At 62.2% G+C, this 56313-nt stretch carries 50 protein-coding genes, 6 tRNA genes and 1 pseudogene (2 of these 57 running past the window's edge); 28 read left to right on the plus strand and 29 right to left on the minus strand.

The window, feature by feature from the left end:
• Window positions 1-359 carry the beginning of a hypothetical protein gene (locus tag ABI582_RS12975; RefSeq protein WP_442119368.1) on the minus strand. The gene continues 1495 nt to the left of window position 1, outside the view, so 359 of the gene's 1854 nt are visible here — the first part of the coding sequence; it begins with the start codon at window positions 357-359; the stop codon falls past the left edge of the window.
• Window positions 360-546: 187 nt separating this feature from the next.
• Between ABI582_RS12975 and ABI582_RS12980 the strand changes: the two genes are divergently transcribed.
• The 4 genes from ABI582_RS12980 to ABI582_RS12995 all read left to right on the plus strand — a co-directional run bounded on the left by ABI582_RS12980 (window position 547) and on the right by ABI582_RS12995 (window position 11633).
• Window positions 547-5466, plus strand: coding sequence for an RHS repeat-associated core domain-containing protein (locus tag ABI582_RS12980; protein ID WP_442119369.1), 4920 nt, complete (start codon window positions 547-549; stop codon window positions 5464-5466).
• A gap of 240 nt (window positions 5467-5706) precedes the next feature.
• Complete coding sequence (locus ABI582_RS12985; protein WP_442119370.1) at window positions 5707-7707, plus strand: hypothetical protein; 2001 nt, start codon at window positions 5707-5709, stop codon at window positions 7705-7707.
• Window positions 7708-7891: 184 nt separating this feature from the next.
• Window positions 7892-10081: an autotransporter outer membrane beta-barrel domain-containing protein gene (locus ABI582_RS12990; protein ID WP_442119371.1), complete on the plus strand. Its 2190-nt coding sequence runs from the start codon at window positions 7892-7894 to the stop codon at window positions 10079-10081.
• Between the two features lie 100 nt (window positions 10082-10181).
• Window positions 10182-11633 (plus strand): hypothetical protein, encoded by a 1452-nt coding sequence (locus ABI582_RS12995; protein ID WP_442119372.1) that lies wholly within the window; start codon window positions 10182-10184, stop codon window positions 11631-11633.
• Window positions 11634-11673: 40 nt separating this feature from the next.
• Here ABI582_RS12995 and ABI582_RS13000 read toward each other — a convergent pair.
• From ABI582_RS13000 to ABI582_RS13020, 5 genes are all read right to left on the minus strand, one after another.
• Window positions 11674-11749, minus strand: a tRNA-Gly gene (locus ABI582_RS13000).
• An 85-nt stretch (window positions 11750-11834) separates the two neighbouring features.
• Window positions 11835-11910 (minus strand) — tRNA-Gly (locus ABI582_RS13005).
• Between the two features lie 3 nt (window positions 11911-11913).
• Window positions 11914-11989: transfer RNA gene (locus tag ABI582_RS13010), tRNA-Glu, on the minus strand.
• 91 nt (window positions 11990-12080) lie between these two features.
• Window positions 12081-12156, minus strand: a tRNA-Gly gene (locus ABI582_RS13015).
• 2 nt (window positions 12157-12158) lie between these two features.
• A tRNA-Glu gene (locus tag ABI582_RS13020) sits at window positions 12159-12234 on the minus strand.
• Between the two features lie 333 nt (window positions 12235-12567).
• On the opposite strand from ABI582_RS13020, the gene ABI582_RS13025 reads away from it, so the two are divergent.
• Window positions 12568-13335, plus strand: coding sequence for a hypothetical protein (locus ABI582_RS13025; protein ID WP_442119373.1), 768 nt, complete (start codon window positions 12568-12570; stop codon window positions 13333-13335).
• 158 nt (window positions 13336-13493) lie between these two features.
• Here ABI582_RS13025 and ABI582_RS13030 read toward each other — a convergent pair whose 3' ends face one another.
• Together ABI582_RS13030 and ABI582_RS13035 are read right to left on the minus strand one after the other, a co-directional pair.
• Window positions 13494-13976, minus strand: a complete 483-nt coding sequence (locus ABI582_RS13030; RefSeq protein WP_442119374.1) for a GAF domain-containing protein — start codon at window positions 13974-13976, stop codon at window positions 13494-13496.
• Window positions 13977-14864, minus strand: a complete 888-nt coding sequence (locus ABI582_RS13035) for an ATP-binding protein (RefSeq protein WP_258655700.1) — start codon at window positions 14862-14864, stop codon at window positions 13977-13979.
• Between the two features lie 200 nt (window positions 14865-15064).
• Between ABI582_RS13035 and ABI582_RS13040 the strand changes: the two are divergent.
• Window positions 15065-17423: pseudogene (locus ABI582_RS13040) on the plus strand (response regulator).
• Here ABI582_RS13040 and ABI582_RS13045 read toward each other — a convergent pair.
• Window positions 17413-17901, minus strand: coding sequence for a glutathione peroxidase (locus ABI582_RS13045; protein WP_016500927.1), 489 nt, complete (start codon window positions 17899-17901; stop codon window positions 17413-17415). The pseudogene ABI582_RS13040 and the gene ABI582_RS13045 sit on opposite strands and share 11 nt — an antisense overlap.
• A 13-nt stretch (window positions 17902-17914) precedes the next feature.
• Window positions 17915-18310 (minus strand): peptide-methionine (R)-S-oxide reductase MsrB, encoded by a 396-nt coding sequence (gene msrB / locus ABI582_RS13050; RefSeq protein ID WP_016500928.1) that lies wholly within the window; start codon window positions 18308-18310, stop codon window positions 17915-17917.
• A 168-nt stretch (window positions 18311-18478) separates the two neighbouring features.
• On the opposite strand from msrB, the gene ABI582_RS13055 reads away from it, so the two are divergent.
• Together ABI582_RS13055 and htpX are read left to right on the plus strand one after the other, a co-directional pair.
• Window positions 18479-19690: a pyridoxal phosphate-dependent aminotransferase gene (locus ABI582_RS13055; protein WP_043203781.1), complete on the plus strand. Its 1212-nt coding sequence runs from the start codon at window positions 18479-18481 to the stop codon at window positions 19688-19690.
• A gap of 276 nt (window positions 19691-19966) precedes the next feature.
• Window positions 19967-20854: a protease HtpX gene (gene htpX / locus ABI582_RS13060; protein WP_016500929.1), complete on the plus strand. Its 888-nt coding sequence runs from the start codon at window positions 19967-19969 to the stop codon at window positions 20852-20854.
• Between the two features lie 47 nt (window positions 20855-20901).
• On the opposite strand, the gene ABI582_RS13065 is transcribed toward htpX, so the two are convergent.
• Window positions 20902-21552, minus strand: a complete 651-nt coding sequence (locus tag ABI582_RS13065) for a thiopurine S-methyltransferase (RefSeq protein WP_442119375.1) — start codon at window positions 21550-21552, stop codon at window positions 20902-20904.
• Between the two features lie 110 nt (window positions 21553-21662).
• On the opposite strand from ABI582_RS13065, the gene ABI582_RS13070 reads away from it, so the two are divergent.
• The gene (locus ABI582_RS13070) at window positions 21663-22430 is read left to right on the plus strand and encodes a DODA-type extradiol aromatic ring-opening family dioxygenase (RefSeq protein ID WP_338746481.1); all 768 of its coding nucleotides are present in this window, start codon (window positions 21663-21665) and stop codon (window positions 22428-22430) included.
• A 181-nt stretch (window positions 22431-22611) separates the two neighbouring features.
• Here ABI582_RS13070 and ABI582_RS13075 read toward each other — a convergent pair whose 3' ends face one another.
• Window positions 22612-24294 (minus strand): DEAD/DEAH box helicase, encoded by a 1683-nt coding sequence (locus ABI582_RS13075; RefSeq protein ID WP_016500932.1) that lies wholly within the window; start codon window positions 24292-24294, stop codon window positions 22612-22614.
• A gap of 331 nt (window positions 24295-24625) precedes the next feature.
• The gene (locus ABI582_RS13080; protein ID WP_442119376.1) at window positions 24626-25381 is read right to left on the minus strand and encodes a spermidine synthase; all 756 of its coding nucleotides are present in this window, start codon (window positions 25379-25381) and stop codon (window positions 24626-24628) included.
• A gap of 116 nt (window positions 25382-25497) precedes the next feature.
• Here ABI582_RS13080 and ABI582_RS13085 point away from each other — a divergent pair, with 116 nt between their 5' ends.
• Complete coding sequence (locus ABI582_RS13085) at window positions 25498-26844, plus strand: class II 3-deoxy-7-phosphoheptulonate synthase (protein WP_442119377.1); 1347 nt, start codon at window positions 25498-25500, stop codon at window positions 26842-26844.
• Window positions 26845-26955: 111 nt separating this feature from the next.
• Here the strand turns inward: ABI582_RS13085 and ABI582_RS13090 are convergent, their stop codons facing one another.
• Window positions 26956-27174 carry a DUF1127 domain-containing protein gene (locus tag ABI582_RS13090; protein ID WP_012271115.1) on the minus strand — a complete coding sequence of 73 codons (219 nt, stop codon included), beginning with the start codon at window positions 27172-27174 and terminating at the stop codon, window positions 26956-26958.
• A 97-nt stretch (window positions 27175-27271) separates the two neighbouring features.
• On the opposite strand from ABI582_RS13090, the gene ABI582_RS13095 reads away from it, so the two are divergent.
• The gene (locus ABI582_RS13095) at window positions 27272-28123 is read left to right on the plus strand and encodes a LysR substrate-binding domain-containing protein (protein WP_338746478.1); all 852 of its coding nucleotides are present in this window, start codon (window positions 27272-27274) and stop codon (window positions 28121-28123) included.
• Between the two features lie 58 nt (window positions 28124-28181).
• On the opposite strand, the gene ABI582_RS13100 is transcribed toward ABI582_RS13095, so the two are convergent.
• Complete coding sequence (locus tag ABI582_RS13100; RefSeq protein ID WP_043203761.1) at window positions 28182-28931, minus strand: sulfite exporter TauE/SafE family protein; 750 nt, start codon at window positions 28929-28931, stop codon at window positions 28182-28184.
• Between the two features lie 113 nt (window positions 28932-29044).
• Between ABI582_RS13100 and ABI582_RS13105 the strand changes: the two genes are divergently transcribed.
• From ABI582_RS13105 to ABI582_RS13115, 3 genes are all read left to right on the plus strand, one after another.
• Window positions 29045-29998 carry a LysR family transcriptional regulator gene (locus ABI582_RS13105; protein WP_156859374.1) on the plus strand — a complete coding sequence of 318 codons (954 nt, stop codon included), beginning with the start codon at window positions 29045-29047 and terminating at the stop codon, window positions 29996-29998.
• 58 nt (window positions 29999-30056) lie between these two features.
• A complete protein-coding gene (locus tag ABI582_RS13110; RefSeq protein WP_019473421.1) occupies window positions 30057-30512 on the plus strand; it encodes a MarR family winged helix-turn-helix transcriptional regulator in 456 nt (151 codons plus the stop codon).
• Window positions 30513-30652: 140 nt separating this feature from the next.
• Window positions 30653-31081 (plus strand): organic hydroperoxide resistance protein, encoded by a 429-nt coding sequence (locus ABI582_RS13115; protein WP_338746476.1) that lies wholly within the window; start codon window positions 30653-30655, stop codon window positions 31079-31081.
• A 241-nt stretch (window positions 31082-31322) separates the two neighbouring features.
• Here the strand turns inward: ABI582_RS13115 and ABI582_RS13120 are convergent, their stop codons facing one another.
• Complete coding sequence (locus ABI582_RS13120) at window positions 31323-31895, minus strand: elongation factor P (protein ID WP_028634770.1); 573 nt, start codon at window positions 31893-31895, stop codon at window positions 31323-31325.
• A gap of 48 nt (window positions 31896-31943) precedes the next feature.
• Window positions 31944-33077, minus strand: a complete 1134-nt coding sequence (gene earP, locus ABI582_RS13125) for an elongation factor P maturation arginine rhamnosyltransferase EarP (RefSeq protein WP_442119378.1) — start codon at window positions 33075-33077, stop codon at window positions 31944-31946.
• A 129-nt stretch (window positions 33078-33206) separates the two neighbouring features.
• Between earP and ABI582_RS13130 the strand changes: the two genes are divergently transcribed.
• Both ABI582_RS13130 and ABI582_RS13135 read left to right on the plus strand, forming a co-directional pair.
• Window positions 33207-33605: a hypothetical protein gene (locus ABI582_RS13130; protein ID WP_442119379.1), complete on the plus strand. Its 399-nt coding sequence runs from the start codon at window positions 33207-33209 to the stop codon at window positions 33603-33605.
• Between the two features lie 2 nt (window positions 33606-33607).
• Complete coding sequence (locus tag ABI582_RS13135; RefSeq protein ID WP_442119380.1) at window positions 33608-34078, plus strand: GreA/GreB family elongation factor; 471 nt, start codon at window positions 33608-33610, stop codon at window positions 34076-34078.
• A gap of 114 nt (window positions 34079-34192) precedes the next feature.
• Here the strand turns inward: ABI582_RS13135 and ABI582_RS13140 are convergent, their stop codons facing one another.
• Window positions 34193-35131, minus strand: coding sequence for a LysR family transcriptional regulator (locus tag ABI582_RS13140; RefSeq protein WP_442119381.1), 939 nt, complete (start codon window positions 35129-35131; stop codon window positions 34193-34195).
• Between the two features lie 118 nt (window positions 35132-35249).
• On the opposite strand from ABI582_RS13140, the gene ABI582_RS13145 reads away from it, so the two are divergent.
• From ABI582_RS13145 to ABI582_RS13160, 4 genes are all read left to right on the plus strand, one after another.
• Window positions 35250-35999 carry a 3-oxoacyl-ACP reductase family protein gene (locus tag ABI582_RS13145; RefSeq protein ID WP_442119382.1) on the plus strand — a complete coding sequence of 250 codons (750 nt, stop codon included), beginning with the start codon at window positions 35250-35252 and terminating at the stop codon, window positions 35997-35999.
• A gap of 167 nt (window positions 36000-36166) precedes the next feature.
• Window positions 36167-37354, plus strand: a complete 1188-nt coding sequence (locus ABI582_RS13150; protein ID WP_442119383.1) for an MFS transporter — start codon at window positions 36167-36169, stop codon at window positions 37352-37354.
• A gap of 141 nt (window positions 37355-37495) precedes the next feature.
• Window positions 37496-37876 carry a hypothetical protein gene (locus ABI582_RS13155; RefSeq protein ID WP_016500947.1) on the plus strand — a complete coding sequence of 127 codons (381 nt, stop codon included), beginning with the start codon at window positions 37496-37498 and terminating at the stop codon, window positions 37874-37876.
• Between the two features lie 195 nt (window positions 37877-38071).
• Window positions 38072-40204, plus strand: coding sequence for a TonB-dependent siderophore receptor (locus ABI582_RS13160; protein WP_442119384.1), 2133 nt, complete (start codon window positions 38072-38074; stop codon window positions 40202-40204).
• A 188-nt stretch (window positions 40205-40392) separates the two neighbouring features.
• On the opposite strand, the gene ABI582_RS13165 is transcribed toward ABI582_RS13160, so the two are convergent.
• Window positions 40393-40482, minus strand: a tRNA-Ser gene (locus ABI582_RS13165).
• A 198-nt stretch (window positions 40483-40680) separates the two neighbouring features.
• Here ABI582_RS13165 and ABI582_RS13170 point away from each other — a divergent pair.
• The 3 genes from ABI582_RS13170 to ABI582_RS13180 all read left to right on the plus strand — a co-directional run bounded on the left by ABI582_RS13170 (window position 40681) and on the right by ABI582_RS13180 (window position 43355).
• Window positions 40681-41370 carry a crotonase/enoyl-CoA hydratase family protein gene (locus ABI582_RS13170; RefSeq protein ID WP_442119385.1) on the plus strand — a complete coding sequence of 230 codons (690 nt, stop codon included), beginning with the start codon at window positions 40681-40683 and terminating at the stop codon, window positions 41368-41370.
• Between the two features lie 230 nt (window positions 41371-41600).
• Window positions 41601-42314 carry a lysophospholipid acyltransferase family protein gene (locus ABI582_RS13175; RefSeq protein ID WP_442119386.1) on the plus strand — a complete coding sequence of 238 codons (714 nt, stop codon included), beginning with the start codon at window positions 41601-41603 and terminating at the stop codon, window positions 42312-42314.
• A 69-nt stretch (window positions 42315-42383) separates the two neighbouring features.
• Window positions 42384-43355 (plus strand): magnesium and cobalt transport protein CorA, encoded by a 972-nt coding sequence (locus ABI582_RS13180; RefSeq protein ID WP_026034663.1) that lies wholly within the window; start codon window positions 42384-42386, stop codon window positions 43353-43355.
• Between the two features lie 115 nt (window positions 43356-43470).
• On the opposite strand, the gene ABI582_RS13185 is transcribed toward ABI582_RS13180, so the two are convergent.
• A complete protein-coding gene (locus ABI582_RS13185; RefSeq protein WP_338746467.1) occupies window positions 43471-44202 on the minus strand; it encodes an amidotransferase in 732 nt (243 codons plus the stop codon).
• 528 nt (window positions 44203-44730) lie between these two features.
• Between ABI582_RS13185 and ABI582_RS13190 the strand changes: the two genes are divergently transcribed.
• The gene (locus ABI582_RS13190) at window positions 44731-45531 is read left to right on the plus strand and encodes a c-type cytochrome (RefSeq protein ID WP_442119387.1); all 801 of its coding nucleotides are present in this window, start codon (window positions 44731-44733) and stop codon (window positions 45529-45531) included.
• A gap of 106 nt (window positions 45532-45637) precedes the next feature.
• Here the strand turns inward: ABI582_RS13190 and ABI582_RS13195 are convergent, their stop codons facing one another.
• From ABI582_RS13195 to ABI582_RS13210, 4 genes are all read right to left on the minus strand, one after another.
• A complete protein-coding gene (locus ABI582_RS13195) occupies window positions 45638-45970 on the minus strand; it encodes a ribonuclease E inhibitor RraB (RefSeq protein WP_016500954.1) in 333 nt (110 codons plus the stop codon).
• A 180-nt stretch (window positions 45971-46150) separates the two neighbouring features.
• Window positions 46151-46387 carry a hypothetical protein gene (locus ABI582_RS13200; RefSeq protein WP_174370872.1) on the minus strand — a complete coding sequence of 79 codons (237 nt, stop codon included), beginning with the start codon at window positions 46385-46387 and terminating at the stop codon, window positions 46151-46153.
• Window positions 46388-46590: 203 nt separating this feature from the next.
• A complete protein-coding gene (locus ABI582_RS13205) occupies window positions 46591-48648 on the minus strand; it encodes an LTA synthase family protein (RefSeq protein ID WP_442119388.1) in 2058 nt (685 codons plus the stop codon).
• 169 nt (window positions 48649-48817) lie between these two features.
• The gene (locus tag ABI582_RS13210) at window positions 48818-49009 is read right to left on the minus strand and encodes a PLDc N-terminal domain-containing protein (protein WP_012271091.1); all 192 of its coding nucleotides are present in this window, start codon (window positions 49007-49009) and stop codon (window positions 48818-48820) included.
• A gap of 127 nt (window positions 49010-49136) precedes the next feature.
• Here ABI582_RS13210 and ABI582_RS13215 point away from each other — a divergent pair, with 127 nt between their 5' ends.
• On the plus strand, window positions 49137-50075 hold the full coding sequence (locus ABI582_RS13215) for a ZIP family metal transporter (protein WP_258655677.1): 939 nt from the start codon (window positions 49137-49139) through the stop codon (window positions 50073-50075).
• Between the two features lie 34 nt (window positions 50076-50109).
• Here the strand turns inward: ABI582_RS13215 and ABI582_RS13220 are convergent, their stop codons facing one another.
• Entirely contained in the window at window positions 50110-50640 is a 531-nt protein-coding gene (locus ABI582_RS13220) for a hypothetical protein (RefSeq protein ID WP_338746461.1), read from the minus strand.
• 59 nt (window positions 50641-50699) lie between these two features.
• Complete coding sequence (locus ABI582_RS13225; RefSeq protein ID WP_338746460.1) at window positions 50700-51224, minus strand: ankyrin repeat domain-containing protein; 525 nt, start codon at window positions 51222-51224, stop codon at window positions 50700-50702.
• 266 nt (window positions 51225-51490) lie between these two features.
• Between ABI582_RS13225 and ABI582_RS13230 the strand changes: the two genes are divergently transcribed.
• Complete coding sequence (locus tag ABI582_RS13230; protein WP_338746459.1) at window positions 51491-51763, plus strand: DUF3509 domain-containing protein; 273 nt, start codon at window positions 51491-51493, stop codon at window positions 51761-51763.
• Window positions 51764-51887: 124 nt separating this feature from the next.
• Here ABI582_RS13230 and ABI582_RS13235 read toward each other — a convergent pair whose 3' ends face one another.
• The 3 genes from ABI582_RS13235 to aroC all read right to left on the minus strand — a co-directional run bounded on the left by ABI582_RS13235 (window position 51888) and on the right by aroC (window position 54820).
• The gene (locus tag ABI582_RS13235) at window positions 51888-52424 is read right to left on the minus strand and encodes an oxidase (RefSeq protein ID WP_442119389.1); all 537 of its coding nucleotides are present in this window, start codon (window positions 52422-52424) and stop codon (window positions 51888-51890) included.
• Window positions 52424-53578 (minus strand): MFS transporter, encoded by a 1155-nt coding sequence (locus tag ABI582_RS13240; RefSeq protein WP_442119390.1) that lies wholly within the window; start codon window positions 53576-53578, stop codon window positions 52424-52426. Before ABI582_RS13240 ends, ABI582_RS13235 begins: the two co-directional genes overlap by 1 nt.
• A 150-nt stretch (window positions 53579-53728) precedes the next feature.
• Window positions 53729-54820: a chorismate synthase gene (aroC, locus tag ABI582_RS13245; protein ID WP_338746456.1), complete on the minus strand. Its 1092-nt coding sequence runs from the start codon at window positions 54818-54820 to the stop codon at window positions 53729-53731.
• Window positions 54821-55051: 231 nt separating this feature from the next.
• Between aroC and ABI582_RS13250 the strand changes: the two genes are divergently transcribed.
• Window positions 55052-56014, plus strand: a complete 963-nt coding sequence (locus tag ABI582_RS13250) for an alpha/beta hydrolase (protein ID WP_442119391.1) — start codon at window positions 55052-55054, stop codon at window positions 56012-56014.
• Between the two features lie 64 nt (window positions 56015-56078).
• Window positions 56079-56313, plus strand: partial view of a hypothetical protein gene (locus ABI582_RS13255; protein ID WP_442119392.1) — the 5' portion only. The gene runs 548 nt beyond the window's last position; only the first 235 of its 783 coding nucleotides appear in the window; it begins with the start codon at window positions 56079-56081; the stop codon falls past the right edge of the window.

Below are 56313 nucleotides of genomic sequence, written 5' to 3' on the forward strand. Positions count from 1 at the left end.
TTGAAACGAGAGATGACAGCATACGAGTAGAAAGCGACCCCTTTATCCAGGCCTTTTAACAGGGCATTGTCTACCTCAACCAGGAAACTGCCGTCAGGCTCCAACTTTTCCACCACCTGTGCCGTTGGGTCCCGATCAAATATCTCACCGGCTGCACCACACCCAAAAAAACGCGGCGATATCACATGGCCCAGGTCCAGGCCCGGATAATATATATAAGTCTTGAGATCTTCAGGCCCCAGTTTGTCAAGGTCCAGCGAGTCACCGTCCAGTAGCGGAATAGTGGGTGCCGGTAGCGCTGCCGTTGCGGCTTCATCGGCACCCTTTTGAAAAACCTGACTTTTGCAAACGTCGTCCATGTGCTTTCCCCTTAGTAGCTTTTTAATCGGCACTTGCTTCGCTGGCCGATCACGATGGGGACTTTGTACACCTGTGCCGGCACTGCCGGAACTAGCACTTTTAACAGGTGGCGGCGGCGGCGGCGTTTGTTAGTGTGGGGACCCAAGCTCATGAATTCCGTACCCTACAGCCTCCGGAGCGCACCTCATGGCGACCGAATCCAGCATCAGTTCCAATGCATTCAACTTTTTTAATCACATACAAAATGGTGTAGACCCGCGAACAGGGCTCTATACCTTCCGTGTTGAGCTTTCCGCGTTTAACGGCAGTGACCTGCTGGCGCCTGAAATCGACCTGTATTTACGCTACAGCCCATTGAACCCGCACGACCGTGGTTATGGCAGCGGCTGGAGCTTGCCGACCTCCGAGTTCGACCCCGCTCGCGGCCGCCGAATCATTTCACTGGCCAACGGCGAAACCTTCAAAGCCGATGGCCGCGTCGGCGGTAACCAGTTGACAATGTCGGAAAAGAAAATCGACACGTTCCACCTTTACGAGGACGCTGAGAACCGATGGCGGGTAGTGCACCGTTCCGGCATGGTGGAGGTGCTCGAACCAAAAGGCTCGGGCGCACAGGCCAGGGCTGTGGCGACCCGTATCTTCAGCCGTCAGGGGCACTGGCTTGACCTGGAGTACGGCCTTCATGCCGGTTTCCCGATGTTGACCAAGATCACCGACATGCGGGGTGTCACCCTGCTGGACGTGAGTCGCACCGGCAACCGGGTCGGGCTGACCTTGCCCTCGGACGCCGGCAGCGCGACCTACAACATGATATTGGGTACCAACAACCGGGTAGACCGCATCGAACTGCCCACCGAGAACCTGGCAAGCTGGCGCTTCACCTATGACCGCGTGCGAAACGTGGACTGCATCAGTACGGTCCGCACCCCCGCAGGCGGTTTGGAGGAGATTGCCTACGGTGATGGCGGCCACCAGTTCCCGATTGGTTCGGGCCTTGCTCCGTTGCCGCGGGTGACCCAGCACATACAACACCCGGGCCATGGGCAACCGGCGATCGACACGCGTTACACCTACTCCAGCAATGGCCACAACTTCCTGGGTGGCAACGTAACGCTAGACTGGCGCGACGACGGCCTGGACAACCTGTTCCGCCAGGCGATGGACTATGACTACACCACCACCGAGACGCTCTGGGTCGATGACAAACCGGTGCGCAGCACCGTGCGCGAATTCAACAAGTTTCATCTGAACACCCGTGAGGCCGTGTATCGCGGCAGCAGGTTGAATGCCGAGAAAACCGAGGTGATCGGCAACAACATCGAAGAGAAGACCATTACGTATGACCTGAGGGCCGGGCGCTTCGAAGAACAGGTCAACGCCTGCCAGCTTCCGGTCAAGATGCAAACACGCTGGCGTGTGCTCGATAACAGTCGCCAGCGTGAAGAAGAAACTACAACCACATACGACGACTACGGCAATGTGCTGACGCAAAAAGCAGCTAATGGCATTGTAGAAACCTCCCGTTGGTACCGGAACGGAGACGACGGCTACCCTGGCAACGCTGAAAACTTTGTATGTGACCTGCATACGAAAACCGTGACGCCTGCGGCCGGGCACCCGGGAGGCGCCCCGACGGTGGTCACCACGTGCCGTTACAAGGCAATCAAAGTGCTGGCCAGCAGCAGCGAAGCAACCAGGCAGGAGAACTGGTGCGGCCTTGAAAGCGAAACGCTGACGAACGGCGACAGCACACTTAAAGTTACCACTTATGACTATCACGAGCAGGAAGGCGAAAGCCCCGTGCCGGAAAAGCCTTTGCAGCATGGTCGCCTGAAAAAGCGCGTCGTCGGCTTCCCCAACCCGGCTGGCGACGAACCCGACCAGCCGCCAATGCTCCAGACCGTTGTCGAATACGCCTACCAGTTCGACACGCTCGAATGGAGCCAGATGCGTGACGAGCGCTTGCATGACTTGGCTTCGGTTGGCGTTTTCAAAACTGTAGTTACTACGGTAGGCCACGACAACACGAGCCTGCAGACCAGCGAAGGCCATTCGCTGCTGTCGGGGGAACTGCTACAGAACATCGACGAAGACCAGGTTGAGCGCCGCACCGTACTCGACAAGCTGCGGCGCCCCGTCTATGAAATTGTTGCCGGCGGGGACGACAGCGAAGCCGTGCGCAGTAATGAATATGTCCTGTGTGCGAATGAGCAGGATCAGGCTTACCAACGCTTCACCTCGCCCACAGCGGTGGTTACCGAAACCCGGTACGACGGATTGGGCCGTGAACACCAGGCGTTGGCCAGCCATGTAGACCCAGAAACGCCAAAACGCCTGTTCCTGGTCAAGGAACTGCTGCACGACGCCAGGGGGCGGGAAGTGGAAGAGCGCCAGTACGACTGGCTGAATGCACAGCCCTACCCCACCCACGTGCAATTCCTGTCGCAGAGATACCTGTACGACAGTTGGGAAGCGCGCAATGTGGTGATCCGCGGCGATAACGTACAGGAGCACGTGCTTTTTGACCCCACCGAAGAAGATGCACACAAGAACATCTGCAAGACAACCTGGTTGCAGGTCGCGCAACAAACGCTGAAAAGTGAAAAGTTCAGGACCTGGAGCAATACGTTCGAGAAACCCGTGCGGGTCGAGCGGCTGAGCCTGGACGATAGCGTCGAGGCGGAGCAGACAATGACCTACGACGGCCTCGGGCAATGTGTGGGCAAGGTCGATGAACGCAAACACAAGACCGCATTCGAATACGACGCGTTCGGGCGCATGATTGCCAGCGTGCTGCCAGACGATACCCGCGTCGAGCATTGCTATGCGCCCCATACGGACGGCGAGTGGGCAACCTCGATCACCGCCATCTCCAGCGCCGGGTCGCAGCCGCCCTTCGAGGTGGGCAGGCGGTGCTACAACGGCGTGGGCAAGGTGACTTCGCTCACCATCGGAAAACGCACCGAGGGCTTCGAATATGACCCTGGCCAATCGGTACCGAAAGCCAGGGTCACCGGCGCAGGCGATACCATCAATTATCAGTACAACCTGCCTCTGTCGCCCTTCCCCACCCACCACAGCGTGAACCAGTCAGAGACCGAGTTCGTCTATGACCCGGTCACGGCCCTGATGAAGGAGTCACGGGGTGCCAATGGCAACCGTGTCTACCAGTACAACGTGCATGATCAATTGATTGGCGAAACCCTGGACACCGGTGAAGCGCAGCGCACGGCAGGCTATGTCAGCACGTTCTACAACCGCGTGAAATCGCGCACGGATGCCGGGGGCATGACCGTCGAGCACGAGTACGATGAACGGGGCCGCCTCGAGTCCACCCGCGAGGGTAACCTGCAGGCAACGTTCGCGTACAACGACCTGGGCAGGCTGGAGACCGTCACCAGCACCGACACGGGTAACGGCAGCACGCTGATCACGTCCCTCGGGTACGACGACCACGGCCGTGAATGCAACCGCACCCAGCGCCTCGACCAGAGGGCGGTACGTACATTGCTGCAGACGTGGGGCAAGGACAACCTGCTCGACAACCGTGTGTTGCGTGACGGGAACGTCGTGGTGCTGATGGAGACATTTACCTACGACCCGCGCGGCAGGCTCAGCATCGTCGAATACAGCGGCAGCCAGCTACCCGAGGACGAGGCCAAACGCAAAACCCGCAAGCAGGTTTTCCGTTACGACAGCATCGACAACATCCGTAATTGCCTGACCACTTTCGAAGACGGTTCCACCGAAATGGCGGCGTATACCTACAAAGAGGATGACCGTTTCCTGCTGGAAACACTGACACTTACCACCAGCGGCACCTCGCAGGAAGTGTTGACGTTCAGCCATGACCAAAACGGCAACCTGACGGTGGACCAGCGCGGCCGGCCATTGGAATACGACGAAGAGAGCCGCTTGCTGCAGGTTGATGGCCAAAACCGATACCAGTACGACGGTGAAGGGCAAATACTGACCAGCCAGGCAGGCAGTGCCCCGCCGAGGCAGCTTTGGTTCGATGAGAATCGCCTTAGCCTGGCCATTCAGGACGGCAGGTGTACGCGTTTCAGCTTCCATGCCGATATGCCGCTGGCCCAGCAAAGCGAATCACCCGCCAGAACGCTGTTGCTGCAGACCGATGCAAGCCACAGTGTGATTGCCGAATGCGACGCCGGCGAGGTTCGCGACATCCGCTACAGCGCTTACGGCCAGCGGCACACCACCGTGCCCCTGCACAGCCACCTGGGCTTCAACGGTGAAGCGCTGGATGAGGGCAGTGACTGGTACATGCTGGGGCGCGGGGTGCGCGCCTACAACCCTGGGCTCAGGCGCTTCAACAGCCCCGACCCCCGCAGCGTGTTCGAAACCGGCGAGTTGAACCCCTACAGCTACTGCCTGAACAACCCGATTGCTCTGCGCGATCCCACCGGCATGACAGCGTCGGGAGGCGGCGGCAGGCCACGGCGCCCCGACGAGGATGATCCAAACTGGCTGGGACGCCGGGGCGGCGGCGGCGGCGGCTGGATGACGTGGATGTGGGTGGGCATTGGAGTATTGGCCACCATTAGCGCCGTGATCACCGCAGGCGCATCGCTGGCCGCAGTGGGCGCGTTAGGTCCGGCGGCGGCCGGTGCAGTGTCATCGGCAGCCGCAACCGTTGCTGCGGGCCAATCCGCCGGCGTGGTGGGGTTCTTCCTGGCCAAAGCTGCCGGCACCACGATTGCAGGAGCGATCTTGAACACGGCTACTGCGGCGTTGGCAATTGCCGGTACGGCAGCACAGACAGTCGCGGCCATTTCCAACGATGAGCAGGCGGGAAAATGGGCGCAGTACCTGGCCCTGGCGAGTGTTAGCTTGGGGATTGCGAATGGAGTGCGGTCACTTGGCGGAGCGGCTTGGAAGGCGTTCAGCAATCGTAATGCGCACAGTGCGGGGCGGACGCTAGGTCAAATGTTAAAAGAGAGCGGTCTGTCCCCGCGCCCAACTCCAAATCCGAAACCAAGCGCCAATGCATTCCGCGCAAATGCACGTCGCCACATGGTTGAACATGACAGATTCCTTCGCGGTGCGCCGCCCGGTGAGCCACGAAGAGCGAGTGTGTCCTTCTAGTCCCATTTATAGCGTTAACAACTCAGCATAACTAGCGCGCCCCGCCAGGACGTTCGTAGCCAAAAAACTACAACTGTGCCTGTCGGGGTTTTTATATATCGCACTCAAACGTTTCAACCCCTCACCTAGCATTTTTACCAGTATCCCACCACTCCGCCCCGCGCTAGGCTGTCCTCAGCCGGCGCACATAACATTCCCACAATGCCTTCAGGTACAGCAAAACTATCAGGAGTGATTCAGATGAGCACTACCTCGGCACTTCATCGCGCCAAACTGGCACGCTTTAACTATCTCTCGAAATTGATCCGGCGCAAGACCGCCCTGGCCGACCCGAAGATACCCGGCATCATCGACCAGACGGATGGCACCTTGAACAAGGACCTCCTCAACGATGATCTACCGGTAGCAATAGAAGAATGGGAGGACGTACCAGACCCTGCCCGCGGCAACGACTATCTGCAACTTCATATTGCTTTGGTGGACGACAATGGCGTCGTCGGTGAATTCGAAAAGGTAGGACCGGAACTTGAGTTCAACACGGACAACATTGATACCTTACCCGACGCCGTGCTTATCCCCAAAGCAAACCTTGCCCCGGATGGTGAACGCCAGCTGAAGTACTCCATCGAGAAGTACAACACCAACGTTACCTGGTCCAATCCCATACCCTATATCTGCGACAGCATACCGCCCTGGGGTAATGATACCCCCGATGCAGTGAGCCTCCCGGCTGTACCGATTACCGATGCCTGGCTCACTGCCAACCCCACCGGGATCAAGCTGACCCTGGCTGAATACGACAACCAACAGGCAAAAGATACCTACGCACTGTTCTACTCGAAAAGCGTCCCTGTATACCCAGATCTTCCTCCCGCACTGGATAGCGGCTTATTGCCTCCAAACCGTGAACTGCTGATAAAAAAAGCCGATATTGAAACGCTCAGCGACGGGCATTACTACGTGGGTTATGTGCTTGCAGACAAAGCCACCAACCTCAGCCGGGTTTCCTTCATTTCCGAGGTTTTTGTCAATCTGGGCACGCTACCGGAAAACCTGCTGCCACCCAAAGTGCCGGCCGCCGAAATCGATGGTTTGGTCAACCTGGAAGATGCGCGAGCGCCAGAGGGCGTAACTGTCCAGATCGAAGAGTTCGCCAACTCCCGCCCCAGTGACAGGATCGAAGTAACCTGGGGCACCGATACGGACCCCTTCTCGGAAGAAATTGGCTCCGGGGGCTTTCCACTGTTTATCCGTGTACCCAATGAGGTCCTGCAAAAGGCCTATGGCAAAGCCGACACCGTCGTGAATACCGCTGTCAGCTACCGCGTGCTGCGCCATGGGGTGCCTTACGGGCCTGAGAGCATAACGGTAGACGTCGACTTCTCGGTCATTGGCCCGGTGCACCCTGGCCCGGATCCGGACCCGGACTGGCCAGACCCGATCAACTCGCAACTGCTTGCGCCAACAGTCAAAGGCGAAGTCTCCGACACAGCGAACGAACTGCATCGCAGCGACGCCAACCGACCCGCCAAACTGAGCTTCCCCCTCTACACCCCTGCCGTAGATGGTGAGGTGGTGGACTTCTACTGGGACGGCACACTGGTAACGGAGGCCACCTACGACGTCAAAACCGCTGACGGCCCGACCATCACGGTAAATATCCCCTGGTCATACATTGTTACCGCCGGCAATAACCCCGCACTGCCAGTGTTTTACACGATTCGCAAGTCAAGGGCGCCGGGCAACGAACAGCGTTCGGTGAGCGCATCGGTCAATGTCGATGCCGTTACCGTCGTGCCCGAAGCCGCAGAGTTCCAACGCACGACAAGAGACTGGCTCAACTGCAACTCGTTGTGGGAGGACCCTCTGAATCCAGCGGGCGACCCCGCGTTCCGGGTATTTGTCAAACCGCTGGCACAGCACCTGCCTAACGGTGGAGTAGTGACGATGAACTGGACCGCACTGGGTGGGCTGACAGGCGAAAACCCCATTAGCGGCGCGGAGCTGACCGTGCCTGTCACCATCACCAAACAACAGGCCGAAGACGGCTTCTACTGGGACATCAAGCCCTACGTCACTCACATCCTGCCCATCTACCAGCCTGCTGGCGACGGGGCGGACGGCCGTGGCCGGGTAACCTACAGCTTCAAAATTGGCGCGGAAACGGTTACCTCGGAACCCGTGGAAAACAAAGTTGGCCTGGGTACTGGCGCCGGTACCTGCCCCATCCCTGCACCTTGAATCCCCCCGTGCATGGGCTGTCGGAAGACCACCGGCAGCTCATCACGCTAGGACAACCCGCCACCCATTAAAGGACTTTTCCTACAAACAATGTTGAGCAAGATACCTAGACTTCCGCGCCAAAGCTTAGCCCCATAAATGACGGGCGAGCCGATATCAATACTGACAACCAGCAGGTATTCAAATGCCAAGCTTCAGCCCTGTTACATTACGGCATGTATTGCACGTCGCTTCGTTGGCGCCACTGTTGTTACTCACCCCGCAGTCCATGGCACAGACCATTCGCGATGACACCCTCATCGACGGCAGTACGGCGCTAGACAATTACACTGTCACCAACGCTGCCACCCTCACGGCCAATGGTGCCGTCACCCGCGACATCCTGGTAAACGCAGGTGCCAGCGTAGTGCTCAATGCCACCCAGGTAACTGCAATCGGCAGAACGCCCGGGGTACGCGTCACCAGTGGCACAGCCAGCATCAGCAACAGCCAGATCACCGCTGAATCGACTGGCTTGAACACCGCCATTGACCTGACCGACCTCAGGCCTTCACAGGCCGATGTGACCAACAGCACGATCAGTGGCGGCACATTCGGCGCGCAGATAAACAGCAGCACAGTCACCCTGGTGAACAGCACGCTGGTGGGCGCCAATGCCGACGCCATTGGCGCGCAACTTTTCGACGGTAACTTGCACGCCAGTGCCGGCAGCCGAGTCGTCGGCGGGCAGAATGGTGTAAGCCTTCGCGGCGACAGCGGCCTGCCTGCCAAGGGCAATACACTGGTGCTCGATGCCAGCCATGTCGAAGGCATCAACGGCTCCGCCATCGCCGTCGGCACCCTCGGTGGCACACCGGCCACTGCAACCATCCAGATACTCAATGGTTCCACCCTGAAGAGCGGCAACGGTACACTGGTGGAAGTCGGTAGCCTTGGCATCGCCGATATCACGGTTTCTGATAGCCACCTGGCAGGTGACATCATCGTTGCCGATGGCGGCTCGGCCAACCTGACCCTGGCCAACCAGGCCACCTTGAAAGGCCGCCTGGAAAACCTCGACCGCCTGGCCCTCAACAGCCAAGGGCAGTGGATCATGACCGGCGACGCCCAGCTCAACGACCTGTCGATGGACGGCGGCTCGGTGCAGTTTGGCGACAATGGCGAGTTCTACACCTTGCAGGTGGCCAACCTGGAAGGCAACGGCACGTTCATCATGAACGTCGACTTTGCCGACGGTAAAAGCGACCTGCTCGAAGTGACCGGTAACGCCACCGGTGATCATCAGATCCTGGTAACCAGCACCGGCAAAGACCCACTGGCCGATACCGAACTGCACATGGTGCACACCGACGCCGGCGATGCGAACTTCTCGCTGGCGGGCGGGCCGGTAGACCTGGGTACCTTTGCCTATGGCTTGGTGCAACGGGGCAACGACTGGTACCTGGATGCCTCGACCCGCTCGCTCAGCAATGGCACCAAAACCATCCTGGCCCTGGCCAACACCGCGCCTACTGTCTGGTATGGCGAGCTCACCACCCTGCGCAGCCGCATGGGCGAAGTACGCCGTAACGATGGCGCCGCCGGCGGCTGGGTTCGCAGCTACGGCAACCAGTACAACGCCTCTGCTTCGGGCTTTGGCTACAAACAGCGGCAACAGGGCATGTCGTTCGGTGCCGATGGCCGCCTGCCGGTTGGCGACGGCAACTGGCTGGCCGGCCTGACTGCAGGCTACAGCAACTCCGATCTCAACCTGCAAGGCGGCAGCAGCGGCAAGGTAGACAGCTTCCACCTGGGCGCCTATGCCACCTGGCTCGACCCGCAGAGCGGGTACTACTTCGATGGCGTTGCCAAACTCAACCGCTACCAGAACCGCGCCGAAGTGCAACTGAGCGACGGCACCAAGACCAAGGGCGACTACAGCAACCACGGGGTTGGCCTGTCGCTCGAAGCGGGCCGGCACCTGAAGCTGGGCGATGGCTACTTTGTCGAGCCTTATGCACAGCTGGCGGCCATGACCATCAAGGGGCAGTCCTATCACCTGGACAACGGGCTGCGCGCCAGCGGCGACGACACCCACTCGCTGCAGGGCAAGCTGGGCACAACCGCCGGGCGCACGTTCGATTACGGCGAAGGGCGCATGATTCAGCCCTACCTGCGGGCTGCCGTCGCCCACGAGTTCGTCAACGGCAACCAGGTGCGGGTCAATGGCAACAGCTTCCACAACGACCTGGCCGGTACCCGCGCCGAGCTGGGCGCTGGCCTTGTCGCAGCCTGGTCGCAGCAATGGCAGGCACATGCCGAATTCGATTACGCCAACGGCGAACGCCTCGAACAACCCTGGGGGGTGAGCGTGGGCGTCCGTTACAACTGGTAATTGCACCACCCTGCGGCGCCGCCCGGCGCACGCAGGGGCTCAGGGCAACACCAGGTGTTCGTTCATTTGTGGAGATCAAGCCATGCCATTGAGTACCCTGATGCGTTCACTTCTGGCCCGTTTCAAAGGGCATACGGCCCAAGCCAGCGAGCTCGCCCCGCCTCGGATAGAAGCACTGCTGCCAGACGTCGAAGGTGGCGAAACCAATTTGCTGCGCTACAGCGCCACGCAGCAGGACTTGAACGTAGGGTTCGCGATGTGGGAACACTCCACCCCCTCGCCCACCGAACCCGAAACCCTCACACTGTACTGGGACGATGACGAAGCCGGTCAGAAGTCCTGGACGGCACCGGTTCCTGTAAACGACCTGTTCCTCCTTGTTCCGCAGGCCCTGCTTATAGAGGGGCAGCACACGCTGGAATACGAGGTGGAGCTTTACAATGGCAACCGTTCGCGCAGCGCTCCCATCACCATCACAATCGACAGGACGCCCCCCGAGCTACCCGCCAACAACACGCTGGTATTCGACCCCGAGGTGATCCGCGACGGTGTCACGGACGCCTACCTGGTGGAGCACGGTGAAGAGCTTGAGGCCACCGTGCCCATTTACGCGGGCATCAGCCCGGGTGACGTACTGACCTGGTACTGGACCACTACCCCCGGCGGCACGGACCAGGCCGGCAACTGGACCTTGGCACGGAACGATATCGGCCAACCGCTGACAATCAGATTCCCGGGCAGGCACATCCGTGACATGGGGGACGGCACGCGCTACGCCCACTACACGGTTCAGGACCGTGCAGGCACACCCATCCAGCGCTCGCAGGCCGTTACTCTCGACGCCAAGCCCACACCTCTGCCGATAAATTTCTCCGCACCCTACCTGAAAGAAACGGGCAGCAGCGGCGACAGCAGCACGCTGGACCCGGCGCGGGCCTTGACTGGCGCAACCATCGTCATCAAAGCCGACAACCGCTTCGAACCGACTGACACCGTAAGGGTGTTCTGGGGCAACCCGGGGGATCACGGTGCCTATGACGCCCCTGTCGAGGTGGTTGCCGGTGCCATTGAGTGCCCCATACCCAAGGCGAACGTTGCAGCCCGCATGGGCAGCCAACTTGTGCTGTATTTCGAAGTGACCCGCCGCGGCGTTGTTCATACCTCCCGGCCTCACGCGTTGACGGTACAGGCGCCCCGCAACTTGCCCCACCCCCAAAGTGTTGCCATCCAGGGTGACAAGTTGAGCCTGAGCGCAATGGGTACGCAAGCCACCTTTACCCTGCCGACCGGCTGGTCCCTCAGGGATACTGGCCAGTTTGTCAGGCTGTACATCACCGGCCAGCGAAACGATGGTAGCAAAGAGCCCGTCGTGGTCGCCGACGCGACCCCGGTACCTTCGCCGACCGGCGCCATGACCGTGGGCACGGTAACCCCTGCGGCGCTGGGCGTATTCGCTATCGGCACGTGGCTGGAGGTCGAGGCCTTTCTCAGCGTGGACAGCAAAAGCAGCTGGATACCGTTCCCGTATGTGCAAGTACAACTGGTAAATTGAAGGCAAAAAAAAACCACTCCAGAAGGAGTGGTTTTTAAATTGGAGCGGGAAACGAGACTCGAACTCGCGACCCCGACCTTGGCAAGGTCGTGCTCTACCAACTGAGCTATTCCCGCATTTTGAAACTTTACCGCTTACGGCGTGAAGCGCCATGAAGACCTTCACCACCACTGTACCGCATAGACGCCACAGTATTTAAACTGGAGCGGGAAACGAGACTCGAACTCGCGACCCCGACCTTGGCAAGGTCGTGCTCTACCAACTGAGCTATTCCCGCAAATGGCGTCCCCTAGGGGACTCGAACCCCTGTTACCGCCGTGAAAGGGCGGTGTCCTAGGCCACTAGACGAAGGGGACACACAACACTTTTCAGTGCACCAGACTTGAACCTCACGATTCACCCTGGATTTTCTTTTCCTGCCCCGCCGCTAGGCGCTGCCGGAGAAACTGGAGCGGGAAACGAGACTCGAACTCGCGACCCCGACCTTGGCAAGGTCGTGCTCTACCAACTGAGCTATTCCCGCATTGGCGTCCCCTAGGGGACTCGAACCCCTGTTACCGCCGTGAAAGGGCGGTGTCCTAGGCCACTAGACGAAGGGGACACGCTGCTGGCATTACTGCCTGCTTTCACTCCCTGCCGCGTTTCGCTATGTGCTTTACGCTGCAAGTGGCGCGCATTCTATGGATGGTTCGGGAAGGCGTCAACCCCTTTGTAGAAATTTATTTAAATCAATGACTTCCGGGTATACCCAAGGCTGTTTCGGCTAGCCCGCGAGGGTTGGCCGTTGATTTTCTGGCGTCAAGTCAGCATTAATGTGCCAGCATCCAGTCACGGCGCAGTTTGCCGATAGAAAAAGAGAATGGCTGTCAGGGCCTCTCGCGAGCAAGCTCGCTCCTACACTCAATAATGCAAACCTATTCATGAGGCATTAACGGTGACACCACTTCTGATCACCCTGCTCATCGTGGCGGGCATCGCGTTGCTGATCGTGATCGGCTACCTAAACAATGTGGTCGAGAACGGCAAGATCGAACGCGTCCGGACGAGGATCGAACTGGCCGACCGCCTGCGCCGCTGTGGCGAAATCACCGAGACCTTCCCCGGCCAGTTCATGACCCCGGCCCTTAAACTGCTGCTGACCCGCCTGGAACTGAACCTTAATCAGCGCCAGCTGGCGGTAGACAAGCACAATGCCGAACTCAAGGCGCGCATTGCCGAGCTGGAAGGGCTGATAGCCCTGGGCGACAAGATACCGGTGAACAACCCGCCCAACCCGATCCACACCGAGGTCAAGGCCAAGGATGTGCGCTTCTTGCTGGAGGCCATGCACAACCAGGTGACCCGCGCCGCTCAGGAAGGCTTTTTACCTGCTGTCGAAGCCAAGCACTGGGTGAAGGAAATCCGCCACATCCTGGTATTGCTGCATATCGAGTTCTTCAACAACCTCGGCCAGCAGGCCCTGCAGAAGAACCAGCCGGGCCAGGCGCGTCTGGCATTCGAGCGCGGCGTGCAATACCTGCGCAAGCAGCCGGAGCCGAAGGTGTATGAAGAGCAGCTGACGTATCTGGAGAAGTTGCTGGCCCGTGCCAATGCCCAGGTGCTGGACCGCATGGCACCGGCGGAGGACGAGCACAACGAATTGACCGACGGGCTCAAGACCGATGCAGAAGAGACCTGGAAGAAGAAGGTGATCTACGACTAAGCCCTGCGCCGCGCCCCTGTAGGAGCGGCCTTGTGCCGCGATGGGCCGCAAAGCGGCCCCGGCGGTTTCGGCGTTGGTGCATAAATGTGGGGCCGCTTTGCGGCCCATCGCGGCACAAGGCCGCTCCTACAGGGATAGCGCAAGCCTTCGGACAGTAGTCAGCAATCGGTCAGCTCCAGGAAAATAGCCGCCAAGCGCTCCAGCCCCTCCTGGTCCGCCTCGCTGAACCGCCCAACCTTGGGGCTATCCAGGTCCAGCACGCCTATCAGCCTGCCCTCCTTCACCAGCGGGATGACCAGCTCGCTGTTGGACGCACTGTCACAGGCTATGTGACCCGGGAACGCATGCACGTCCTCTACCCGCTGAGTCTGCCGCGTTGCCGCCGCTGCCCCACACACGCCCTTGCTGAACGGAATGCGCACGCACGCCACCTGGCCCTGGAACGGGCCCAGCACCAGTTCTTCGTTGCGGTTAAGGTAGAACCCGGCCCAGTTCAGGTCGTCCACCTGGTTATACAGAAACGCCGAAAACTGCGCGGCGTTGGCGATGAAATCACGCTCGTCGGCAAACAGCGCCTGCACTTGCGCCGCCAGCAGGTTGTAGCCGTCCAGGCCTGCGCCACTGGCATTGAGGTCGATCATTTACTTTTGCTCCAGCAATTGCAGCCCGACCCAGTAACGGGCGAACTGATAGGCACAACGGCCATTACGGTTACCGCGGCCGGTGGCCCAGCGCACGGCGAGGATGTCGAGTTCTTCGGAGCGCTGCCAGGCAAGGCCGGCAGGTTTTGCCAGCTGGCCGATCCAGTGCTCAACCACATTCAGGAAGTGGTCCTGGGTAAACGGGTAGAACGACAGCCACAGACCAAAGCGGTCAGACAAGGCAATCTTGTCTTCCACCGCTTCGCTGGGGTGCAGCTCGCCGTCCACGCGCTTCCAGTTCTCGTTGTCGCTCTCTTTTTCCGGCACCAGGTGGCGGCGGTTGGAGGTGGCGTACAGCAGCACGTTGTCCGGCGCCTGCTCCAGCGAACCATCAAGCACGCTCTTGAGCACCCGGTAGTCGCCCTCCCCGGCTTCGAACGACAGGTCGTCGCAGAACAGGATGAAGCGTTGTGGCAGCTTTTGCAGTTGCTCGACCACCCGTGGCAGGTCGGCCAGGTGGTCACGTTCGATTTCGATCAGGCGCAGGCCGGCGCCGGCATGTTCGGCCAGCAAGGCGCGCACCAGCGACGACTTGCCGGTACCACGCGAGCCCCACAGCAGCGCATGGTTGGCTGGCAGGCCATTGATGAACTGGTGGGTGTTGCGGCCCAGCTGGTCGCGCTGTTTGTCGACGCCGATCAGGTCGGTCAGGCGGATGTCCAGGCTGACTTCCAGCGGCAGCAGGTAGCCGCTGCGGCCATCGCGCTGCCAGCGGGCGGCCAGGGTGGTGCCCCAGTCGATGTTCGGGCGTTGTGCTGGCAACAAAGGTTCGAGGCGCGCCAGTACCGATTCGGCGCGGTCCAGAAAAGCAATCAAGCGAGCGTCCATGACGACTCCTAACAATTCAGATTCGAGGCTGCTGTGCTGGTTTCTTCGCGGCTGAAGCCGCTCCCACAGGGACCGCACCAGGCCAGAGGACGGCGCAGTACCTGTGGGAGCGGCTTCAGCCGCGAAGAGGCCGGTACAGCCAGTTGAGCAATCAAGGCTGAATGTGTGACAGGCCCACCAGTAGCCGGGGTTGATCGGCTATGCTTGCGCAGCGCAAGGAACGTGAAAACCGGCTCGGGACTCATGGATATCAAGTTCACCAATCGCCTGTCATACAAGCAAGCCCGGCTGACAGTCCTGGTCGGCTTCATCCTGGGAACATTGCTCAGTCTCATCCAGATCGGCATCGATTATGCCAGCGAAGACGCGTCCATCAACCGTGAAGTGAACGCATTGCTGCAAATCAGCCACAACCCGGCCTCGCGTATCGCCTACAACATCGACTCGGAACTGGCGTTGGAGCTGACCCGCGGCCTGTTGCAGTCGCCGGCCGTCATCCGTGCACGGCTGATCGACAACAACGAAACAGTGCTGGCCGATGTCGAGCGGCCCAGGCTGCAAGACCGCTACCGTCCGCTGAGCGACTTTCTGTTCGGCGAGCAGCGCCAGTTCAAGGCACGCCTGTACCTGACGCACATGCCCGAGGAATACCTCGGCACCCTGTACCTGGACGTCGACACCTACGCCTTCGGCAGCCGCTTTCTCGAACGCGCCGGCATCACCCTGCTCAACGGCTTTGCCCGCAGCCTGGTGCTGACCGGCATCCTGCTGGCGCTGTTCTACATGATGCTGACCAAACCGCTGGTCACGGTGATCGGCGCGCTCAGCGGCAGCGACCCGCGCAAACCCCGGCAAACCCGCCTGGACTGCCCACACGGCCACGAACACGACGAAATCGGCGTGCTGGTGAAAGTCGCCAACCAACAGTTCGTCAGCATGGCCACCGAGATCGAGCAGCGGCGCACTGCGGAAAACCGCCTTACCCAGTACCTGAACGAACTGGAAGACATCGTTTCGGCACGCACCAACGAACTGAAGGCCAGCAACAGCAGCCTGAGCCTGTCCAACCAGGAGCTGGAACAAGCGCGCCGCCGCGCACTGGACATGGCCCAGGCGCGCGCTGCCTTTTTGGCCAACATGAGCCACGAAATCCGCACCCCGCTCAACGGCATGCTCGGCATGATCGCCCTGGCGCTGGACAGCCCGCTGCCCAGCGAGCAGCGCCAGCAACTGGCGATCGCTCACGACTCGGGCAAAGTGCTGGTGGAGCTGCTGAACGATATCCTCGACCTGTCCAAGTTCGATGCGGGCCAGCTGGAGCTGGAACGCATCCCGTTCGACATGGGCTCGATGGTGGAAGACACCGCCAACCTGTTGTCGCAAAACACGGCGCAAAGCGTGGAGCTGACCTGCCTGATTGCCCGCGACTTCCCCAGCAGTGTGCTTGGTGACCCCACGCGGGTGCGGCAGATCGTCAGCAACCTGCTGTCCAACGCGTTGAAGTTCACCCGCTTTGGCCGTGTCGATGTGCGCCTGGTGAGCATCGTCGGCGGCGTGCGCCTGGAGGTGCGCGACACCGGCATCGGCATACCCGAAGAGGCCCAGGCGCGTATCTTCCAGCCATTCACCCAGGCCGGCGCCGGCATCACCCGCCAGTACGGCGGCACGGGCCTGGGCCTGGCCCTGACGCGCAACCTGTGCAAGGCCATGCAAGGCCATTTGCACATTCGTTCCGAAGCGGGGTTTGGCAGCTGCTTCAGCGCCGAACTGCCGCTGGCCGTGCATACCGAAGCCATTGCACCTTTGCCGCTGCACGGGCGCGTGGCAGCCCTGAGCGCTGCAAGCAGCGGGCTCAACGAACTGTTACAGGCCATGCTGCCCGCCTGGGGCCTGACCTACCAGCGGCATGACAGCAGCGCGACGCTGGACGCCACGGCGATGGACCTGCTGATTACCGACGATGTCGACCGCTTGTTCGACCTGCGCCAAACACTGAGAACCCCCATCCTGCTGGTGACCGCCTACGGCAACTTCCTGCCCAGCGAGCAATCGGCCGCCCTCGCCCCACTTCATCAACTGGCCCGACCGCTGGCGCGCAACGCCCTGTACCAGACCCTGCGCCGAACCCTGCAAGGCTTTGACCCCGAACACCCGCTGGCCAGCCCGGCCATCACCCTGGAGGCAGGCCGTGCGCGGATTCTGCTGGTGGAAGACAACCCGGTGAACCAGCTGGTGGCCAAGGGCATGCTGGCCAAGCTCGGCTGCCAGGTGCAACTGGCCACCCAGGGCGCCGAGGCCCTGGAGCTGCTGGAGCGGGATGATTTCGACCTGGTGCTGATGGACTGCAACATGCCGGTGATGGACGGCTACGAAGCCAGCCGGCGCATCCGCCAGAGCGGCCGCTGGCCCGACCTGCCAATCGTCGCCCTCACCGCCAACGCCATGCCCGAGGAGCGCGAACGCTGCCGGGCAGCGGGCATGAACGACTACCTGGCCAAGCCGTTCCGCCGCGAAGAGCTACTGGCGCTGGTCGAGCACTGGGTGCCACTCAACGGCTGAGCAGGCGCTCGATGTCTGCTTCCAGGGCCTGTGGCTTGGTAGTGGGGGCATAACGCGTCACCTGGCCGCTGGCCGGGTCGACCAGGAACTTGGTGAAATTCCACTTGATCTTCTGGCTGCCGAGAATGCCCGGTGCGCGCTGCTTGAGCTCGACGAACAGCGGGTGGGCGCCCGGGCCGTTGACCTCGACCTTGCGAAACAGCGGGAAGCTCACGCCGAAGTTGCGCTCGCAAAACTGCGCAATGTCCCGCGCATCGCCGGGTTCCTGCTTGCCGAACTGGTTGCACGGGAAGCCCAGTACCACCAGGCCACGCTCGTGGTAGGCCTGCCACAGTTGTTCCAGGCCCTTGTACTGCGGGGTAAAGCCGCACTGGCTGGCGGTATTGACCACCAGCAACGCCTTGCCCGGGAAATCGCCAAGCTTCTTGTGCTCGCCGCCCAGGGTCACGCAGGGGATGTCCAGCATCGATCCAGCCATGTTCGGGCTCCGGTCAGTCGCGCGGGCGCAAGTCGATGCACACCGAATTGATACAGTAGCGCAAGCCAGTCGGTGGCGGGCCATCGGGGAACACGTGGCCCAGGTGCGCGTCGCAGCGGGCGCAGGTGACTTCGGTGCGGATCATGCCGTGGGAGGTGTCACGGATCTCGATCATTGCGCTGTCTTCGATCGGCGCGTAGAAGCTTGGCCAGCCGCAGCCGGAATCGAACTTGGTCTGCGCATCGAACAGTTTCGCGCTGCAGCAGATGCAGTGGTAGATACCATCGCGGCGCTCGCTGTTGTACTTGCCGCTGAACGGCCGCTCAGTGCCTTTGAGGCGGCAGACCTGGTACTGCTCGGGGTCGAGCATCGACCGCCATTCATCCAGGGTTTTTTCAATCTTTTTCATGTGGAAACCTCGGCAGGCTGAATTTCACCCCGCACCGTCTTTTCCGGGGCGCGGGTGGCACGTATATTAGTTGGCTTCGTGTGCCAGGCGTTCAGTCTGGCACCCGCTTCCTGCCGTTTCAAACCTTTCGGCGGGGCGTAGCGCGTTTTCTCATATCGGGATCCCATCATGCAGTTCAGCAAATCGAACAAGCTCGCCAATGTCTGCTACGACATTCGCGGCCCAGTGCTCAAGCACGCCAAGCGCCTGGAAGAGGAAGGCCACCGCATCCTCAAGCTGAACATCGGCAACCCGGCGCCGTTTGGCTTCGAAGCGCCTGATGAAATCCTCCAGGATGTGATCCGCAACCTGCCTACCGCCCAGGGCTACAGCGACTCCAAAGGCCTGTTCAGCGCACGCAAGGCGGTGATGCAGTACTGCCAGCAAAAGGAAATCGAAGGCGTCACCATCGAAGACATCTACCTCGGTAACGGTGTGTCCGAGCTGATCGTCATGTCGATGCAGGCGCTGCTGAACAACGGCGACGAAGTGCTGATCCCGGCCCCCGACTACCCACTGTGGACTGCCGCCGTGAGCCTGGCCGGCGGCAAGCCGGTGCACTACCTGTGCGACGAGCAGGCCGACTGGTTCCCCGACCTTGAAGACATCAAGGCCAAGATCACCCCGAACACCAAGGCCCTGGTGATCATCAACCCAAACAACCCGACCGGCGCGGTGTACTCCAAGGAGCTGCTGCTGGGCATGCTGGAGCTGGCCCGCCAGCACAACCTGGTGGTGTTCTCCGACGAGATCTACGACAAGATCCTGTACGACGAAGCCGTGCACATCAGCACCGCTTCGCTGGCCCCCGACCTGCTGTGCCTGACCTTCAACGGCCTGTCCAAGTCGTACCGGGTGGCGGGTTTCCGTTCCGGCTGGCTGATCATCTCCGGGCCCAAGCATCACGCGCTAAGCTACATCGAAGGCATCGACATGCTGGCCAACATGCGCCTGTGCGCCAACGTGCCGGCCCAGCATGCCATCCAGACCGCCCTGGGCGGCTACCAGAGCATCAACGACCTGGTGCTGCCACCTGGCCGCCTGCTGGAGCAGCGCAACCGTACCTACGAGCTGCTCAACGACATCCCGGGCGTAAGCTGTGTGAAGCCGATGGGTGCGCTGTATGCATTCCCGCGCATCGACCCGAAGGTGTGCCCGATCCTCAACGACGAGAAGTTCGCGCTTGACCTGCTGCTGTCGGAAAAGCTGCTGATCGTACAAGGTACGGCGTTCAACTGGCCGTGGCCGGACCACTTCCGCGTGGTGACCTTGCCGCGGGTGGATGACCTGGAAGCGGCGATTGGCCGGATCGGCAATTTCCTGCGTACTTATTCGCAGTAAATGATGGCCACTTCGCAGCACAAGGCTGCTCCTACAGGCGTACGCGTTCCCCTGTAGGAGCAGCCTTGTGCTGCGAATGGGCTGCACAGCAGCCCCGTACAATCTCACAGGGTGTTTCTTACATCCTGCAACGCTCTATCCCACTGCTCCCGCGCCATCCTCTGCCATACTCCGCTGTACACAGTTTGAAATAGTCGCACGATTGAATCCACGCGACAGGCCCCTTATATACCCCGCAGTAAGCGACAATTCATCCGTCAGGAGAACGTAACAACCATGATGCGCATTCTGTTGTTTGTGGCCACCAACCTTGCGGTGGTGCTGGTTGCAAGCATTACCTTGAGCCTGTTCGGTTTCAACGGGTTCATGGCCGCCAACGGGGTCGACCTGAACCTCAGCAGCCTGCTGGTGTTCTGCGCCGTGTTCGGCTTTGCCGGCTCCCTCGTCTCGCTGTTCATCTCCAAGTGGATGGCGAAGATGACCACCGGCACCCAGATCATCAGCCAGCCGCGCACCCGCCACGAGCAGTGGCTGCTGCAAACGGTCGAAGAGCTGTCCCGTGAAGCGGGTATCAAAATGCCCGAGGTGGGTATCTTCCCGGCGTACGAGGCCAACGCCTTCGCCACCGGCTGGAACCGCAACGACGCGCTGGTAGCCGTGTCCCAAGGCCTGCTGGAGCGTTTCTCGCCCGATGAAGTGCGGGCAGTGCTGGCCCACGAGATCGGCCACGTAGCCAACGGCGACATGGTCACCCTGGCGCTGGTACAGGGCGTGGTGAACACCTTCGTGATGTTCTTTGCACGTATCATCGGCAACTTCGTCGACAAGGTCATCTTCAAGAACGAAGAGGGCCAGGGCATTGCCTACTACGTGGCGACCATCGTTGCCGAGCTGATCCTGGGCATCCTGGCCAGCATGATCGTGATGTGGTTCTCGCGCCGCCGCGAGTACCGCGCCGACGAAGCCGGTGCACAGCTGGCCGGCACCTCCGCCATGATCGGCGCGCTGCAGCGCCTGCGTGTGGAGCAAGGCCTGCCGGTGCACATGCCCGACACCATGAAGGCCTTTGGCATCAACGGTGGCCTCAAGCACGGCCTGGCCGGGCTGCTGATGAGCCACCCACCACTGGAAGACCGTATCGAGGCCCTGCGCCGTCGCGGTTGATCCATCGGGTAATACAGAAAGGGCGACTTCGGTCGCCCTTTTTCGTATTACCGACCAAGCCGGTACACCCGCTCCAACAGACTGGAAACCCCGGCCTGCACAAACTTGGGGCTCTCCTGGATCACCTCCACCGCCTCCAGTTCATTCAGCTGCCACCCTGCAAACCCCTGCCGCACCTCTGCGTCCCCGACTGAAAACGGCGGCCCGGCCAGCAGTGACTGGTCATAGTCAAGGGTCACCAGCAATCCTCGGCAATTCGCCGGCAGCAAGGCCGTCAGGGCCTGCATGTACACCGCGCGCATCTGCGCTGGCAGTGCAATCAACGCCGCCCGGTCATATAGCCCCACGCAGTCGCCGACATCCTGCGCACGCAACGCAAAGAAATCACCACACCACAGCTCTACGTCACCACTGCGCCAAACCTCGAAGTCCCCGCGTTGCCGCACCTCGGCTTCAAGCCCATGCTCGCGGAAGAAATCTTCCACCGCCCGCCGCGACAGCTCCACACCCAACACGCGGTACCCCTGCCCGGCCAGCCAGGCTATGTCCAGGCTCTTGCCGCACAGCGGCACCAGCACTCGGCTACCAGGCTCAAGGCCCAGTGCCGGCCAGTGCGCCTGCAGGTACGAATTGACCTGCCCCTGGTGAAAGCCGATCTGGTTGTCGGCCCACCGCTTGTGCCAGAACGCTGGCTCCATGGTTGCTCCTTGTTTATCGAGTAAACCGATAGAAATCGCGTAAAACTTGCGATGGTTATCGATCAGTTTCTGATCGAAGATGAGTGCATCTTAACCTTCAGGACCTTGCCATGCTGCCCAGCCTGTTCATCTCCCATGGTTCCCCCATGCTCGCCCTGCACCCGGGTGCCAGCGGGCCGGCTTTGGCCGGGCTGGCCAACAGCCTGCCACGCCCCAAGGCCATCGTGGTGGTGTCGGCGCACTGGGAGAGCCGTGAGCTGCTGGTGACCAGCAGCGCACAGCCAGAAACCTGGCACGACTTCTACGGCTTTCCACCGGCATTGTATGCGGTGCAATACCCGGCGCCGGGCGAGCCTTCCCTGGCAGGCCAGGTCAGCGAGTTGCTGAAGGCTGCCGGGCTGCCAGCCCGGCTGGACGCTCAGCGCCCCTTCGATCATGGCGCCTGGGTACCACTGTCGCTGATGTACCCGGACGCGAGCATTCCCGTGGTGCAGGTTTCCCTGCCCAGCCACATGGGGCCGGCGCTGCAGGTGAAGGTGGGCCAGGCGCTGGCGAGCTTGCGTGCCGAGGGCATTTTGCTGGTGGGTTCGGGCAGCATCACCCATAACCTGGGGGAACTGGACTGGCACGCAGGGCCGGATGTGATCGAGCCGTGGGCGCTGGCGTTCAGGGATTGGGTGGTGGAGCGGCTACAGGCTGATGACCAGGCGGCATTGCTGGATTACCGGCGGCAGGCGCCGTTTGCGGTGCGTAACCACCCCAGTGATGAGCATTTGCTGCCGCTGTTCTTTGCCCTGGGGGCTGGGGGCAAGTTTGGGGTGGTGCATCAGGGGTTTACCCTGGGGGCGCTGGGGATGGATATATATCGGTTCGACTGAAGAATGCCGGGGGCGCTTTGCGCCCCTATCGCGGCACAAGGCCGCTCCTACAAGGGACCGCGTACCGCCATGGGCCTGTAGGAGCGGCCTTGTGCCGCGATAGGGCTGCAAAGCAGCCCCAAAATCCCACAGGCAAAAAAAATCCCCGACCTAGGCCGGGGATTTTTTTAGTGCGCCAGGATCAATCCTCGCGGTAGCGACGCAGCTTCAGCTGCTTGCCAGCCACGCGGGTGTCCTTGAGCTTGGACAGCAGCTTCTCGAGGCCGTCTTCCGGCAGCTCGACCAGGCTGAAGCTGTCGCGTACCTGGATACGGCCAATGGCGTCACGCGCCAGGCCACCTTCGTTGAGGATCGCGCCCAGCAGGTTCTTGGCAGCGATACCGTCACGAGCACCCAGGGCGGTACGGCAACGTACACGGCCTTCGGCCAGTGGCAGCGGCGCACGGCGCTCGCGGTCACCACGGTCAGGACGCTCGCCACGATCAGGACGCTCGCTACGCTCGCCACGCGGGGCACCAACGCCCGGCACCAGCGGCTGCTCACGCTCTACCGCAGCCAGGTCCAGCGCCTGGCCATTGGTGGCTTTGCGCAGCAGGGCCGAAGCCAGGGCACGCGCGCTGCAACCCAGGTCAGTGGTGAGGCGGTCGAACAGTTCGCCATGGGTGGCTTCTGCTTCGGCTACCAGCGGCGCCAGGCTCGAGGTCAGCTTCTTGATGCGGGCATCCAGCACGGCCTGGGCATTCGGCAGGCGGGCTTCGGCAACTTTCTGCCCGGTCACACGCTCAATCACCTGCAGCATGCGGCGCTCACGCGGGGTGACCAGCAGCAGCGCGCGGCCTTCGCGACCGGCACGGCCAGTACGGCCGATACGGTGCACGTAGGACTCCGGGTCGTACGGCATGTCAACGTTGAACACGTGAGTGATGCGCGGTACGTCCAGACCACGGGCAGCGACGTCGGTGGCGACGACGATGTCCAGGCGGCCATCCTTGAGCGAGTCGATCACGCGCTCACGCTGGTTCTGGGCGATGTCACCGTTCAGCGCAGCAGCCTTGTAGCCTTTGGCTTCCAGCGCGGCGGCCAGGTCCAGGGTGGCTTGCTTGGTACGCACGAAGGCGATCAGTGCGTCGAACTCTTCCACTTCCAGCAGACGCAGCACAGCCGGGATCTTCTGGTCGGCGTGGACCATCAGGTGGGCCTGGTCGATCGCGGTAACGGTCTGGGTCTTGGTCTGGATCTTGACGTGCTTGGGCTCGCGCAGGTGACGTTCGGCGATCGAGCGGATCGACGACGGCAGGGTAGCGGAGAACAGTACGGTCTGACGGGTAGCCGGGATTGCGTCGAAGATCACTTCGAGGTCATCCATGAAGCCCAGCTTCAGCATCTCGTCGGCTTCGTCCAGTACCAGGTACTGCACGGTGGACAGGACTTTTTCATCACGACGCAGGTGGTCGCACAGACGGCCAGGGGTGGCCACGACGATTTGCGCGCCGTTGCGGATTGCACGCAGCTGTGGGCCCATCGGGGCACCACCGTATACGGCAACCACGTTCACGCCCGGCATCTGCTTGGCGTAGGTTTCGAAAGCGGTAGCAACTTGCAGCGCCAACTCACGGGTTGGCGCCAGGATCAGGGCTTGCGGTTCGCGCTTGCTCACATCGATCTTGTTGAGGATCGGCAGGGCGAAGGCAGCGGTCTTGCCGGTGCCAGTCTGCGCCTGGCCGATCATGTCGTGACCGGCGAGGATGATCGGGATCGATTGTTGCTGAATGGCGGACGGCTCTTCGTAGCCGGTAGCCACAACAGCAGCAACAATGTTCGGATTAAGATCGAGAGCGGCGAAGCCGCCGGTTTCCTGGGTCATGGGTCTGCCTCTAGGTGCATCCGCAAAGACCCATGCTCCAAAGCTGCACATGCCTTGAAAGACCGTCAGGTCACCCAGGCAGCTTTGGCGGCGGGGATTTGCGAAAACGATTGAAAAAGAAAACGTGGGAAGGTCCGCCTAGCGGACGTGCAGCCGAAGCTGGACTCGGAGGATTTGCACCACCTGATTTTGCGGCCCGCTAAAAGACCGGCGCGTACTATACCCGAAATAGTGGAAGCCGTGAGGAATTTTTTCAGGGTGCAAAGCCATTACCGGGCCATCAAATAATCCACGCTGAATCGATAATCCCCACACTGACCGCGCCAGGCATTCACGTTGCTGGTCGAATCTCGCGAATCAACCCTTCCAGGCTATAACCCAGCTGCGGCGCCAGCGCTTCGGCCCGGGCCCGCAGCCCCTGCAGGTCCAGCGTCTGCTCAAGGTCAGCCGGCACCAGCAAGATCACATTGCCCTCCTTCACCGGCAGCTCCCAGTAATGCCGGTGGTACAACCCGCGCAGCAACGCTGCGCCCAGCGGCCTGCCGTCGTCGGTGGCCCACTGGTTGATCACCAGCCAGCCGCCCGGGTTAAGCTGCTGCTGGCAGTTTTCCAGAAAATTCCACGCCAGGTGCCCCACGCCCGGCCCGTGGTCGGTGTACAGGTCGACAAACAACAGGTCGGCCTTTTCGGCCGTGGGCAGCAACTCGATGGCGTCACCGATGCGCACATACAAACGAGGGTCGTCATCCAGGCCCAGGTGTTCCATGGCCAGGCGCGGTACGTCCGGGCGCAACTCGATGGCCTCGATGTCTTCAAGCGGCAAAAACTTCATGCACGCCTGGGTCAGCGTGCCGGCACCCAGGCCGAGAAACAACGCGCTCTCCGGCTGTTCATGGCACAGCGCCCCCACCAGCATGGCGCGGGTGTAGTCGTACTCCAGCCAGCTGGGGTCGGCCGTGAACACGCAGCTCTGCTCGATGGCATCGCCGAATTCCAGAAAGCGGTAGTCGTCTACTTCATACACGCTGATGACGCCAAAAGCGTCCTCTACCCGTGCCAGCAGCCGCTCTTCCCGTTCCGCCGTCATGCTCACCACCTACCCGCGCAAAAACGCGCATTGTCCGTCAACGCCCTTGATGCAACAAGCGCAGCGCCAACTGTTACCATGGCCTATAGCCTATAACCTACAAGACCGAGCCCGAGATGAACCAACCGTGGAGCCCTGACAGCTGGCGCGCACTGCCGATCCAGCAGCAACCGACCTACCCCGATGCCGCGCACCTGCTGAAGGTCGAACAGACCCTGGCCAGCTACCCGCCGCTGGTGTTCGCGGGCGAGGCGCGCGAACTGCGCAGGCAGTTTGCCGAGGTCACCGAAGGCCGCGCCTTCCTGCTCCAGGGCGGCGACTGCGCCGAGAGCTTCGCCGAGTTCTCGGCGGCCAAAATCCGCGACACCTTCAAGGTGCTATTGCAGATGGCCATCGTCATGACCTTCGCTGCCGGCTGCCCGGTGGTCAAGGTCGGGCGCATGGCCGGGCAGTTTGCCAAGCCACGCTCCTCGGGCGATGAAACCGTTGGCGACATCACCCTGCCCGCCTACCGCGGCGACATCGTCAACGGCATCGGCTTCGACCCCAAAAGCCGTATCCCCGACCCGGAGCGCCTGCTGCAGGCCTACCACCAGTCCACTGCCAGCCTCAACCTGCTGCGCGCCTTCGCCCAGGGCGGGTTTGCCGACCTGCACCAGGTGCACAAGTGGAACCTGGACTTCATCGCCAACTCGGCGCTGGCCGACAAGTATCACCAACTGGCCAACCGCATCGACGAAACCCTGGCATTCATGCGTGCCTGCGGCCTGGACAGCGCGCCGCAACTGCGCGAAACCAGTTTCTTCACCGCCCACGAAGCGCTGTTGCTGAACTATGAAGAAGCCTTCGTGCGCCAGGACAGCCTGACCGGCGACTACTACGACTGCTCGGCGCACATGCTGTGGATCGGCGACCGCACCCGCCAGCTCGACGGCGCCCACGTGGAGTTTTTGCGCGGCGTGCACAACCCGATCGGGGTCAAGGTCGGCCCCAGCATGAACCCCGAAGAGCTGATCCGCCTGATCGACACACTGAACCCGGCCAACGACCCCGGGCGCCTGAACCTGATCGTGCGCATGGGCGCAAGCAAGGTTGGCGGCCACCTGCCGGGGCTGATCCGCACCGTCGAGCGCGAGGGGCGCAAGGTACTGTGGAGCTCCGACCCGATGCACGGCAACACCATCAAGGCCAGCAGCGGCTACAAGACCCGCGACTTTGCGCAAATCCTGGATGAGGTGAAGCAGTTCTTCCAGGTGCACCAGGCCGAGGGCAGCCATGCCGGCGGCATTCATATCGAGATGACCGGGCAGAACGTCACCGAATGCATCGGCGGCGCCCGGCCGATCACCGAAGATGCGTTGTCTGACCGGTATCACACCCATTGTGACCCGCGGATGAACGCCGATCAGTCGCTGGAGCTGGCGTTTTTGATTGCCGAGACGTTGAAGCAGGTACGGCGGTGAGGTTGGGGCGCATGTCTTGAGTTTTGTGGCGACCGGGAGATCGAGCGCCGCGCGGGCGGCGCTCGATCTCCCGGTCGCCACAAAACTCAAGCCAGGCGCCCCGCCCCACACTCACTTCCTCAGCGGATCATCCCAGAAATGCCGCTCGGCCTCTTGCTGGATATCCGCCCGGCTCAACCCCAGGTCGTGCAAGGTAGCGTCACTGAGGCGGGCCAGCTCCTGGCGCTGGCGGTAAAGCTGCAGCCAGCGCGCCGGGCGTTGCAGGGCCGCATGCCACAGGTGGTTCAGGGAAAAGGCAGGTTGCTGGATGCTGCTGACATGACCTTTCATCGTGAAGCCCTCCGTGTTGGATGGCTTCAGTCTCGCGCCGGGCTTAAGATCAATCCAACGAATGTTTCTGATGCAATGCATCTCGGAGATTGATGCAATGTCCCAGTACCAGAGCCTCGATGCGGACGTTTTGCGCACCTTCGTCGCCATTGCCGAGCAAGGCGGTTTCACCCGCGCCGGCGAAGTGGTCAACCGCACCCAGTCGGCGGTGAGCATGCAGATGAAGCGCCTGGAGGAGGATATCCTGCAGCGCCAGCTGTTCGAGCGCGACGGCCGCCAGGTACGCCTGACCGCCGAGGGCCAGGTGCTGCTGGGCTATGCCCGGCGCATCCTCAAGCTGCATGGCGAGGTGTTCAACACCCTGCGCATGCCGCACATGGTCGGGCTGGTGCGCATTGGCACGCCCGACGACTATGCCATGCGTTTTCTGCCGACCATTTTGTCGAGCTTTGCCCAGGCCTACCCGCTGGTGCAGGTAGAGGTGCATTGCGACTCGTCCAAACAGCTGATGCTACGCCAGGACCTGGACCTGACCATCGTCACCCGCGAGCCAGGTAACGAGGTTGGCCAACTGCTGCGCCAGGAGCGCCTGGTATGGGCCGCCGCCGAAGGCTTTTGCCCGCAGGAGCAGCGGCCGATGCCCGTGGCGCTGTTCAATACCGACTGCTTCTGCCGGGCCTGGACCTGCAATGCTTTGGAAGCACAGGGTATCGACTACCGCATCGCCTATACCAGCCCCAGCCTGGCGGCGATCTTTGCCATTGTCACGGCGGGGTTGGCAGTGACGGCGCAGCTGCAAAGCCTGATTACCGGGAACATCCGCATACTAGGTGAACAGGACGGCCTGCCGCAGTTGCCGGTGGCCAATGTGATGCTGGTACGCAGCACACAGAACCCATCGCCAATTACCGACTGCATGGCCGATTACATCGTTGAGGGTTTCAAGTAACTGGGGCCTGTGGGAGCGGGCTTGTCCCGCGAATGGGCCGCAACGCGGCCCCACATTCTCACAGTTCAAACCCCAGCATCACCGCACACACCACCAAAAACACACAGAACATCGCCCGCAATACCTTCTCCGGCAACGCATGGGCCAACTTCACCCCCCAGCTGATGCTGAGCAAGCCCCCCACCGCCAACGGAATCCCCACCCCCCAGTCAACACTGTGGTGCACACCATAGGTCACCAGCGTCACCAAGGTACTGGGCGCCGCCAGCGCCAGCGAAAGCCCCTGCGCCACCACCTGGGTGGTGCCGAACACACTGGTCAGGATAGGCGTGGCAACCACCGCCCCGCCCACGCCGAACAAGCCGCCCATGGTGCCGGCAAAGCTGCCCAGCACGCCCAACCATGGCCAGGCATAACGCAACTCGGCACTGGGCGGAGACACTTTCATGAACATCCGCGCCACATTCCACACCGCCAGGGCCACCAGAAAGCCGACAAAGCCCAGGCGCATGGAGTGCGCATCCAGCCCCACGGCCCAGATCGACCCCAGCCAGGCGAACAGGAAACTGCACGCCGACAACGGCAAGGCATGGCGCAATTCGATACGGTTGCGCTGGTGATAGCGCCATAACGCCAGCAGCACGTTCGGCACCACCATCACCAGCGCCGTGCCCTGCGCCAACTGCTGGTCCAGGCCAAACAGCACGCCCAGCGCGGGAATCGCGATCAGCCCGCCACCAATGCCGAACAAGCCCCCCATGGTGCCCAAGGCAGCGCCCAGCACGATATACAACAACCACTCAATCATCAGGGCCTCGTTCGCCTGTACAGATAATGCGAGCATGCTAACGGCTGTGTGCTGGCGGGGAAACGCACAGCAGCGCACAATGGCTATGCGTTTTTCGCAAAAGCAAGGCAGCCATGAGCCCCGATACCCTCACCGACCAGTTGAGCCTGTTCCTCGATGTGCTGGAGACCGGCAGTTTTTCCGCCGCCGCTCGGCGCCATCCGCTGACCCCGTCCGCGGTGGCCCGGCGCATCGATAACCTGGAAAATGCCGTCGGCAGCCGCCTGTTCACCCGCAGCACCCACGCGGTGCGCGCCACACCCGCCGGCAATGCCTTTGCCGAGCGGGCCAGGCGCATCATCGAGGAGCTGCGCCTGGCCCGGGCCGAGGCGGTATCGCTGAGCAACGCCCCTGAAGGCCTGATCCGCATCGACGCCCCCGCCGCGTTCGGCCGTCGCCACCTGGCCCCGGCCATCGCCGACTTCCTGGTGGCCTACCCAGGCCTGGACGTGCAACTGCGCCTGATCGACAGCTTCGTCGACCTGCATGGCAGCCACTTGGGCGAGGTCGACCTGGTGCTGCGCGCCGGCCCCTTGGCCGATACCCGGCTGGTGGCCACGCCACTGGCCTACATGGTGCGCATCGCCTGCGCCAGCCCGGCCTACCTGGCCAGCCGCGGTGTGCCCACATGCCCCAGCGAACTGCCCGGGCACGACGGCCTGGACTGGGACGGCCTGGCACCGCCGTTCGCCTGGCGCTTCAACGTGGCCGGGCAAACCCGCCTGTACCGCCCCGCGCGCATGCGCATGGCCGCCAACAATGCCGAAACCCTGCTGTTCGGCGCCCTCGCCGGCTTGGGTGTTGCTCACCTGCCCACCTGGCTGATCAGCGAATACCTGCTGCGGGGCGAGCTGGTGCCGCTGTTTTGCGACGGCGGCCTGCCCGAAGCCGAGACCAGCGGCATTTATGCGCTACGCCTGGAACATGAAACGAACTCTCGCAGCCGTTTGCTGCTCGAATTCCTCAAGAGCCGCTTCAGCCCGATTCCACCCTGGGACCTGGCCTTGCGCAGTGAACTGCGTGAGTAATGCGCGCACTAAAAACAAGCGTGCCAGAATTCCCCATTGATCAATTTCAAGGACCTGCATGAACGCCGACACCCAAGCCTCTTGCGACGAGCTGCTGCTGGACAACCAGGTCTGCTTCGCCCTGCACTCCACCTCGTTGCTGATGACCAAAGTCTATAAACCGCTGCTGCAAGCCTTGGGCCTGACCTACCCCCAGTACCTGGCCATGCTGGTGCTGTGGGAGCGTGACGATCTGACCGTGGGCGAAATCAGCCAGCACCTGCTGACCGACCCAGGCTCGCTCACCCCGCTGCTCAAGCGCCTGGAAAGCGAAGGCCTGCTGCAGCGCAACCGTAGCCGGGAAGACGAGCGGGTGGTGATGGTGCAGCTGACCGACAAAGGCCGCGCCCTGCAACAGCAGGCCAAAGAGGTGCCGCAGTGCATCCTCAAGGCTAGCGGGCGCAGCCTGGAGCAGTTGCAGCAACTGCAAGCCGACTTGCTGAACCTGCGCGAGAACCTGCAGAAAAACCTCTGACAGCTATGCTGTGCAATGGCCGTTCGGACGAGCGGTGACGATTTATCTTGCGCACTAATTAATTGCGCGCTAATTTAAATCCCACACCAACCCGCGCCCTCCTTCAACCGGGAGCGCACAGCACATTAGCGAGGCTCAAGATGCAAAAGGTCAATCCGCTGTACATCGCAGAAGCTACCTCCACCGGTGGGCGCGACGGCAAATCCAAGTCCAGCGACGGCAAGCTGGTCGTCAGCCTGAGCACCCCCAAGGAACTGGGCGGCGCAGGCGGTGACGGCACCAACCCCGAGCAACTGTTCGCCGCCGGTTACTCGGCCTGCTTCATCGGCGCCCTCAAATTTGTAGCTGGGAAAGACAAGAAAGCCCTGCCGGCAGAGGCCTCGATCACCGCCAAGGTGGGCATCGGCGAGATTCCGGGCGGTTTCGGCCTGGACATCGACCTGCACATCAACCTGCCGGGCCTGGCCCAGGCCGATGCCGAAGGGCTGGTGGAGAAGGCGCACCAGGTGTGCCCTTACTCCAATGCCACCCGCGGGAACGTGGATGTGCGCCTGCACGTAACCGTCTAAGGCGGTAAATCTGACGGTTTGCGCGATTCTCTGTAGGAGCAGCCTTGTGCTGCGAAGAGGCCGGTAGGGCAAAAGATCATCTTCGGCTGCAATGGCCTCTTCGCAGCACAAGGCTGCTCCTACAGGATGCTGAGTTAGCCATGGGTCATAGGCCGTCAGAGCAAGCATCGAGAACTGGCGAAAACACAGGCACAAAAAAACCCGGCCGAGACCGGGTTTTTTGTGCTCATTGCAAGAAGGATTACTTCTTGGAACGGCCCTTGTACACGCCACCTTCGCGAGTGTCGATGTCGATCCACTCGTCGATGTTGATGAAGTCGGCAACCTGCAGTTCGGTACCGTTCTTCAGCTTGGCAGGCTTCATGACCTTGCCCGAGGTGTCGCCGCGAGCAGCGTTCTCGGTGTAGACAACCTGACGGCTGATGGTGGTCGGCAGTTCAACCGATACCAGACGGCCTTCGAAGAATACGGCTTCGCAGACGTCTTCCATGCCTTCTTCGATGAACGGCAGAACGGCTTCGATGTCCTCGGCGTTCAGCTCGTACATGGTGTAGTCGGTGGTGTCCATGAAGGTGTACGAGTCACCGCTGATGAACGACAGGGTCGCTTCTTTGCGATCCAGGATCACGTCGTCCAGCTTGTCGTCCGCACCGTATACGGTTTCGGTCTTGTAGCCGGTCAGCAGGTTTTTCAGCTTGGTCTTCATGATCGCGCTGTTACGGCCCGACTTGGTGAACTCAGCTTTTTGAACCAGCCATGGGTCGTTGTCGATCCGCAGGACGGTACCGGGTTTCAGTTCTTTACCAGTTTTCATTACGAAGTATCCGAATCTGGATGGATTTATAAAAATCGAGGCCGCGTATCATAGCGAATTTCGGTAAAAGTGTACTAGCGCTGTGGCAAGGTCCGGCTGAGCGGCCTGCCGCATCGCCCAAAGCCGGGCATGCTGTTGCAGTTCTGGCCAGTGCTGGCGGGCTGCCTGCCACGCCTGGCGCATGTCGCCGTTCATGTTCCAGGCACGCCACAACCCCAGCAGCGCTCCGTCGGCTTTATCTGATAGGCCGCGTCGATAATGCGCCAGAAACGCTTCGAGCTTTTCCCAGTGGGTGTTCTCGTCCTGTACATAGATGTGCCACAGCATCGGTTGCCCGGCCCACTGCGCACGCACGAACGAGTCTTCGCCACGCACCGCGTTGAAATCGCAACTCCACAGCAGCCGGTCGAAGTCGTCCTGGCTGACGAAAGGCAGCACCTGCACGGTCAGCGCCCCGCGCTTGCGCACGCTGCCCACTGGCAGCGGCGCCTCGCCAAGCCACTTGCTCAGCCCCGCGACGATGCGCCCTTGCGGCACCAGCAGGTGGCACGGTTGCGCGGCTATGGCCAAGGCATCCAGCCAGTTGGCCAACTGCGGGTTTTCGTAGGCGAACAACGAAACCAGTAATGCCCCCTCCTCGGGCGCTACACCCAGCCCCTGCAGAAACGCCTGGCGTGCCCCGGCCGACTGCTGGAATGCGTCACGCCGCGCCAGCAACGAGCCCTCGCGCAGCAGTCCGCCGGTTTTCTCGGTAAAGCCGGGGAAGAAAAACACCTTGCGCAGGCCGTTGGACTGCGGCGAAGGCAAGCCATGGCAGCCCTCCACCCAGTCCTCGGCACTGAGATATTCAAGGTTCAGCCACAGCGGCGGCGTGGCGCGGGCACGCATGGCCTCGACATAGGCCGCCGGCAACTGGCATGCGAAGGCACCGATTACCACATCCGCCGGTGCCACCGGCAGCCAGGCCGCCGGCCACTGACGCACCTCCACACCGTGCTGCCACTGCTGCGCAGCGCTGGCATCCGCCCCTGGGCACATCGGCGTGAACGCGTTCAGGTCGTCTACCCACAGGCGCACCGCCAAGCCATGCTCAGCCACCAGTTGCCGGGCCAGGCGCCAGGTCACGCCTATATCGCCGTAGTTGTCGACGACACTGCAGAAAATGTCCCAGGTGGCTTTCATCCGCCCCTCCCGTTCTGGTGCAAAAACCGCGAATTCTGCGGATAAATTGTCGCCGACAAAAGCACCCGCACGGAAACATGCCCAAGCGCATGCGACAATGCACCCAACCTACCCTGCCAGGAGGCTGCCATGGCCCGCCACCGTGAACTCAAAATCACCCTCAAGCCGCTGCCGTTGATTGTATGCGTTGCCTTTGGCCTGTGGCTGGGCGCCGTGGCCATTGCCGTGAGCCTGTGGCTGGCGCTGCAACTGTGGCCACAGCAGGTGCAGCCGCTGGCCCAGGCCGTGGCCCCCGGCGTGTACCGGCCTGCGGCCCCCTCGGCGCCAGCCCCGGCACAAGACGCCCAGGCCGAGATGTTCGAGCACTACAAGGACATGCTGCGCAAACAGGAACTGCAACAGGCCGCCGAGGCCGCCCAGGGCAACCCGCACAACCTCAACAGCCCCAAATGCCAGTTCTGGATGCAGCAGAACCGCACCGCACCCACTGACAAAAGCCAGGCCAACGTGCTGGAGTTCTGTTACTGACCATGGACAAGACCCGCCTGCTGGCGCAGATCGTCGCCACCCTCGAGCATGACCTCGACGTGCTGACCCGCGCGGCGCAAAGCGCCTACGAAACTGCCACCGCCGAAGAGAACATTGCCGAGAACAAGTACGACACCCTGGGCCTGGAAGCGTCGTACCTGGCCACCGGCCAGGCCCGCCGCAGCGCCGAAATCCGCCAGGCGCTGCTGATCTACCAGCAATTGCTGCTGCGCGACCATGACCCGGCCCGCGGGGTGCAGATCAGCAACCTGGTGACCCTGGAAGATGAAGCTGGCGGGCAGCGCCGGTTGTTCCTCGGGCCTGAGGCGGCGGGGTTGAAGATTGGCGAGGGGGATGAGTTGGTGACCGTGATCACCCCGCGCTCTCCGCTGGGGCAGCAATTGATGGGCAAGCGGGTGGATGATGAGGTGAGGCTGGGGGCGCAGGCATTGTTCATTACGGATATTGCCTGACCGGGCCCTATCGCCCGCAAGCCAGCTCCCACAGGGACCCCGCGATATTCAGGCCTGTGGTAATCCTGTAGGAGCTGGCTTGCCGGCGATAGAGCCACTACAGGCAATACACAGCTAAAGGGTTTGCAAGGCATCGAAGCGCCCCGCCAACCCCTGCTCGGCAAACTGCTCCACCACATAGTCGATAAACGCCCGGGTCTTGCCCGGCATCAGCTTGTGCTCGGCAAAATACAGGCTGATATGCCCGTCATCCACGTACCAGTCCGGCAACACTCGCCGCAGCCGACCACCCTGCAAGTAAGGCACGGCAAACGGCAGGCTCACCAAGGCAATCCCCAGCCCCTGCTCGGCCACCGCGCAAGCCGCGTCCGAATCGCTCATGGTCATCGCCTGGCGCAGTTGCATCGGCTGTTGCACCTGCCAGCGGCTGGTCAACGGCCACGAGCGCACCCGCCCGGTCTGCGGTGAGCGGATCAGGATGCCATCGTGGCGCTGCAGCACCTGCGGCTCGTCAATCGGCGCGTGCCGCTGCAGATAGGCCGGTGCTGCCACCAGCACCCGGTGGGCCGGGGTCAGCTTGCGCGCCACCACCCCCGGCGGCAGATCGAAACCACCGCCAATCGCTGCATCGAAGCCTTGGCCGATCAGGTCGACCTGGCGGTTGTCGAAATGCCAGTCCGGGGTAATGGCCGGGTAGCGGCGCAAGAACTCGCCCAGCAAAGGCAACACATACAAACGCCCGAACACCGTGCCCATGCTCACCCGCAACAGCCCGGCTGGCTGGCCTTCGGCGCTGGCCAGGTTGGCCACGGCGTACTGGATAGTGCGGAAGCTGTCGCCGACCTCGCCAAGAAAACGCTGCCCCGCCTCCGTCAAGGTGAGCTTGCGGGTACTACGCTGGAACAACCGCACGCCCAGGCGCGCCTCCAGCTGGGCCACATGCTTGCCCACGGCGGCAGGGGTAATGCTCAGGCGCCTGGCAGCCTCGGCAAAACTGCCAACTTCGGCACTGCGGATGAAGCATTCCAACGCGTTGAACGATTCCACGGCCATGATTAGCAACCAAAGGTTTACTCTGCTGATAGTGATTGCCATCTTATCAGCAGGTAATCAAGCGCCGATACTTTGCCCATCCAAGGCATTTCGGCCTGGCTTCCAGCAGGAGATCAGCATGTCCAAGCAACTTTCACTCGAAGGCAAAGTGGCCCTGGTTCAGGGCGGTTCCCGCGGCATAGGCGCAGCCATCGTGCGGCGCCTGGCCCGCGAAGGTGCGCAGGTGGCCTTCACCTATGTCAGCTCCGCAGGCCCGGCAGAAGAGCTGGCCCGCGAAATTACCGAAAACGGTGGCAAAGCCCTGGCCCTGCGGGCCGACAGCGCCGACGCAGCCGCCGTGCAAATGGCAGTGGATGACGCCGTGAAGGCCTTCGGCAGGCTGGATATCCTGGTCAACAACGCGGGCGTGCTGACGGTGGCACCGGTGACCGAATTCGACCTGGCCGACTTCGACCGCATGCTGGCGGTGAACGTGCGCAGCGTGTTTGTCGCCAGCCAGGCCGCAGCGCGCTACATGGGCCAGGGCGGGCGCATCATCAATATCGGCAGTACCAACGCCGAGCGCATGCCCTTTGCCGGTGGAGCGCCTTACGCCATGAGCAAGTCGGCGCTGGTTGGCCTGACCCGTGGCATGGCGCGTGACCTGGGGCCACAGGGCATTACCGTGAACAACGTACAGCCGGGGCCGGTGGACACCGACATGAACCCCGCCAGTGGCGAGTTTGCCGAGAGCCTGATCCCGTTGATGGCGATTGGGCGGTATGGCGAGCCGGAAGAGATTGCCAGCTTTGTGGCGTACCTGGCGGGGCCGGAGGCGGGGTATATCACCGGGGCAAGTCTGACCATTGATGGTGGGTTTGCAGCTTGAGTTGATGGGTTGCCTGTTCTGGCCCCATCAGCAACCCCACAGGCCTTGAACCTGTGGGGTTGCTGATGGGGCCAGAACAGGATGGTTGATTGAAAACCAAACATTGGTGTCATGCCTGATACTTCTTGATAATTCCCCGCTTGACTACTGCCCGCCACGAGATCCCCATGAACGCCCCCACTCTCAGCCGCGCCATGATCCTGCTGATGGCCACCGCCACCGGCCTGGCCGTGGCCAGCAACTACTACGCCCAACCACTGCTGCACAGCATCGCCCAGCAGTTCGGGCTGAGCACTGCCAGCGCCGGCAGTATCGTCATCGCCGCGCAGCTCAGTTATGGCGCCGGCCTGTTGCTGCTGGCGCCACTGGGTGACCTGTTCGAGCAGCGCCGGCTGATCACCGTGATGACCGCCATTGCTACCCTGGGCCTGGTGATCAGTGCCTGTGCGCCAAGCCTGCCCTGGCTGCTCCTCGGCACGGCGCTGACCGGGTTGTTCTCGGTGGTGGCGCAGATCCTCGTGCCCATGGCCGCGGCCCTCAGCGAGCCGCATCAGCGTGGCCGTGCAGTCGGCACACTGATGAGCGGCCTGCTGCTGGGCATCCTGCTGGCACGTACCGCTGCTGGTTTCACGGCAGAACTGGGCGGCTGGCGCAGCATCTATGTGCTAGCCGCTGTGCTGATGGCGGTCACTGCCGTGGCGCTGTACCGCAGCCTGCCGCAGCACCACAGCCATGCCGGGCTGAAGTACCCGGCGCTGATAGGCTCGGTGTTCCGCCTGTTTGTTGAAGAACCGGTGCTGCGCCTGCGCTCGCTGCTCGGCCTGCTGGCGTTCAGCCTGTTCGCCTTGTTCTGGACACCCCTGGCATTCCTGCTGAGCAACGGGCCGTACCACTATTCGGATGCGGTGATCGGCCTGTTCGGCCTGGCGGGTGCAGCCGGTGCGCTGTCGGCCAACTGGGCCGGGCGCCTGGCCGACCGCGGCAAGGGCGCGCTTGGCACCACCGTTGGCCTGGTGGTCTTGCTGCTGTCGTGGGTGCCGCTGGGCTTTGCCCAGCAGTCGTTGCTGGCGCTGCTGCTGGGCGTGCTGATGCTCGACCTGGCGGTGCAGTTGGTGCACGTGAGCAACCAGAACGCGGTGATTGCCCTGCGCCCCGAGGCACGCACGCGGCTGAATGCCGGGTATATCACCTGCTACTTCATTGGCGGGGCGCTGGGGTCGTTATTGGGCACGCAATTGTTCCAGCATCAGGGCTGGATGGGCATCGTGGTAGCGGGCCTGGTGATTGGCGGGCTGGCGTTGCTGGTTTGGAGCCTGGCCGAGCGTAAGCGCAAGAACACCTTGCAGGTGGCCTGAAAAATTCTTGCTGGCCTCTTCGCGGGCATTAGCCACGGCGACCATGCACCGCACTACCCTCCGTCGCATGGTCGTTGACTTGCCTGCCCGTGCAGCGCTCATTAGGCGCTGGTCAATGCCCTTTCCCGACAGGACGACGTTATGACAAGACTCACGGTGCAATCCGGCGATTTCTTGCAAGGTGAAGGCGAGTATCGCAATGGATCGCTCACACTCAAGACCCCGCGCAGCCCTTCCCCGGGTGAGCGGATTTCCCTGGCCCGCATCAGCGACCTCAGGCTGGCCAGCCTCGAAACCAACCGCAGCCTGGGCAGCGCCCTGGGCTGGGGCGTCGCCGGGGCCCTGGTGGCCGGGCCGGTGGGGCTGCTTGCCGGGCTGTGGCTCGGCGGCAAGGAGCAAGAAGCCACCTTCCTGGCCACCTTCAAGGATGGGCGCAAGCTCATGGCCATTACCGATGGCAAAACCTGGTCGAAGATCGATGACAGCTGGCGCCAGCACAAGCGCCCCGCCAACCAGGGCTGAATATCGCGGGGCCTGGATCGTTTTATGCTGAAGGCGGCTGCTAAGATGCCGCCTTTTTCATGGCCTGTGCGGGCCTCTTCGCGGGTAAACCCGCTCCCACAGGAAAATCACCGCCCCAGGGTTCTGTGATAACCCTGTGGGAGCGGGTTTACCCGCGAAGAGGCCCGCACAGGTATGCGCATCCAGGAGCCCCGCATGCCCCCGCGTCACCCCCGCCTGCCCCTGAGCCTGCTCAGCCTGGGCCTGGCCCTGCACTGCCCCCATGTGCTCGCCGAAGATAGCGTGGTGCTGGCCCCACTGCAGGTGTCCGACACCTATGCCAATGACGGCTACCAGGCCCGCCAGGCAGCGGTGGCCGGCTTCCAGGCGGCGCCCTTGCTCGACACCCCCGCCTCGGTCAGCGTTTTCAGCCAGCAACTGCTGGAAGACCGCCAGGTGCGCAAGCTCAGCGAAGTGCTGCAAAGCGATGCCTCGGTTGGCGAAAGCTATGCCCCCATCGGCTACTACGAAAACTTCAACGTACGGGGCTTCGAGCTGAATGCCGCCAGCAGCTACCGCATCAACGGCCAGACCATCGTCGGCGAGCAGAACGTGGCCCTGGAGAACAAGCAGCAGGTCGAGTTGCTGAAGGGCCTGTCCGGGCTGCAAAGCGGTGTGTCGGAACCGGGTGGCCTGGTCAACTACGTGACCAAGCGCGCCGAGGATGTGCGCAGCCTGACGGTGTCGACCAACGAACAAGGCGAACGCTACCTGGCCACCGACCTGGGTGGCTGGTTCGGCAGCGAAAAACAGTTCGGCCTGCGCGCCAACCTCGCCCATGAAGACATCCGCTCCTACGTCGACCACGCAGATGGCAAACGCGACTTCGCTTCGCTGGCCTTCGACTGGCAGATCAGCCCGGATGCCACCCTGCAGCTGGACGCCGAATACCAGCACCGCGAACAGCGCTCGGTGCCGGGTTATCAACTACTAGGTGGCACCGAAGTGCCCCACGGCATCGACCCTGACGACCGCCTGGCTTACCAGGATTGGGCAAAGCCTGTGCAAAACGACTCGCTGAACCTGGGCGGGCGCTTCGAGTACCGCTTCAACGAGGCCTGGACCGGCACCTTGAGTGCCTCGCGCAGCAAGGTGGTGATCGACGATTACAGCGCGTTTGCCTGGGGCTCGAGCGAAGGCGCGTTCTTTGGCAGCAACGGCGACTACGACATCTACGACTTCCGCAGCCCCGACGACACCCGCCGCACCGATGAAGCACAGGCCATGCTCAACGGGCACTTCGATGCGCTGGGCGTGAGCCATGAGCTGACCGTGGGCACCAGTGCGCAGCGGCGCACGCTGGATCAGCGCCCGTACTACAACGAGTGGCTGGGCACTGGCAACATCTACACCGGGGCCCCTGCCTTCGATCCGTCCGACAACCCCGTCGGCGCCAGTGAACGCCGACTGGACAGCCGCCAGTATGGCCTGTTCGTCAGCGACCGCATTAGCTTCAACGAGCAATGGCAGACCGTGCTGGGCGCCCGTGAAGTACGCCTGGATGAAAAGACCTGGGACGAGAACGGTGTTGCCGGGCGCCATACCCGCCAATACGAGTTGCTGCCCAATGCTGCACTTATCTACAAGCCGCAGCCAGACACCACGCTATACGCTAGCTACGCCAAGGGCCTGTCTGCCGGCGGCACGGCACCCTGGTTTGCCAGCAACGCCGCCGAAATCCTCGCGCCCACGGCTTCACACCAACTGGAACTCGGCCTCAAGCACGACTGGCAAGGCGTAAGCTTCAGCGCCGCGCTGTTCCAGATCCGCCAGGCCTACCAGTACGCACGCCCGGACGGTGCTGGCAACTTCACCTACGTGCAGCAGGGCCAGCAGAAAAACACCGGCCTGGAGCTGGGCGCCAGCGGCTGGGTGAGCCAGAACCTGCAAGTGCAGGCCAGCGCCGCAGCCATTCGTGCGCGGGTGAAGAACAGCGGTACTGATGCCTATGAAGGGCACCAGGCGATCAACGTGCCCAAGTTCCGGGCGGCGCTGCAGGCGCAATACTCGCTGCCGGTACCGGGCTTGGCACTGCTGGGCGGGGCGCGTTACAGCGCCAGCAATTATGCGAGCCAGGCGGGGAACGTGGAGGTTGGCGGGTATACCGTGTTCGATGTGGGGAGCCGGTACCGTACGCGCATCGGCGGGTATGACACGGTGCTGCGCCTGACCGTGGATAACGTGTTCGACAAGCGTTACTGGCGCGATGTGGGGGACTACCTGGGGGATAACTATCTGTTCCAGGGCGCGCCGCGTACCGCTCGGCTTTCGGCCTCCGTCAGCTTCTAGGTTTGTTGGGGCTGCTTTGCAGCCCATTCGCAGCACGAGGCTGCTCCTACAAGGGACTGCGCCAGTTGCAGGGCTCGCGCCCTCCTGTAGGAGCAGCCTTGCGCTGCGAATGGGCCGCAAAGCGGCCCCAATGGCCCTGAAAACAAAAAGCCCCCGTGCTTTTCAGCGCGGGGGCTCTTCGTAGAATGTGGCGGTGAAGAAGGGATTTGAACCCTTGATACGATTTCTCGTATACACACTTTCCAGGCGTGCTCCTTCGACCACTCGGACACTTCACCGTTTCTCTTCAAGCCTTGCGGCCCGTCGAGGTGCGCTAATTTAGTGAAAGACATTCCCTTTGGCAAGCACTTTTTTCAAATTTTTCATGTATTTGCATTTGGACCGCGGTGAACACTGACCGACCAGTCAGCCTTGCTGCTTTACCTGGCCTCTGGCGCTGGGTAACGTCGTCGCCACGCCAACAAAAGGACTCTGCCATGAGCGAGCTGATTACCTACCACGCCGAAGACGGCATCGCCACCCTGACCCTGAACAACGGCAAGGTCAACGCCATCTCGCCGGACGTCATCACCGCCTTCAACGCCGCGCTCGACCGCGCGATCGAAGACCGTGCAGTGGTGATCATCACCGGGCAGCCAGGCATCCTGTCGGGTGGTTACGACCTCAAGGTGATGACCAGCGGCCCGAAAGAGGCCATCAGCCTGGTCACCGCCGGCTCCACCCTCGCCCGCCGCCTGCTGTCGCACCCGTTCCCGGTGGTGGTTGCCTGCCCGGGCAATGCCGTGGCCAAAGGTGCCTTCCTGCTGCTGTCGGCCGATTACCGCATTGGCGTCGAAGGCCCGTACAAGGTGTGTCTGAACGAAGTGCAGATCGGCATGACCATGCACCATGCCGGTATCGAACTGGCCCGCGACCGCCTGCGCCGCTCAGCTTTCCACCGCTCGGTGATCAATGCCGAAGTGTTCGACCCGCACGCGGCGGTTGATGCCGGCTTCCTCGACAAGGTGGTGCCGGCCGAGCAGCTGCAAGAAGCGGCACTGACAGTGGCGCGTGAATTGAAGAAGCTGAACATGCTGGCGCACAAGAACACCAAGCTGAAAGTGCGCAAAAGCCTGCTGGAGGCGCTGGACAAGGCGATCGAGCTAGACCAGCACCATATGGGCTAATAATCGACTTCCCCCCTGCGCTCACGGTCCCTGTAGGAGCGGCCTTGTGCCGCGAAAGGGCCGCAAAGCGGCCCCAGCAATCCTTGCAGCGAAGCTGGAAATGTGGGGCCGCTTTGCGGCCCTTTCGCGGCACAAGGCCGCTCCTACAGGGAAAGTGGGCGCAGCACCTGAATTTGCCCCAACCAGTGCACACCCGTACACTCCGGCGACCGTCTGGTGTGAGTCGTACCATGCTTTATTCCTTGCGCATGCTTCTGCTGGCGCTGCATTTCCTTGTGGTTGGCGCTGTGGGCCTGGTCATTGGCCTGTGCCGCCCCTTCAACCCCGACAACAGCCGCGTATTCGCCCACCTCTACAGCCGGCCGGCTACCTGGCTGCTGCGCATCAAGGTCAAGGCTGAGGTCGGCCCGCTATGGGACCAGCCCCCCGGTTGCGTGATCATCGCCAACCACCAATCCAACTTCGACCTGTTCGTACTGGGCCAGGTTGTACCACAACGCACCGTGGCCATCGGCAAGAAGAGCCTGGGCTGGGTGCCGCTGTTCGGCCAGCTGTTCTGGCTGGGCGGCAACGTGTTGATCGACCGCAAGAACAGCTACCAGGCGCGCAAGGCGCTGCAGAAAACCACCCGCGTGCTGCAGGACGACACCTCGATCTGGGTATTCCCAGAAGGCACGCGTAACCCTGGCGAACACTTGCTGGCATTCAAGAAAGGCGCGTTCCACATGGCCATCGAGGCGGGTGCGCCAATTGTGCCGGTGTGCGTCAGCCGCTACGCCACGCGCATGAACCTGAACAGCTGGCGCCAGCGCACGGTCGTGGTGCGCTCGCTGCCGCCCATTGCCACCGCCGGCATGACTCAACAGGACATTCCGGCGCTGATCGAGCAGTGCCGGGTGCAGATGCAGCAATGCATCGACCGTATGGAACACGAGCTGGCCTGAAGCGGGTTGCTCTTGGGCCGGGTACGGCCCAAGCTGTACCCCGTGTTCAACCGGAATAAGCGGGCAACCATGGGTCGAGTCGTGGCATCGGCGGTGTATAGCGCCGGCAGAAAAGTCACCAACATCAGCATCGACGAAGGCAGCGAGTGGGCGCGCAAGCCGGGGCACTTTGTGTGGATCGGCCTGGAAGAGCCCAACGCCGAGGAGCTGGCCAACCTGCAATGCCAGTTCAACCTGCACGAACTGGCCATCGAAGACGCCCTGGAAAAGCACAGCCGGCCCAAACTGGAAACTTTTGGCGACGCGCTGTTCATCGTCACCTACTCGCCAGTGCGCCACGAAGGCAAGCTGGAGTTCATCGAAACCCATATCTTTGCCGGCAACGGCTACATCATCACCTGCCGAAATGGCCACTCCAAGTCCTACGCCCTGGTGCGGCAGCGCTGCGAGGCCCGGCCACTGCTGCTGGAGCACGGTGAAGACTTTGTGCTGTACGCCCTGCTCGACTTCGTCACCGAGAACTACCAGCCGGTCAGCGAGGCCATTCATGGCGAGATCGAAGAGCTGGAGCAAAGCGTGCTCGGCGGTTCGTTGCAGGAAGACGACATCCGCCGCCTGCACAGCCTGCGCCGCGACATCCTGCGCCTGCGCCGCTATGTGGCGCCGATGGTGGAGATAAGCGAGGAGTTGCAGCGCCTGAGCTTCCCGTTTATCGACAAGAACATGCGCCCGTATTTTCGTGACGTGCAGATCCACGTGACACGGCAGATGGAAGACCTGGTCAGCATCCGCGATATCGCCAGCCAGACCATCGAGATCGGCATGCTGCTGGAGTCGTCACGGCAGAGCATCGTGCAACGCAAGTTCGCGGCCTGGGCGGCGATCCTGGCGTTCCCTACGGCGATTGCCGGGATTTACGGGATGAACTTTCAGAACATGCCGGAGCTGGGGTGGCACTACGGGTACTTCGGGGTTCTGGGGGTAATCGTGCTGGGGTGTACGGGGCTGTTTGCCAGCTTCAAGAAGTCTGGCTGGCTCTGAGATTGCCGGGGCCGCTTTGCGGCCCATCGCGGCACAAGGCCGCTCCTACAGGGATCGCGATCAATCTGTAGGAGCGGCCTTGTGCCGCGATGGGCTGCGCAGCAGCCCCCGGTCATCACGCTGCGTTATCTTTACTCGCCGGCTGCTGGACAAAGCGCATCATCCACTCCCCCACCAGGTCGCCCTGGTGCTCGGTGGCCAGGCTGGCCACGGCCTTGTGGTACACCTCATCCCCCAGGTACTCCTGACGGGCATCCAGCAGCGCGCGGGAATAGTCGTGCACGAACTCCGGGTGGCCCTGGAAGCACAGCACCTGGTCACGAATGTGGTACGCCGCATTCGGGCAGAAATCGCTTGAAGCAATCACCGTGGCGCCTTCCGGCAGTTCGGTCACCTGGTCCTGGTGGCTGATCAGCAAGGTCAGCTCCGACACCTCCGGGTCCATCCACGGCGCATGGGCCGCCAGCGAGTAGCGATGGATGCCCACGCCCCAGCCCTTCTCTGCCCGCTCGGCCTTGCCACCCAGGGTCAACGCCAGCAACTGATGGCCAAAACACACACCCAGCAGTTTCTCGCCACGCTCGTACAGCTTCAGCAAGTAGGCCTTCAGCGTCTGGATCCAGGCATCGGTACCGAACGAATCGGCCTTGCTGCCCGTCACAAGGTAAGCATCGAACACTTCATTGTCGGCGGGGTAGTCGCCGTGCATCACGTTGTAGACATAAAATTCGGCGGCGATCGGCTGACGCGAGAAGAGCTGCTCGAACATCCTGCCGTAGCCCTGGTACTGCGCCGTCAACTCCGGTCGCAGGACATCGGTTTCAAGGATGCAGATGCGTAACGACATAGGGGTAGTCCTGAACGACATGGGTGGGAATCTGCTGTAGAGACTGACGCGAAAGACACGTACAAGCAAGTAGGCTGCACTGACGAACGGTCACATTTCATCGGTACGCATCTGGCACCTGCGCCACTGTCTAGTCAGAGGATGCCAGCCGGATGGCACATGGCCTCATAGCTATTGGAAATCGCCGAACCACACAATTAGAACAAAGGGTTCTCAAACATGCATCACACACACCCTACTGTTGGTTGTATATCCACTTTCAGGAGGCAGGAAGTTCAGGCGCCACGCGGCGCCACTGTGATCGACCCGAAGCGCGACAAGGAAGCCAACGGGTATTCAGGAATAACAACAAGAAGGCGGTCCGCCATGTTCAGACAATCGAAAATTCGCCAAGCTGGGCTCATTCTCTTTGCCACCACTTTGCTGTTGATCTTGCCGAACCTGACACGTTTGTTCGGCTGACAGCGGCGGTGGCGCCAACAGGCATCGCACAGGTAACCTGCCGGCCCTGATAGTCGGAGATTGCCCATGCGCCACTGCCTTGCCCTGTTTGCGTTGTTCCTGAGCCTGCCGCTGTCGGCGGCGCAACTGCACCTTGAACTGGGCGCCAGCGCGCGCGAGTGGAGCAGCGCCGAGTTGCTCGGCCACCCACAGGCCCAGGATATCAACGTCGATCAGGATGTTTCCTACAAGCGCCCCATGCACTATCGGGCGGTGCCGTTGGCCACGCTGCTTGTAGGCGTGAGCCCCAGCGATCACCTGCAAGCTGTGGCACTGGATGGCTTTGCCGCCGAAATGCCCGCCGCACCGCTGCTGCAGCAAGGGCCGGCACGGGCCTGGCTGGCCGTGGAAGACGCCGACAAGCCGTGGCCCGCACTGGGCAAGGGCAAACCCAGCGCGGGGCCGTTTTATCTCGTGTGGACTGAACCCCAAGCTAGCGGCATCCGCCCGGAGCAGTGGCCATTCCAGATTTCTACCCTTCGTAAACTGGCCACAGTCGAAACCCGGTTCCCGGCCTTGCTGCCTGACCCGAAATTGCCAGCCGACAGCCCCGTGCGCCAGGGCTTTTCCCTGTTTCAGCAAAACTGCATGGCGTGCCACCGCCTGAACGGTGCCGGAGATGCGCAGATGGGGCCGGATTTGAATGTGCCGCACAACCCGACCGAGTATTTTCAACCGGGTTATTTGCGCCAATTGATTCGCGACCCGCAGAGCCTGCGGCAGTGGCCACAGGCGAAGATGCCGGGGTTTAGTGAAAGTGTGCTGAGTGAACAGGAGCTGGATGCGTTGCTGGCCTATCTGGGGCATATGGCTGGGCGCAAACCGTAAGCGCAGCGTGTGCTTTTTCGCGGGCTTGCCCGCTCCCACAGGATCACCACAGGGCTAAACATTGTGAGATACCTCTGGGAGCCCCGCGAAAAAGGCAACGATACCTTCAGGCGGTCTGCCGTTCGTGCTTGACGCCCCACCCTTCCACCTCCCCCCCATAAGGTGTCACCAGCTGCTCAAAGGTCTCTTCAAAGTCGCCAATACCGCCGTAGGTGGCGTACATGACCTTGCTCAGTTCCAGGTGCCAGGCACCGTCGCCCAGCTCTTTCACCTGGGCATTGAGCGATTCGCCACGAAACTGCCCCGCGGCACGGCGTGCCCCTGCTTCGTCGGGGAATACGGCATAGAACTCGATGGGGTGGATCTGGGTGAAGTCGAAACCGCCTGCTTTCATCTGGCGCAGGACGTTGGTGCTGATATCGTCGTTCTGGCTGCTCATGAATCGTCCTCCTGAATAAAGCAATGGATAGACTTTCCGTGCACTACGCACCTGCCGGCAATCAATGGCCGAACAGTTCGAGCTGATGCAAGACGCGAATTGAAACGGCGCCAACCCGCAGAATAGGCAGGCACCTTTCATCATCGTAGCGCCTGAACAGGCGCCACGCAAACGTGTGGGTCAAGGCGCTTCGTGGATGCTGGTGATGGTCACCCCACTATGCTCCTTGAGCCAGCGGGCGGTCGGGGAGATGGTGCGGTCCTGGAAGTCGTTGAGGTCCAGCTCGTCCATTACCGGGAACAGTTGCGAACGAATGGCCCGCGCGGCTTCCTCTTCGCTGGGGCGCAGCTCAGCCCGCAGCACTACGGTGGACGGTTCGCCTTTTTGATCGGCAAAAGTGACTTCCCACTCTTTCATTGAACAAGTCCTCCCAATCCAGAGACACCAAGGTGTGATGCCTGATCAACTGACCTTGGGGCTGGGAGAATGTTCAGTCTGTAAGGGCCTCTTCGCGGGGCAAGCCCGCTCCGACAGAGATATCAACGGCGGGATTGCGATGATATCCCTGTGGGAGCGGGCTTGCCCCGCGAATGAGCCGCAAAGCGGCCCCTTTTGCAGCCTTACTTCGGTGTGCCGTGTACCACACCGGCAGTGTTATCCAGCAGGCTCTTGGTCGCCGTCTGGATATACGCTTCCAGCTTCTTCAGCATTTCCGGCTGGTCCGGGCTTTCGATCAGCTCGGCCTTGAACTCGCTGCCCAACTGGTAGCGATACATGCGCGGGGTCATGTCCTTGGACTCGATCAGGATGCGGTCGCCCTGCACCAGGCCGACGATCTGCTCGCTGCCCGAAGGCTTGATCATGCCCATGCCCTGGTCACCCTCAGGCAGGTTGAGCAGGTCGCGGCCCCAGCACTGGTGGCGGGCCTCGCCACCCAGGCGGCCCATGATGGTCGGCACGATGTCGACCTGGGTGCCCACGGTGTGGTTCACCGCGCCAAACTTCTCCTGAATGCCCGGGGCAATCAGCAGCAGCGGCACGTTGAAACGGCCCAGGTCCAGCTCGGTGACTTGCTGGTGGTTGCCAAAACCATGGTCGCCGACGATGACGAACAGTGTTTCCTTGAAGTAAGGCTCTTTGCGCGCCTTCTCGAAGAACTGGCCCAGCGCCCAGTCCGAATAACGCATGGCAGTGAGGTGCTCGTCCAGGCGGCCTTGCCCGGTGACCTTCTCGACCGGCAGGTCCTTGGGCAGCGCGTACGGGGTGTGGTTGGACAGCGTCTGCAGCAACGCGTAGATCGGCTTCTTGCCGTCGTGCTTGGCCAGCTCCTCGTTGCCGCGGTCGAACATGTCCTGGTCGGACACGCCCCAGGTCGGGTCGGAGAACACCGGGTTGACGAAGTCGTTACGGCCGATGAAGGTGGTCATTCCCTGGTTGCCGAAGAACCCGGACTGGTTATCCCAGGCAAAATCGCCGTTGTAGACGTAAACGTCGTCGTAATCGCGGGCGCTGAGCAGTGCCGGCAAGCCAGACAGCTTGTGGCCACCTTCCGGGGTCTGCATCAGGTATTCGAAGCCTGGCAGGTTGGGGAAGCAGGCCATGGTGGCGAACATGCCCTGGTGGGTATGGGTACCGTTGGAGAAGAAGCGGTCGAACAGCAGGCCTTCTTTGGCCAGCTTGTCGAAGTACGGGGTGATGTTGTTGGGGCTGCCCAGCGCGCCCACCGAGTGGCCGGCGAAGCTCTCCATCAGGATCACCACCACGTTCTTGATCGGCAGGGTGCGCTCGGCCGGCGGCACGAAGTCGCGGCGGATGGCAGCCTCGTCGGCATCGACCAGTGTATCGTGGGGGGTCAGCAGCTGCTCGCGCACGCTTTGCGTGGCCACGTTCTGCTCCAGCACCGGCTTCCAGATGTTGGCGCGGTCTTCGCCGAAGCGGCTCTTGGCGGCGTCGATCAGGGTCAGGGTGCCGTTCAGGCCCAGCTGGTTGACGAAGTTGGAGTCGGTGGTAAAGGCATCACCCCAGCGCATTGGCGGGCCTTGACGCAGGGTGCCACGGGCAGCGACCACGGCCACCAGCAAAATCACCATGAACACCGCCACGCGTTTGTACCACGGGGCAACGCGGTGCAGGCCATCGCCACGGGTGGCGCGGTCGATCCCTTTGAACAGCAGGCTCAGCAGCCAGGTGCCGAAGGCCCAGGCCAGCAGGTAGCGCACCACCGGGAAACCGTACCAGAGCATGCTCATGACGGTTTTAGGGTCTTCCTTGATGTACTGGAACACCAGGCCGTTGAGCCGCTGGTGAAACTCGCGGTAGAAGTCCATTTCCATCAGGCCAAGGAACATCACCACGCTCGAGGTGAGGGTCAGCCAGAAGCGGAACACGCCACGCCGGGCCATCGCCCAGGGGCTGAGGATGGCCAGCAGCAGCGGAATGCTGAGGTAAACCACTACCCGCAGGTCGAAGCGCAAGCCGTTGAGGAAGCCTTCGGCGACAGTCGAATAAGGGGTATCGCCGATCATGTCGCTGTTGTAGACCAGCAGCGCCAGGCGCACCAGGCTGAGCATCAGCATGATCACCAGGCCGCTGAGCAGCGTGTAGGCCAAGTGGGATTTCAGGGTCGGCGAAAACGACGTTCGCGCGCCCTGTTGCTTCAAGGCGTCCGTGTTAGCCATGAATGGGAAGGTCCTAGGATTGCGGTTTGCGAAGAGGCGCTGGTGCTAGACCAACGCAGCATTGTGCGGGTGCGGATTCTGTTTAAACCAATGTGAAAATTTTGTCACGGCCCCATTACCGCTTATGTCGGTTTCACCGGCCGCTTCCACCATGAGCACCTCACAGGGTTCAGATGCGCACGTTCCCCCGCGGCCCGGCAATCGCCCAGATCACCAGCCCCACCACCGGCAGCAGTGCGATCAACAAGATCCACAACACCTTGATACCCACCTCGCTGCCGCTCTTGATCACATTGAGGATGGCCCAGATATCCAGCGCCAGAATGATCAGCCCGACCAGGCTGTTGAATGTAGACCCCATGCTTAAACTCCTTGCCCAGAGGCTTTGCTCCACAGCATAGCCAGCTATCGCACCAATAGAAGGGAATCCTTGGCCGTCGGCGCAGGTCCCTGAGTAGACTGACTGCAATAATTGATTCGAGGTTCGCATGCCCCCCGCACACAGCCAAAGCGCCGCCCCTTCTTCACTGCTGCACGCCTGGCGCCAGCAGGTTGCCAACACCCCTTGGCTCAGTGCCGGCCTGGGGTTGAGCCTGCTGGCTGTGATCGCACTGCTGGCCGCCAGCTTCTGGAACGCGGTTAACGGCGACCACGCCGACAACCTGCACTTGGCCGTGCTGGGCGGGTTGTCCGGCTTTGGCGCCACCGCGCTGGGTGCGGTGCTGGCCGTGGTGCTGCGCGATGTCAGCGCCCGCAACCAGGATGTGATGCTGGGTTTTGCCGCTGGCATGATGCTGGCGGCCAGTTCGTTCTCGCTGATTCTGCCGGGCCTGGACGCCGCCCGCGAGATCACCGGCAACGGCCCGGCTGCGGCCTTTACCGTGGTGCTGGGCATGGGCCTGGGCGTGCTGCTGATGCTGGGCCTGGACCGTTTCACCCCGCATGAGCACGAAAGCACGGGCCCGTGCGGCCCGGAGGCCGAGCGTATCAGCCGGGTGTGGCTGTTTGTGCTGGCGATCACCCTGCACAACCTGCCCGAAGGCATGGCGATTGGGGTGAGCTTCGCCAACGGCGACATGAACATTGGCCTGCCGCTGACCAGCGCCATCGCCATTCAGGACATCCCTGAGGGGCTGGCCGTCGCCCTGGCCCTGCGCGCCACCGGGCTGTCGAACATGAAAGCTGCGCTGGTTGCGATAGGGTCTGGGCTGATGGAGCCGCTGGGGGCGGTGATCGGGCTGGGGATCTCGACCGGGTTTGCCCTCGCCTACCCGATCAGCATGGGGCTGGCCGCGGGGGCGATGATCTTTGTGGTAAGCCATGAGGTGATCCCCGAAACCCACCGCAACGGGCACCAGACGGCGGCGACCCTGGGCTTGATGGGTGGGTTTGCGGTGATGATGTTTCTGGATACCGCGCTGGGCTGAAGCTGAACACCGGCCTGTGGGACCGCGCCTGGCTTTAAATGTGTACAGCGACTTTCAGGGCTTCCAGGGCCGGCTCGACCTTGATGCCCAGCTCGGCGCCAAGCTCCAGCACCCGCGCCAGGTCGTTCTGGCCCACCATCACCACCTGCAGCTCGTCATCCAGCAACTGGCTGAAGTTGAGCAACACATACCCACCGGCCTCTTTGTTCAACGCGCCCATCTGCACCTGGATGCGGTTGAGCGCAGTCAGTGGCTCGGTGCGGGCCAGTTGCTTGGGCTTGAGGGTAAATGGCACGCTGCTGTCGAACGAGTCGCTGATCTGCTGGAACAGGTCCTGATAGCTGTCAGCCTGGAACACTACAGTGTCCGGCAGGCTGCCCAGCACCACCCATTCGCCCAGCGGCATGGGGAAGCTGTCGTCATAGTTGATGTCGGGGTTGGCGGCCAGGAAAGCGGCTGGATCGGCGTAGGCCTGGGCGGCTTCGTCGGCGATGCGCTCGATGTCGGCCTCACGCATGCAGCCGGCGCCAATGAGGCTGATGAATTCGAGCAACTGAGTTTTCATGAAAGGGGCCTGCGACGGGTGAAAAGTCGCCAAGGATAGCCGCAAATGCCCCCTGGCGGTTAGCCGGCCAGCGCTTGCAGGCGCGCGGCAGTGTCGACTGCGCCCATGGTTTGCGCGGCCATCAGCGCGGTGGCGCCGCGGGCATCCTGGCGCGCCGGGTCGGCGCCCTGGGCCAGCAGGTATTCAAGGATTTCGCTACGGTTGAACATGGCCGCCAGCATCAGCGCGGTGCGCCCGTCCTGCGCGGCGGCGTCCACCGGCACGCCATGCTCCAGCAGCAAGCGGATCATGGCCAGGTCACCCTTGAAAGCGGCTCCGGCAATGGGCAACTGGCCATTGTCGTTGGCAATCAGCGGGTCGGCACCTTGCGCCAGTAGCACGCGCACCGCCTCGTGGTGGCCGTGGTAGCTGGCCAGCATCAGCAGCGTGTCGCCCTTGTGGTTGCGCAGGTTGGCCGGCAGGCCGCTGGCAAGCAGGCGGCCGAGCATTTCGGCATCGCCCTGGCGGGCACGTTCGAACACTTGCTCGGCGAACGCAGCGGTTTCGTCATCGGTCATGGTGGCTGGCGCGGTTTGGGTGGACATCGGGAACCTCCTGGCATAAATGATTGCCCAAGTGTTTGTCAGGCACGCCATTGTGGTCAAAGGTTCAGATTCTATAGGGCCCATAGGTAAAGCCGGATCCGTGCAAAATGCACTGTGCAAAATGCACGACCATGCAACCTGCACGGTGAAGCCGCCGCAAGCCCCCCGTAACAGCCTGTATTTACTGAGTTTTTCCGAATTTCAAGTTCTGGCACGGTCGCTGCAACCATCAACTCATGTCTGCCACACCACAGTCAGGAGTTGATATGGACCTCATCCAGCAAAAGTTCGTTTCGGTATTTCCGGCCTATCAGGTGAGCACCCAGGCCCGCCCTGATGGCGGCGTGCTGTTGACCCTGCGTGCAGCTGACAACAAGGTCACCCGCCGCGTGCTGACCTATGCGCAACTGCACAATGCCGAGCAACTGTCCTGGGCGATCAGCGCCATCCGCCGTGACCTGGCTGAACAGGCCAGCGAGTTGCCAGTGATTACCATGCTGCAGAGCCAGCAACGGTTTGCCTTGCCGACCTATCGCTGAGTTTTTTGTTGCCTGATCTGGCCTCTTCGCAGCACAAGGCTGCTCCTACAAGTGAACGCGATCGCCGACCGGACGCGATCTCCTGTAGGAGCAGCCTTGTGCTGCGAAGAGGACGGCAAGGCCATCAGAACTGGTCAATCCCGAAAAACGCCCGCGCAGTCACATCCCCGGTAAACCGCGGCTGCATCGCCTCCTCGCTACCGTAGAGGCGCAGCGCCAGGCAAAACGGCGTATCGCCCAACTCTACCCAGCGCCGCGTCCCAGCCGGCACCACCAGCTGGTCACCCTTCTCGCACAGCACCGAATACACCCAGTCGCCCAACCGCAGGCCAACCTGTGCACGCCCGCTGATCACGGCAAACACCTCTTCCGCGTCATGCACATGCTCATCGCGTACATCGGCCTGCACCGGGGCTTCACCGTCACGGTTCAACAACACGTAGGCCTTGCTGCCATGTGCCGTCATCAACTGGTCCAGATGCTCACGGCATACGTCCAGCACCTCGTCTTGCGCTGTGCCGGGCCGCACCCGCAGGCCATGCTCGCGGTGGGTAAAACGCACACCATGTTCGGCCAGGGTGGCGGCGATGTCCTCGTGGTGGGTCAGCACCTTGTTCGGCAGTTCCGGGCTGGCGGGGTGGAAAACGCTGAGAATGCTCATCAGGGGCGGGTCCTGGTCGATTGCGAACAAAGGGCAATGATAACGGCTGCAGCCAAGGCTGCGGCACTGGCCATACCAAAGGTGAAGGTGGGGCCCAGCAATTTCCAGCTGTAGCCCGAATACAACGCGCCCAGTGCGCCGCCAGTGCCCGACAGCGCCGCGTACAACGCCTGGCCCTGGCCCTGCTGGCGGGCGCCGAAACTGGCCTGCACGAAAGCAATGCTGGCAGCGTGGAAGCAGCCAAAGGTAGCCGCGTGCAGCAGCTGGGCGAAGATCAGCACAGCCGGTTCCTGGGCCAGGTTGCCGAGCAACAACCAACGCAGCGCCGCCAGCAGAAAGCTGACCAGCAATACGCGCTGCACACTAAAGCGCGCGAACAGCCGACTCATGACCATGAACATGAGCACCTCGGCCACCACCCCCAGCGCCCATAGCAGGCCAATGGCACTGCGGCTGTAGCCCAGATGCTCCAGGTGCAGGGTAAGAAAGGTGTAGTACGGCCCATGGCTGAGCTGCATCAGCGCCACACAGGCGTAGAACGCGATCACCCCCGGGGCACGCAACTGCTGCACAAAGCCACCCGCGCCGCTGCGCTCGCCCTGCTCCACCGGCTGGGCGTTTGGCACCCACAGGCTGGCGGCGACAATACCGGCCATGATCGTGACCAGGGCCACGGGATAGATATCCAGGCTCAGCCATTCGAACAGGCGGCCCAGGCCGACCACCGTCAGGATGAAGCCGATAGAACCCCACAGCCGCACCTGGCTGTAGCGCGCTGTTTGCCCGTGCAGGTGGGCCAGGGTGATGACCTCGAACTGCGGCAGCACCGCATGCCAGAAGAATGCATGCAGGGCCATTACCAGCGCCAGCCAGGCATAGCTTTTGCCAAAGAAGATCAGGGCGAAGGTGGCCAGGGTAGACAACGCGCCCAGCCGCACGATCAGCAAGCGCTGGCCGGTACGGTCGCCCAGCCAGCCCCACAGGTTGGGGGCGATGCAGCGCATCAGCATGGGGATGGCCACCAGCTCGCCGATGCGCGCCGGGGAGAAGCCCAGGTGGTCGAAGTACAGCGCCAGGAAGGGGGCGGTGGAGCCTAACAAGGCGAAGTAGAAGAGGTAGAAGCTGGACAGGCGCCAGTAGGGGATGGGTTGCATGGATTTACCGTCTGAACCGGCACCCACCTGTAGGAGCAGCCTTGTGCTGCGAAAGGGCCGGTGTCGCCATAGAGAAGTGTGCTTGCTGCACCGGCCCTTTCGCAGCACAAGGCTGCTCCTACAAAGAGCGGGCCGGCGCGAGCAACAAGGTCAGAGCTGGCCCAGCACCGGGGTGGTTACCTTCACATCGGCATTCTGCGCGCGGTGGCGCAGCAGGTGGTCCATCAGCGCGATGGCCATCATCGCCTCCGCGATCGGCGTGGCGCGGATGCCCACGCACGGGTCGTGGCGGCCTTTGGTGATGACGTCCACCGGGTTGCCGTCGACGTCTATCGACCGGCCCGGGGTGGTGATGCTGGAGGTCGGCTTCAGCGCCAGATGGGCAACGATCGGCTGGCCCGAAGAAATGCCGCCCAGGATGCCGCCGGCGTTGTTGCTGAGGAAGCCTTCCGGGGTGAGCTCGTCACGGTGCTCGGTGCCGCGCTGGGCCACGCTGGCGAAGCCGGCGCCGATTTCCACGCCCTTGACCGCGTTGATGCTCATCAGCGCGTGGGCCAGTTCTGCGTCCAGGCGGTCGAAGATCGGTTCGCCCAGGCCCGGCATCACACCCTCGGCCACCACGGTGATCTTGGCGCCCACTGAGTCCTGGTCACGGCGCAGCTGGTCCATGTACGCCTCCAGCTCCGGCACCTTGTCCGGGTCGGGGCTGAAGAAGGCGTTCTGCTCCACCGATTCCCAGGTCTTGAACGGGATTTCGATCGGGCCCAACTGGCTCATGTAGCCACGTACGGTGATGCCCTGGCTGGCCAGGTACTTCTTGGCGATGGCACCGGCAGCTACGCGCATGGCGGTTTCGCGGGCCGAGCTGCGGCCACCGCCGCGGTAGTCGCGGATGCCGTACTTGTGATGGTAGGTGTAGTCGGCGTGGGCCGGGCGGAACAGGTCCTTGATGGCCGAGTAGTCCTTGGACTTCTGGTCGGTGTTACGGATCAGCAGGCCGATCGAGCAGCCGGTGGTGCGGCCTTCGAACACGCCGGAGAGGATTTCTACCTCATCGGCTTCCTGGCGCTGGGTGGTGTGCCGGCTGGTGCCAGGTTTGCGCCGGTCCAGGTCGTGCTGCAGGTCGGCCAGGGAAATTTCCAGGCCCGGTGGGCATCCATCGACAATGGCGACCAACGCCGGGCCATGGCTTTCGCCAGCGGTGGTGACAGTGAACAGCTTGCCGTAGGTATTACCGGACATGGACGCTCCGCGAGTTCTGCCTGAAATGGACGAAAGCGGCAGTATACAGATGGTTGGGCTGCCTGTGCGGGCCTCTTCGCGGGTAAACCCGCTCCCACAGCTACCCTACATACCCAAAAGACTGTGCGGTCCCTGTGGGAGCGGGTTTACCCGCGAAAGGGCCTGGCCTGCCATGCGCAGAACCTTCCCGCAAACACTGGGTCAAACCTCCATCTCCCCATGTAGTACCGCATGATGTCGCGCCTCGTCGCCTTGCTCTTCCTGCTGTGCACCGGCCTGGTCCAGGCCGCCGCCCCCACTGTGCTGCAACGCCCGATCGACCTGGACACTGGCCAAGGCGTGCTGCATGGCAGCCTGCTGCTGCCGCAACAGGCCACCCCGCCGCCGGTGGTGCTGATCATCGCGGGCTCCGGCCCCACAGACCGCGACGGCAACAACCCGGCGTCGGGCCGCATCGACAACCTCAAGCGCCTGGCCCTGCTGCTGGCCAACGAGCACATCGCCAGCGTGCGCTACGACAAGCGTGGGGTGGCTGCCAGCCAGCCGGCCACGCCCGACGAGCGCGACCTCAGCGTAGAGCGCTACGTGGCCGATGTGGTCGCCTGGAGCCACAAACTCAAGGCCGACCCGCGCTTCGGCCCGCTGATCCTGGTCGGCCATAGCGAAGGCGCACTGATCGCCAGCCTGGCCGCAGAACAGGCCGGCGCCAGCGCAGTGATCACCCTGGCCGGGAGCGGCAGGCCGCTGGCCGACGTACTGCGCGAGCAACTGGCCCAGCGCCTGCCCCCGGCGCAACTGGCCGGTGGCAGTGCCCTGCTCGACCGCCTGCAGGCCGGGCAAACCAGCCTTGAAGTGCCTGCGCCACTGCGCCAGGTGTTCCGCCCCAGCGTGCAGCCGTACCTGATCTCGCTGTTCCAGCAGAACCCGGCGGCAGCCTTTGCCCGCCTGCCCATGCCCGCATTGATCGTGCAGGGGCGCAACGACGTGCAGGTAGACGTGGACGACGCCGAACGGCTGAAGGCGGCCAAGCCGGATGCGCAGCTTGTACTGATCGACGGCATGAACCACATGCTGCGCATCAGCCCCAGGGACATGAGCCAACAGCGCGACAGCTACCTCAACCCCGAGCTGCCACTGGCGCGCGAGCTGGGTGAGCGAATTGTGACGTTCATCCAGCATTTGCCTTCGGCGTGAGGTAAGCGGGCTCAGGTCCGCGGCAAGCCTGCCGATACAGCAGGCATAGCCGAGGACAAGCCTGATGACCACCGCCCCCGCCGCCGTAGAGCCGGCCGAAGAACCCCAGGAAAGCCCTGCCCTGCCTTGGGCCGAGCTGGCCGCCGAACACTTCCAGCTGCTGCGCCTGGCCGCTCTGCCCACCGACCGCAGCACCGGCGCACGGCCGCTGCGCTTTGTGCAGTTCGGCTATGCCGAGCGCCACGACAAGGCCCACAGCCTGCTGCGCATGGAAATCCAGCTGCCCGGGCAAAAGGTGC

Source organism: Pseudomonas sp. SAS7 (assembly GCF_052112345.1).
Lineage (GTDB): Bacteria > Pseudomonadota > Gammaproteobacteria > Pseudomonadales > Pseudomonadaceae > Aquipseudomonas > Aquipseudomonas putida_Q.

Excerpts from the sequence above, each read along its gene's own strand:
- ABI582_RS12980 (WP_442119369.1), top strand. The coding sequence starts at position 547 with ATGGCGACCGAATCCAGCATCAGTTCCAATGCATTCAACTTTTTTAAT.
- ABI582_RS12985 (WP_442119370.1), top strand. The coding sequence starts at position 5,707 with ATGAGCACTACCTCGGCACTTCATCGCGCCAAACTGGCACGCTTTAAC.
- ABI582_RS12990 (WP_442119371.1), top strand. The coding sequence starts at position 7,892 with ATGCCAAGCTTCAGCCCTGTTACATTACGGCATGTATTGCACGTCGCT.
- ABI582_RS12995 (WP_442119372.1), top strand. The coding sequence starts at position 10,182 with ATGCGTTCACTTCTGGCCCGTTTCAAAGGGCATACGGCCCAAGCCAGC.
- ABI582_RS13030 (WP_442119374.1), bottom strand. The coding sequence starts at position 13,976 with ATGATCGACCTCAATGCCAGTGGCGCAGGCCTGGACGGCTACAACCTG.
- ABI582_RS13035 (WP_258655700.1), bottom strand. The coding sequence starts at position 14,864 with ATGGACGCTCGCTTGATTGCTTTTCTGGACCGCGCCGAATCGGTACTG.
- ABI582_RS13045 (WP_016500927.1), bottom strand. The coding sequence starts at position 17,901 with ATGGCTGGATCGATGCTGGACATCCCCTGCGTGACCCTGGGCGGCGAG.
- msrB (WP_016500928.1), bottom strand. The coding sequence starts at position 18,310 with ATGAAAAAGATTGAAAAAACCCTGGATGAATGGCGGTCGATGCTCGAC.
- ABI582_RS13055 (WP_043203781.1), top strand. The coding sequence starts at position 18,479 with ATGCAGTTCAGCAAATCGAACAAGCTCGCCAATGTCTGCTACGACATT.
- htpX (WP_016500929.1), top strand. The coding sequence starts at position 19,967 with ATGATGCGCATTCTGTTGTTTGTGGCCACCAACCTTGCGGTGGTGCTG.
- ABI582_RS13065 (WP_442119375.1), bottom strand. The coding sequence starts at position 21,552 with ATGGAGCCAGCGTTCTGGCACAAGCGGTGGGCCGACAACCAGATCGGC.
- ABI582_RS13070 (WP_338746481.1), top strand. The coding sequence starts at position 21,663 with ATGCTGCCCAGCCTGTTCATCTCCCATGGTTCCCCCATGCTCGCCCTG.
- ABI582_RS13075 (WP_016500932.1), bottom strand. The coding sequence starts at position 24,294 with ATGACCCAGGAAACCGGCGGCTTCGCCGCTCTCGATCTTAATCCGAAC.
- ABI582_RS13080 (WP_442119376.1), bottom strand. The coding sequence starts at position 25,381 with ATGACGGCGGAACGGGAAGAGCGGCTGCTGGCACGGGTAGAGGACGCT.
- ABI582_RS13085 (WP_442119377.1), top strand. The coding sequence starts at position 25,498 with ATGAACCAACCGTGGAGCCCTGACAGCTGGCGCGCACTGCCGATCCAG.
- ABI582_RS13090 (WP_012271115.1), bottom strand. The coding sequence starts at position 27,174 with ATGAAAGGTCATGTCAGCAGCATCCAGCAACCTGCCTTTTCCCTGAAC.
- ABI582_RS13095 (WP_338746478.1), top strand. The coding sequence starts at position 27,272 with ATGTCCCAGTACCAGAGCCTCGATGCGGACGTTTTGCGCACCTTCGTC.
- ABI582_RS13100 (WP_043203761.1), bottom strand. The coding sequence starts at position 28,931 with ATGATTGAGTGGTTGTTGTATATCGTGCTGGGCGCTGCCTTGGGCACC.
- ABI582_RS13105 (WP_156859374.1), top strand. The coding sequence starts at position 29,045 with ATGAGCCCCGATACCCTCACCGACCAGTTGAGCCTGTTCCTCGATGTG.
- ABI582_RS13110 (WP_019473421.1), top strand. The coding sequence starts at position 30,057 with ATGAACGCCGACACCCAAGCCTCTTGCGACGAGCTGCTGCTGGACAAC.
- ABI582_RS13115 (WP_338746476.1), top strand. The coding sequence starts at position 30,653 with ATGCAAAAGGTCAATCCGCTGTACATCGCAGAAGCTACCTCCACCGGT.
- ABI582_RS13120 (WP_028634770.1), bottom strand. The coding sequence starts at position 31,895 with ATGAAAACTGGTAAAGAACTGAAACCCGGTACCGTCCTGCGGATCGAC.
- earP (WP_442119378.1), bottom strand. The coding sequence starts at position 33,077 with ATGAAAGCCACCTGGGACATTTTCTGCAGTGTCGTCGACAACTACGGC.
- ABI582_RS13130 (WP_442119379.1), top strand. The coding sequence starts at position 33,207 with ATGGCCCGCCACCGTGAACTCAAAATCACCCTCAAGCCGCTGCCGTTG.
- ABI582_RS13135 (WP_442119380.1), top strand. The coding sequence starts at position 33,608 with ATGGACAAGACCCGCCTGCTGGCGCAGATCGTCGCCACCCTCGAGCAT.
- ABI582_RS13140 (WP_442119381.1), bottom strand. The coding sequence starts at position 35,131 with ATGGCCGTGGAATCGTTCAACGCGTTGGAATGCTTCATCCGCAGTGCC.
- ABI582_RS13145 (WP_442119382.1), top strand. The coding sequence starts at position 35,250 with ATGTCCAAGCAACTTTCACTCGAAGGCAAAGTGGCCCTGGTTCAGGGC.
- ABI582_RS13150 (WP_442119383.1), top strand. The coding sequence starts at position 36,167 with ATGAACGCCCCCACTCTCAGCCGCGCCATGATCCTGCTGATGGCCACC.
- ABI582_RS13155 (WP_016500947.1), top strand. The coding sequence starts at position 37,496 with ATGACAAGACTCACGGTGCAATCCGGCGATTTCTTGCAAGGTGAAGGC.
- ABI582_RS13160 (WP_442119384.1), top strand. The coding sequence starts at position 38,072 with ATGCCCCCGCGTCACCCCCGCCTGCCCCTGAGCCTGCTCAGCCTGGGC.
- ABI582_RS13170 (WP_442119385.1), top strand. The coding sequence starts at position 40,681 with ATGAGCGAGCTGATTACCTACCACGCCGAAGACGGCATCGCCACCCTG.
- ABI582_RS13175 (WP_442119386.1), top strand. The coding sequence starts at position 41,601 with ATGCTTTATTCCTTGCGCATGCTTCTGCTGGCGCTGCATTTCCTTGTG.
- ABI582_RS13180 (WP_026034663.1), top strand. The coding sequence starts at position 42,384 with ATGGGTCGAGTCGTGGCATCGGCGGTGTATAGCGCCGGCAGAAAAGTC.
- ABI582_RS13185 (WP_338746467.1), bottom strand. The coding sequence starts at position 44,202 with ATGTCGTTACGCATCTGCATCCTTGAAACCGATGTCCTGCGACCGGAG.
- ABI582_RS13190 (WP_442119387.1), top strand. The coding sequence starts at position 44,731 with ATGCGCCACTGCCTTGCCCTGTTTGCGTTGTTCCTGAGCCTGCCGCTG.
- ABI582_RS13195 (WP_016500954.1), bottom strand. The coding sequence starts at position 45,970 with ATGAGCAGCCAGAACGACGATATCAGCACCAACGTCCTGCGCCAGATG.
- ABI582_RS13200 (WP_174370872.1), bottom strand. The coding sequence starts at position 46,387 with ATGAAAGAGTGGGAAGTCACTTTTGCCGATCAAAAAGGCGAACCGTCC.
- ABI582_RS13205 (WP_442119388.1), bottom strand. The coding sequence starts at position 48,648 with ATGGCTAACACGGACGCCTTGAAGCAACAGGGCGCGCGAACGTCGTTT.
- ABI582_RS13210 (WP_012271091.1), bottom strand. The coding sequence starts at position 49,009 with ATGGGGTCTACATTCAACAGCCTGGTCGGGCTGATCATTCTGGCGCTG.
- ABI582_RS13215 (WP_258655677.1), top strand. The coding sequence starts at position 49,137 with ATGCCCCCCGCACACAGCCAAAGCGCCGCCCCTTCTTCACTGCTGCAC.
- ABI582_RS13220 (WP_338746461.1), bottom strand. The coding sequence starts at position 50,640 with ATGAAAACTCAGTTGCTCGAATTCATCAGCCTCATTGGCGCCGGCTGC.
- ABI582_RS13225 (WP_338746460.1), bottom strand. The coding sequence starts at position 51,224 with ATGTCCACCCAAACCGCGCCAGCCACCATGACCGATGACGAAACCGCT.
- ABI582_RS13230 (WP_338746459.1), top strand. The coding sequence starts at position 51,491 with ATGGACCTCATCCAGCAAAAGTTCGTTTCGGTATTTCCGGCCTATCAG.
- ABI582_RS13235 (WP_442119389.1), bottom strand. The coding sequence starts at position 52,424 with ATGAGCATTCTCAGCGTTTTCCACCCCGCCAGCCCGGAACTGCCGAAC.
- ABI582_RS13240 (WP_442119390.1), bottom strand. The coding sequence starts at position 53,578 with ATGCAACCCATCCCCTACTGGCGCCTGTCCAGCTTCTACCTCTTCTAC.
- aroC (WP_338746456.1), bottom strand. The coding sequence starts at position 54,820 with ATGTCCGGTAATACCTACGGCAAGCTGTTCACTGTCACCACCGCTGGC.
- ABI582_RS13250 (WP_442119391.1), top strand. The coding sequence starts at position 55,052 with ATGATGTCGCGCCTCGTCGCCTTGCTCTTCCTGCTGTGCACCGGCCTG.